Below are 57671 nucleotides of genomic sequence, written 5' to 3'. Positions count from 1 at the left end.
CCGACAAACAGGCCCAAAACGCCCGAGAGGCCAACGAGTTCGGCCGGCTTCAACCGGTCTGACTTGCTGGGCTCAAACTGATTGGGGTTTGGTGCTGGCTTGTTCTTCTTTGTCACTGGATGTCCGAATCTTGAGCTGAGGCAGCAGCGGATGCGTCATCTTTTGCTGCCCATTTGAGGGAGAGTCCGGCGATGATCAAGAAGACGCCGATAATCACGAAGTAAGCACCGAGCAGTCCCACAGAGACGACCGCATGCGGCGGAATGAGCAGGAAAATCAGCGCGAGGATGGCGGTGAGGGCTCCCACGGCGATCCAGTCGCGAGCGAACGGAGAGCGACTACGCGAGCGGATGCCGCTGTAGAGCTCGACGAAGCCGGTAACGGCCGCCCACACCGTCACGATGTACAGGAAGAAGGCGAGTCCGCCGGTGTGCAGGAGAAGTGCAACGGCGCCGGCCACGAGCCCAACGATGCCCTGCACCAGGGTGAGGCGACGGGTGACGCCGCTGAGGCTGCTCCAGCCGAGAATGGCCAGCAAGACGCCGCTCACCAGTGCGTACGCACCGAAGACCAGCAGCCCGAACTGGGCAGAGTGATCGGGGTTGAACGTGATGATCGCGGCCGGGATGAGCGCCACGACGGCACGCACAATCGGTACCGGCCAGTAGGGCATGCCGGACTGTCGCGAACCTGATGGCTGTGAGCCGGGAGCGGATGCTGTGGGGGCGTTCGCCACGCGGCGACCTCTTTCGTTACGAGTTTCTTACCAACCCAGTCTACGTCTCGTGAGGTGTCAGGATGCCGTGTGCGGAATCTGGCCGAATGCCCGTACGGGGAAGGTGCCGAATCCCTCGATTTTTGGCGGCACTGCGGTGAAGAAGGCGCCGCGCTCCGGCAGTGCGCCGAGGTTGGTCAGGTGCTCGACCACGTGAATGCCGGCGGCCAGCAGCAGCGTGTGCGCTGGCCGTTCACCGCCGCTCTCGGTGTCGTCGATGTTGAGGGAATCAATACCGACCAGGGCAACTCCGGCGTCGACGAGGAATTGCGCACCTGCCTCAGAGAGGAACGGCGACCCGACGGCATATTCGGGGGTTCCGAAGCTTGCATCCCAGCCGGTGTGCAGGAGTACAGCACTTCCGGAGAGGGAGCGGCCGACGCTGGCGAGGCTGTCTGGGCCGATTCCGCGGTGGCCGGCCGCGACATCCACTTCGAGGTGCACGACCACTGCTGGCAGGCCAACGAGCGTGTTGAGGGGGAGCCCGGCGAGGTCTGGGCCATCCGGGTAGCGGTGGTACGGACTGTCGAGGTAGGTGCCGGTGTTGCCGATGAGGGTGATGGTGTCCATCGCAAACTCGGTGCCAGGTGCATATTTCTGCCTGGACTCTTCCCTGGTGAGGTGCGGGGTGATCACAGGCGCCGGAAGGCCTGGGTAGGTGATGAGGCCGGCGCGGATGGTGTGGCTCAGGTCGACGATTCGGTCACGGGCAGCGGATGCGGCGGGTAGGGACACGGTAACTCCAGTTCGAGACGGCACAGACAATGGAACAGGGGAGATGGGCCGGGCTAGATGGGCCTGGCTAGATGGGAGCGGGCTGCGGTGTCAGCCGAGGGCGGCGCGCGCGATACGAACCGTGGAGTTCCAGCGCCACTCTGTGGTGGTGCTTTCGGGGTGCCGTCCCGTGGCGCGCAGCAGGTCGCTCCAGGCATCCGTGGTGCGCGCAGCGTCCGGGAAGATGCGGTCGAGCACCCGAGACACGATGGCGCCGTCCGGCTTGTAGTCGACGCCCTGCTCGGTGAGGATGTCGAAGCCATGCAGCACAACCTCTGCAATACCCATCGCGGCAAACCCCGACGCATCAGACAGGCCGGCAGGGTGAAAGCCACGGTGAGAGCTCGGAGCCGTCGCCACAACAGAACTCAGCAGGCCGCCGGCGGCATCAAGGCAACTGACGATGCCGGGAGTTCCCATTGCAGGGTCTGGGTAGAGCACGGTGGAGAGTCCACCCTCACGCCAGGCCGGTGGGTCGACGAACTCGACGTAGGACGTCTGAGGCGGATGACTGCCGGACAACTGCAGCGCGTAGAAAAGCAGATCGTCGCAGACGTGCGCTGCAGTCTCCCGATTGGTCCACGTCAGATTGTGCGCCAGGTCATCCCACGATTCGTCGGACAGCGCCGCAAACCGCTGCATCAGGTCGTCGATGACGGTGCGGACGTCGTGCGAAGTTGGCTCCATGGGGTCAACTCTGCCGGGCGCCCGCAGTTCGGCGCAACGACACAGCGTGCAATCCACAACACTGAGTGCGTTCAACAACAGCGCGTTTGGCTCACATACCCGGCAGGTGACGGATGTTGGACCGCGCGATCTGCACGGCCTCGCCGACGCCCCCGTTGAACACGACCTTCGTCATAGCGAGGGCGAAGCCCGTGATCTGGGAGGCGGAGACCGTGGGCGGAAGTGACAGCGCCAGCGGGTCGGTCACGATATCGACCAGCGCCGGACCGTCGTAGGCGAACGCATCCGTGAGCGCGCCTTTCAGGTCTTTGGGATCCTCAACCCGTCGACCGAACACACTGAGCGCCTGCGCGACAGCGGCATAGTTGACGTCTGGCACGTCAACGCCATACGCCGGGATGCCATCAACGAACATCTCCAACTTCACCAGCCCGAGCGTTGAATTGTTGAAGACGACAAGCTTCACCGGGAGTTTGTACGCAGCGACGGTGACGAGTTCACCCATCAGCATCGACAAGCCGCCATCGCCGGATAATGACACCACCTGGCGCTGTGGGTACGCCACCTGGGCGCCGAGCGCCTGGGGGAGTGCGTTAGCCATCGATCCGTGCAGGTAGGAACCGATCAATCGTCTCTTGCCATTGACCGTGATGTACCTCGCCTGCCAGACATTGCACATGCCGGTATCTGCCGTGACGATGGCGTCGTCGGCCAACAGATCGTCGAGCACCGTCGCGGCGTACTCGGGGTGGATGGGCTTCATAGTGTCGACATCGGTGTACTTTCCAACAACGGAATGCATCAACCGGTCGTGCTTCTTTATATTCTCGTTTAGGAATGAACGGTTCTTCTTCCGTCTAACCTGTGGCGTGAGGGCAGCAAGCGTCGCTGTGACATCGCCGAGGATCGGGTACGTCACACTCGTTCGGCGGCCTAGATGCGCAACATCGGAGTCGATCTGCGCAACGGCCACTGATGCTTCGTCGGGCAGGAACTGCTCGTACGGAAAGTCGGTGCCCAGCAGAATCAGCAGGTCGGCGTTGTGAATCCCGGCATGGGCGGCTCCGTAACCGAGTAAGCCGGTCATCCCCACGTCAAATGGGTTGTCGTACTGAATCCATTCCTTTCCACGCACGGAATGCCCGATCGGAGCACCAATCAGGTCAGCGAACGCGACGACCTCGTCGTGCGCCCCCGCAACGCCGGCGCCCGCGAAAATGGCCACGGACGACGCCGCGTTGATCGCGTCAGCCAGGCGCGCGACATCCGCTGCCGCCGGTACCAGTGCGGGTGCCCCTGGTGTGACGAACGCGGGAAAGCTGCCAACGGCATCGTATTCGGCGACGTCACCCGGTAGCGTCACGACCGCAACGCCGCGCAGTCCGGTGGCGTGACGCAGCGCGGAATTGATCACCCGCGGTGCCTGCTCAGCCGTGGAAATGAACTCGCAATAGTTCGAGCACTCAACGAATAGTCGATCGGGATGGGTTTCCTGAAAGTAGCCGCTCCCGATCTGCTTGCTCGGAATGTGGCTGGCGATCGCCAACACCGGCGCCCCCGACCGATGTGCGTCATACAGCCCGTTGATCAGGTGCAGGTTGCCGGGGCCGCAACTCCCGGCACATACCGCGAGCTTGCCCGTGAGCTGGGCCTCCGCGCCCGCCGCAAATGCCGCGGCCTCCTCGTTGCGAACGTGGATCCAGTCGATGCCGCCCTTCGCAGCACCGCCAGACCGACGCACCGCGTCGACGATGGGATTGAGGCTGTCCCCGACGATCCCGTAGATACGATGGACTCCTACATCGAGCAGCTGGGCAACAAGCTGGTCTGCGACTGATCTCTTAGCCATAGGCCCAGTATGTGCTCGTGACACTCCGCAATCTAGGGTCGCTGCAGCCGGTGCAGGCTAGGTGAGCGTGACCCTGTCGTGGGTCTCGAGGCCACATTCCTGACCCGGGTACCTGAGCCCCGAAAAGTACTGCGCGGTGTGGGCCACGATCTGTTCACCGCTGATCGGCACGCCATTGAAGGTCGAGTCCGTGGTGGTGTGACAGTCGCTGACGAGCACGATGTCATAGCCCTCAGCTGCCGCGCGCTGCGCCGTCGTCCGCACGCAATAGTCGGACTGCGCGCCCGCAATCACCAGCCGAGAGATCCCGGCCTCTGCGAGCACCGCGGCCAGGGACGTGTCGACAAACGAGTCTCTGTATGCCTTATACACCCGGGCTTCGCCGTCCTGCGGTGCCAGTGGAGCGGCGAGCTGCCAGGCATCGCTGCCGCGTTCCATTCCCGGTTCTTCATGCTGCACGAAGATCACCGGAGCAGCGGATGCCCGCGCTCGCGCAATCAGGGCATCCGTACGTGCCAGCACGCCAGGCCCGTCGAAGCAGCCATTCATCACGTCGACCTGGAGGTCGATGACGAGCACTGCGGTTCTGGTCCTGTCGACAAAGCGGCTCATGGTGCCCATTCTTCCAGCCGGTTTGCGCACTTCTAGGCAGAGCCTCGTCTGACGAGCTCGGTGGGAATCGTGATTGCCGCGGCCGGCTGGCCCTCGATCACCTGCATCAGCAGTCGCACCATTTCCTGACTGATCCGCTCGAAGGGCTGTCGCATTGTCGTCAGCTGTGGCGTCGTCGTGACCGCCACCGGGGAATCGTCGAAGCCAATCAGGGAAACATCATCCGGAACCACACGTCCAGCAGCCTGCAGCACGTCCAGTGCGCCGACGGCCATCATGTCGTTCGCCGCAAAGACACCGTCGATCTCGGGGTGGCGCTCAAACAGCTCCCGCATGCCAGCTGCACCACTCGCCTTGCTGTAGTCGCCATGCGCAACGAACGACTCGTCGTAGTCGCTGCCGAGCTGCTCCCGATACCCCGCGAACCGGTTGATTCCCCCAGAGGTGTCGAGCGGGCCGGTGATGATCGCGATGTGCGTGCGGCCCTGGTCTTGCAGGAGCTCAACTGCCGTTCTGGCACCGTCAGCATCGGCGGCGGCCACATAGCCGATGTTGCGCTCGTATCCGAGTGGAATGCCGCAGGCGATCGCCGGTACTTTCGAGCGCACCAGCTCAGGGATGAATGACTGCCGCCCTCGGTGCGAGGAGACTAGCAGAACGCCGTCGACGTGGCCGGCCGTGATGAAGTCAGTGGCTCGTCGTTGTTCAGCGTCCGATCCGGCCATGAGCAGCACCAGCGGGATGTCGCGCTCCTCAAGCGCCTGCGCAGCGCCCCGCATCAGGATCGAGAAGTTGGGGTCTTCGAACAGGCGCTCATGCGACTCGGTGAGCAGGAATGCGATCGAATTCGCGCGATTGGTCGCGAGGCTTCTGGCGTGCGGGTTGATCCGATAGCCGGTCTTCTTGATCGCGTCATTCACCGCGGCCAGGGCGTCGGGGCTCACCCAGTGACCGCCGTTGAGTACCCGGGACACCGTCCCTCTGGATACGCCGGCTTCGAGTGCAACGTCGTCGATCGTGGGGCGTCGCCGCCGCGAAGTAGTGTCGGTCACGCGCCCAGCCTATTGGAGTCCATCATGCTCGTCTCCACTGATTACTTGACGGCGCCGGCTGCCAGGTCAACCTTCCAGTAGCGCTGCAGCACCAGGAAGAGTGCGATCAGCGGAATGATCGACAGCAGCGCGCCGGTGATGACGAGCGTGTAGAGCGCCGGAACCGTTGCGCCCTGGTTGAGCAGACCGTTCAGGCCGACGGTGATCGGGAACAGCGTGTCGCTGCCGAGCATGATGTACGGCAGCATGAAGTTGTTCCACACGGCGACGAACTGGAAGAGGAAGATCGTCACAAGGCCGGGCATCATCATGGGCAGGGCGATGCCGTGGAAGATCCGCAGTTCTTTGGCACCCTCGGTGCGCGCAGCTTCGATGACCTCGGTCGGCACAGAGCCAGCGGTGTAGATCCGTGCCAGGTAGATGCCGTAGGGGCTGATGATCTGGGGGAGCAGCACGGCCCAGTAGGTGTTGGTCAGGCCGATCTGTGCCATCAGGAAGTACTGCGGGATGGCCAGGATCACGCCGGGAACCAGCACGCCCATGAGCAGAACCTTGAAGACAAAGCCCTTGCCTGGGAACGAGAACTTGGCCAGGACGTAGCCAGACATCGCCGAGATGTACGTCGACGCAAGTGCCCCGACACCGGCATACAGCGCGGTGTTCAGCATCCAGCGCCAGTAGAGGCCGTCGCGGTACTGCGTGAGTTCGACGATGTTGTCCCACAGGTGGGTGCTGGGCGCGAGGGTGAATGTCGAGAAGAGCTCTGAGCCGTCCTTGGTGGATGCCATCAGCACCCAGAACACGGGGAAGAGGCAGTAAATCGCACCAATGATCAGGATGCTGGTCGAGAGAACACTCGGGCGCACCGTGATCCCGTTGTCCTTCTTCGCACGTCGTGAAGCGGGAGTGGACTTGGGATGTGACGCCGCAACATCCGGTCGGCTAGTCTCCGTGGTTTCTGCAAGGGAGGTCATGTCAGTCTTCCTGTCCGAAAGCGCGCTTCTGGACGATGCGAAGGAATAGGAACGAGAGCGCGAACGTCGCCAGTGCGATGATGATCGAGGTGGCGGCAGCCGAGTAGATGTCGTCGCGCGTGAACGCATCCCGGTACACGAGCATCAGCGGTGACCAGCTGGTCGACAGGCTGTTGGTCAGCGGACGCAGGGTCGTGGGTTCGGCAAAGACCTGCAGTGTTGCGATCATCGAGAAGAGCGCGGTCATGATGAGAGCCGGGGCAATGATCGGGATCTTGATGCGCCAGGCGATCTGAATCTCGCTCGCGCCATCGATCTTTGCCGCCTCGTAGATCTCGCTGGAGACTGACTTGAGCGAGGTGTAGATAACGATCATGTTGAAGCCCACTCCACCCCAAAGCGCGATGTTCGCAATTCCGAAAGTGACGAGCGACGGCGACATCATCGACGGGGCGTCCCAGCCGAGTTTGTCGAAGACATAGTAGAAGGGGCTGACTGCCGGGAGGTAGAGGAAACCCCAGAGCAGCGAGCTGATCACAGCAGGAACCGCGTACGGCAGGAAGATCGAGATCCGCGAGAAGCTCTGTGCCCGGGTGCGGCGCGAGTCGAGCAGCAGCGCGAAGAGCAGCGCAAGCCCGAGCATGGTGGGGATGAGCACGGCACCGTAGACCAGAACACGGCCGACGCTGGCCCCGAATTCTGGGTTGGTGAGAGTGCCGATGTAATTCTGGAGTCCGGCGAAAACCTGCGTCTGACTTCCCGAGCCGAGGCCGAGGCCGACAACCTGCTTCTTCTGGAAGCTCAGGTAGAGCGTATAGAAGATGGGGGCGGCCATGAAGACCGTGAACAGGATGATTCCGGGTGCCAGCATCGCATAGGCGCTGCGCGTCAGGGAGCGCTGGTTGCGCGAGCCCTTGCGGCGCGGCAGGACTGGGGCTGGTGCCTCGTCCCGCGGGGTGTCGACGAGTGTCGTCACTGCAAATCTCCGTTCTGAGAATGCTGGGGGCCTGCCGAATATCTCCGACAGGCCCCCAAATGGTTGCTACTTGACGTTGAAGCCGCTCTTTTTGAGGTCATCCGTCGTGATTTTCTGCATGGCGCCGACCGCCGCGACAAACGCTGACTGAGTCTTCGCGTCTGCTGCCTTGGCGAACTCGTCGTTGTACGCGCTGTATGCCACGTTGACGTTGGGTCCGTAGGTGAACGGGTTCACTGCCGCCGCCGCAGCTGCTGCAACCTGGTAGAAATCGGCCTGGTTGCTGAAGAACTCAGGAGATTCAGTCAGTGCGGATGCCGCTGCCTTGGTGTCGGCCGGGTAGATTCCGGCGTTGTCGACGAGAGCCTGAATGGCCTCCGCATCGGTGTTCAGCCAGGTGACGAACTCGAGTGCTTCCTTGGGGTGCTTCGACTGAGTCGTCACACCGGTGGTCGAGCCGCCCCAGTTGCCGTTGGCAGCCTCGCCTGCGGTCCACTGCGGAACCTCAGCGGCAATCCACTTTCCCTGCGTGTCAGCCGCGTTTCCAGCCAGAACGCCAGGGCCCCATACCGATGAGACCCAGCCAGCCTGGCTGCCGTCGTTCAGTCCGGAATTCCACTCAGGGGTGTACATCGGCTTGTTGTCGATGACGCCTTCCTCGACGAGTTCGCCCCAGTATGAGGCGACCTTCTGGGTTGCAGCCTTGTCTATGTCGACGCCCCAGGCATCGCCGTCGACTGACCACCAGGAGGCGCCAGCCTGCTGAGACAGCCCGCTGAACCAGCCAGCGTCGTTCGCCGAGAACGTGCCGAGGTACTTGGACGGGTCTGCGGCGTGCAGGGCGCGGGCGGTATCTGCGTACTCATCCCACGTGGTCGGCACGGTCAGGCCGTACTGGCTCAGGATGTCGGCGCGGTAGTAGGCCATCATGGGGCCGGTGTCCTGAGGAATCGCGTACACGGCATCTCCGCCGAGCGTGACTGAGCTCCAGGCGCCACTCGGGAAGTTGCCCTCGAGGTCGCTTGCGCCGAACTCGGACAGGTCGGCAAGTGCATCAGAACCAACGAGCGTCGGGATCTTCTGGTACTCGGCCTGGATCATGTCTGGAGCGCCGCTGCCTGCCTTGATGGCGGTGAGGAGCTTGGTGATGGCCGGGTCGCCACCGTCCTGCTTGTTGACGGTGACCTGGATGTCGGGGTGCGACTCGTTCCAGATATCTACAACTTTGTCGAGGTTCGGTGCCCATGCCCAGTACGTGAGTTCAACGGACCCTGAGTCACCTCCCGAGGTATCAGCCGAACATCCGGTCATCAGCAACGCCGAAACTGCGATTGCTGTGACTGCTGCTGTGCGAATTGAGCTGCGCATTCGTCCTCCTTGTCGAAAGCCACCAGTAGGTGCATTGGGTCGGCGTGCTTTCGTAATCAAGCGACAACGTCGGCGTACCTGTGAGCGGTACTAGTAATTCACAGATACTTTTCCTTGTCAACACAGGTCATTCGGCTGGCTCTCACCGTGTGGGCTGTGATAGAACTGTGACCGCACACAGTCAAAGGAGAACCAATGCAACTCGAACGCCCCGAGGCAATCTCGCGGTCCCAGACCGAACAGGGCGCGACTGTCGTGCCAGCACAGCCCAGCGAAACGCAGCGCGGCACCAATGGTCGATGGATCCCCGGAACCACACAGATCCGGTTCGGCGGCGACTACAACCCCGAGCAGTGGAGCCGCGATACATGGCTCGAAGACATCGAGCTCATGCAGCAGGCCGGCATCAACCTGGTCAGCATCGGGATCTTCTCCTGGGCGCTTCTCGAACCGCGCGAGGGTGAATACGACTTCAGCTTCCTCGATGACATCATCGGTCTGCTCGGCGACGCCGGCATCGACGTCGACCTCGGCACGCCGACAGCTTCACCGCCGGCCTGGTTCTGGAAGAAGTACCCGGAATCGCACCCCGTCACCCGCGATGGCATCCGTCTGGGTTTCGGCTCGCGCGGCATGGTCAGCCCGAGCTCGCCCGAATACCGCGCTGCGGCGAGCGGCATCGCCGGGGAGCTGGCGAAGCGCTACTCGTCGAATCCTGCGGTCGTCATGTGGCACATCCACAACGAGTACGGCGCACCGATCAGCGACAGCTATGACGACTACTCGGTCGCAGCGTTCCGTGAGTGGCTGCAGGCGAAGTACGGCACCCTTGACGGCCTCAATCGCGCCTGGGGCACACTGTTCTGGGGCCAGGTCTACGGGGAGTGGGATGAGATCGACGTGCCGCGTCTCGCGGCCAGCGTGACCAACCAGGCGCAGCGCCTGGACTTCCAGCGTTTCACCTCTGATGCCCTGCTCGCCTGCTACGTCGCCGAGCGCAACGCGATCCGCGCGTACGACCAGACCCGCCCCATCACCACCAACTTCATGGGCACCAACTGCCCGTCTGTCGACTACTGGAAGTGGGCTGCCGAGGTCGACATCGTCGCCAACGACCACTACCTCGTCGCCGAGCGCAGCGACAACCACATCCTGCTCTCCATGGATGCCGACTTCACCCGCTCCCTCGCGGGAGGCTCGCCATGGATGCTCATGGAACACTCCACCTCTGCCGTCAACTGGCAGCCGCGCAACATCGCCAAGCGCGCTGGGGAGATGGCCAGGAACAGCCTCGCCCACGTCGCCAGGGGAGCGGATGCCGTGCTGTTCTTCCAGTTCAGGGCGAGCCGCTTCGGTGTGGAGAAGTTCCACTCGGCGATGCTGCCCCACGGTGGCACCTCGACGCGCATCTGGAAGGAAGTCGTCGCCCTCGGAAGCGACCTGGCTGCACTGTCGCCGATCAGCGGCTCGCGAGTGAGTGCATCCGTCGCCATCGTCTGGAGCATCGAGTCGTTCTGGGCCCAGGACCTCGAGTGGCGCCCCACCGTCGAGCTTGAACACCGCTCTCGCATCGAATCGTTCTACACGGCGCTCTGGGAGCGCGGCGTGACGATCGACTTCGTGCACCCCAGCCACGACCTCAACTCGTACGACGTCGTCTTCGCGCCCAGCCTCTACCTGCTCGACACCGAGGCAGCAGCGAACATCGAAGGCTACGTCGCCGCCGGCGGATCGCTCGTCGTCTCGTACTTCTCCGGCATCGTCGGTGCCAACGACGAGGTGTACCCCGGAGCATCACCCGGAGCGCTCCGCGACGTCCTCGGACTGGAGATCCACGAGTTCCTGCCGCTCCACGAGGCCGAAACAGTCGCACTCAGCGATGGTCGCACCGGTTCGGTGTGGACCGAAGAAGTCGTGCTCACCTCCGGCAGCGCACACGCGGTTTATGCTGACGGACCTGCCGCAGGCAAGCCGGCCATTGTGCGCAACGCGCATGGCGCCGGCCAGGCCTGGTACATCTCGACCGGGCTGCACGGATCCGACCTGTCATCGCTCATCGAGAGCGTGCTGACGGAGACGGGAACTGCGTTCAGCACCCTTCCCGCCGGCCTTGAGTACGTGGTGCGCCGCAGCGACGACACGGAGTACGCGTTCTACATCAACCACGCAGACACGGATGCCATCGTGACGGCACACGGTGTTGATGCGTTGACGGGTGAAGCGGTCGAGGGTGATGTCGTTGTGCCTGGTGCCGGTTTCCGGGTCATCACCACTCCTCGCTAGCCGCTGTTTGACTAGCTGCGCCGTCTGGCTCGAACTACTGCATGACGCGAAATGCGGGCGCTCCCGATGGGGCGCCCGCATTAGTCATCTGCTGACGCTTTCTGGCGACTATCCAAGGAGCCGCTTGAGGCGCACATCGGAATCCGGTGACGTTCGCAGTTCGCTAAGCAGGGTAGCCCCCGCCCTGGATCCTCAGCCACCGCGACGCACCAGTTCTTCACGATCTCACGCAGCAGAGATAATCGCTCGCTGCTTGTTTGTGAAAACCTTGAGTGGGTCGCTCAAGGTTCCTGGCGGAGCCCCTGTTGCCAGACTAAGTGCCACGGATTCCAGACCAGTCGCGTCGATCGTAGATTGCGCCTCGCGTCACGCTCGTTGTACACGCCGCGGCGTCAGAGGGCGTTGTTAGGCTCTCGGGTATGACAGCCCTAGTAATTGAAGGCGAGTGGATTCCATTCGACGGCGCCCTCCCCGAGATTGTAGATCGGGGCAAGGTCTACGTGGTCCCGACCCGAGGTCCGTCGGAAGGCAACGACAGACCACGATACACCGACACAGTGCGCTACCTGCCGAAAGCCGCGCGAGCGCGAGACCTGCCCGTCGAGTTTGCTACTCCGAGCGCGACGCGCGAGTACCTAGCCGAGTACAGCGTCGACCCTGAGACATGGTCACTCGGGCTAGCCTGTTTCCAAATGGCGAGCGACTGGCTCATCCTGACGGTCACACTCTTCATCACGCACCGTGCGGAACGCCAGGGCTGGACGCCCACAGAAGCGGAGCAGCTTCCGCTGAAAGTGTCCGTCGCCGAGACTGAGACCGGTCGCACCTTTGAGGTCGAAGGCAGCGGCGCTGAGGTAATTGAGGCGCTGAAGGTGCTACAGCGCAGCCCGGCGGACCACAAGAGGACCAAGAAGAAGGGCGATTGACGTGGCCGAGGGAAAAGGTCGCAAGTTCAAAATGTTGATCATGCAAGCCGGTCCGATCCCACCGTCGGGAGGGCCGCTACGAGACCGCTATCTCGATCATTGCGGTCGCGCGGCGCTCGATGTCTCAGTCGAAGAGTACGCGGAGGCCCTGGCCCTGCTCGGAGAGTTGGCTGGCCGTATTCCCACTCTCCCGGAGGCTCTCGTCGAGAAGGACGAAGACGTCCGCCGCGCCATCCAGCGAGAGAAGCGCGGCGAATGGATCAAGCTCACCACGGAGGTCGATCAGGCAACATTAGACGCGGTTGAGCCTCACATCACAAAGGCTGTATCTTCCGCCATTGAGGCGCTCAATTACCTTGAGGACCACGAATTAATGGAGGACGCGCACACTGCCATCCACCGCACCGCGTTCCTAAAACGCGGCCTCTTTGGTTGTCCGATCGTTCTGCGCGACGATGACGAGTATTGGTCCGAGTGTCCCGTAAATCTTTCTCACCTTCGCATGGGGGCCTCAGCTGGAATTGTGAGCGACTTTGAGTGCTCGATATGTGGCGAGCTTGTTGAAGACTGCGACCACCAGATGAGTGAGTTCTACCCGAAGGTCGCGGCGCGCGACGGCGAGCAGAAGTGCAACCTTTGCGATAGCGAGGGATGTGAGCATCCTGAGGGGGAGACCTTCCTGGTGCAGGCTCACGCGAGGGCGCGCAATATCAAAACTGGAGAGGTCTCGTTCGTGGCTCGACCTCGGTACCCGCTCGCGCGAATCTATGGAAAGACCAGAGACATGGGGACGTTGCGGGACGACAATCGCATTCGCTACGCAGCGGCGCATGGCGACTTGCATTGTGACGCGGACCTCGGCCCGTGCAAGGGTTTTAACGAAATGAAGGACTGGGACCTCAACAACATCTCACTGTCGGGTACCAGCGACGAGGACGAGGACGAGGACGAGGACGAGGAAGTCGATCAGATCTAGGTATTTCGGAATGCCGTTAAGGCCTCCTATCCCAAGCGACCATACGATCTAGGGTTCACAAGCATTTCACCAGGAGCACCATCGGCAGGCCCAACGACGAAGCGATGTGAAGCGAATCTCAGACCTCCGATCGTCGCAATAACGATGGTACGTCTTCCTTGTTGCAGTCGCAGTGGGTGTCGTGCAGGTCAGCCAGTCACGCGGCCCGAACGCGGAGCCATTGGTCAGCCTGGTCGTCATTGACGCGGTAATACATCAACGCATCGAGAGCCGGCTGCAGGTGGAGTCCCCAGACGCTTTCCAGAGGCAACTGGCTACCGCCGAAGTGTGCCTTCATTGCGCGGGCGAGATGGGTCCAAACGCCTTTCAATGTGCTGCGCTCCCAGTCGGTAAGCTCCGTGAGTTCGTCGAGGTTAAACCAAACGCCCGGCTTCGTCACGAGGACGTCAATCAAGTCCTGAGCGACTCGGAGTGCTTTCGAATCAGAACTAGCAAACCGAGCGAGCTCTTCGTCAGTCCAGTCCGTGGAAGCTAAAGCGGCGGATGACGTCGGGTTAGGTGGCGAGTCGAGATCGACAATGAGTCGCATCACGGCGACTACGTGCCGGGTCGGCACGGGGACGAGCTGGAATTCGGCGTTCGACGGATTGCTCATAAACCTATAACTTTCTATTCATTTAGAGCGCCGCTGTGACGTCTTCCATGCAGCCTAGAGCACTTAGACCAGTGGTGCAAGTGTTCTGGAGCAAAAATATAGCCCATCCACCTAACGCGCTTGAGCCAAGCTCCGAGACCCGTGGCGATGTGCATTCGGCATGTCGGCAGTCCTATATAGCCCCGTTCGCCGGACCTATTTTGGAATGGTCTATCGACCGCCCGTGGCCGCCCATCCGGGTGTGTCGATCGCCCACCAGTTGGAGTGCACGTGCCGCGCCTTCTCGAACGCGCCGCGAGGCATCCGTTGCCCGTTCGCGAAGCAGTGCACGCAGGCTCTAGTCACTCGGCGTCTCCAGCAGCAACCAACCAAGGGCTTCGGTCCCGCAGAAGCGCAGGTACTCGTCGTCGGCCAACGCCGCTCGCAGGATCAGTACGCGGCTGGCCGCACCGGCGAACGCGTCGGCCAATGCGAGATTCGCCCGCGGCCCGGGCAGACCGGAGTTCGCGGTCAGATAGTCGAGCAGCTCCGATTCGGGCATCGCGCGCAGCGTCGCGTCGAGCTCTCCAGCTGTCGACCTGGCCATGGCTCATGGTATTCCTGTGCAGTCAGCCGGCACAGGAAGAGGTGCACTGCGTCATCGACGTGCAGGGCCGCGCCTTCGCAGCGAGGCCCCGGTGATGAGAGCTACGTGTTGTGTGAAGTCCCGCACAGCGCCGTGCCCGGTACGCCGGTGAACGCACACCGTCTGAACGCGAGAGACTGGGGGAGTGACCAGTACGCCGTTCGACCCGTCGAAGATCGGTCGCGGGCTCGCGTTTGCGTCGGCGATCGATGATCTGAGTGCTGCGCTCGATCAGAGCCCGTCTGTCGTCGTCAGCGCGCCGCCGGGCACGGGCAAGACCACGCTTGTCCCGCCACTCGTCGCAGATCGTGTTCAGGGTCGTGTGATCGTCACGCAGCCACGCCGGGTCGCAGCCCGCGCTGCTGCCAGACGACTCGCGCAGTTGGACGGATCACCCATCGGCTCCCGCGTCGGATTTACCGTCAGGGGCGAACGCCACGTGAGCTCGTCCACCCGGATCGAGTTCGTCACCGCCGGCGTGCTGCTGCGCCGCCTGCTCGACGACCCAGGTCTCGAGGGGGTCGGCGCGGTCATCATCGACGAAGTGCACGAGCGTGCTTTGGAGACGGATCTGCTGATCGGGCTGCTCGGTGAGGTCCGCGAGCTGCGCGACGACCTCGTCGTCATCGCGATGTCCGCGACACTCGACGCCGGCCGGTTCGCGACAGTACTGGGAACAGATGCTTCGCCAGCCCCGATCGTGACCCAGACGGTGCCTGCACATCCGCTTGAGGTGCGCTGGGCACCGTCTGCCACACCTCGGCTGGATGAACGCGGGGTGACCTGGGCCTTCCTGGACCACGTCGCGAGCATCGCGGTTGCCGCCCACCGCAACCTCGTGCGTATCAATCCGGACGCCGATGCTCTCGTTTTCGCGCCGGGCGCGCGTGAGGTCTCCGAGATCGCCGGACGCATCCGTGGTCTCGCCGCGGAGTTCGACGTGCGCGAACTGCACGGCCAGATCCCGGCCGCAGAGCAGGATGCGGTAATCAGCGGGCGCAACGCAGACGCTCCTGCACGGATCATCGTGACGACGTCACTCGCCGAATCCTCTCTGACCGTCCCCGGTGTGCGCCTGGTCGTCGATACCTGCCTGTCTCGCGCTCCGCAGCGGGATGCAGTGCGCGGCATGAGCGGTCTCGTCACCGGTCCAACGCCCAAGGCATCTGCCATCCAGCGCTCGGGGCGCGCCACCCGGCAGGGGCCCGGCGTCGTGGTCCGATGCGTTGACGAGCGAACCTTCGCCACCGCACCGTCGCACGCTGCCCCTGAGATCCAGGCGGCAGATCTCACCGACGCAGCCCTGCTCCTCGCCTGCTGGGGAGCACCTAATGGTGTGGGCCTGCGGCTGGTGGATCCGCTTCCCGCAGGCAGCCTGAACAATGCCATCGCCGTATTGCACGGGCTCGGCGCGATCGATGCCGATGGCCGCGCCACCGACGAAGGTCGACAGCTCGCCCGCATCCCGGCTGACCCTCGCCTCGCCCGCGCACTGCGCGCTGGGAGCGCCCTGGTCGGCGGGCGAACAGCGGCAGAGGTCGTCGCGCTGCTCAGCGGTGATCTCCGCGTTGCGGACGGCGATGCCCAGGCCGCGCTCACCGCACTGCGCAATGGACGCAGCCCTGATGCCCGCCGATGGGAGCAGGAGGTCCGGCGTCTCGAGCGGTTCACCGGGGCGACGGGCACAGCGCGAGGCAGCGCTGATCAGACCGGCGTTGTCATCGCGCTCGCATTCCCAGAGTGGATCGCCCGCCGCGTCGATCAGTCACCGCACGGCGCAACCTTTCTTCTCGCTTCCGGCACCCGTGCCGGGATCACCGGTCCGCTTGCGAGCGCCGAATGGTTGGCGGTCGCGGACGTCACCAGGGCCCAGGGGAGAGCGGCCGCAGGAACAGGAGCCATCATCCGCTCTGCCGCCATCATCTCTGAGGACCAGGCAGAGCAGGTGGCGTCCCATCTCTGCACCGACAGGGTCGAGGCGGAGTTCGTGAACGGGCGTGTCGTTGCGCGCCGTGAACGTCGAATCGGCGCGATCATTCGCGCGTCAGTCCCGCTACGCGTACAAGCGGATGATGGTGGACGCGATGCCGTCCGGCGCGCGGTCACAGAACAAGGACTCGGGGTTTTTGTCTGGTCAGAGTCCGCGGACGCACTGCGGCGTCGCCTCGCCTTGCTGCATCGCGAGCTCGGTTCCCCCTGGCCGGATGTCTCAGACGCCGCCCTGCTCAGTACCCTCGATTCCTGGCTCGGCCCCGAGCTGTCAGAACTCGCCGCAGGCACGCCGGCCGCGCGCATCGACCTGGCCCCTGCACTCCGGCGCATCCTGCCGTGGCCCGCCGCGGTCGACTTCGATGCGCTGGTTCCGGAGCGCCTTGAGGTGCCCAGCGGCTCGCAGGTGCGTCTCAGCTACCCACCGGTCGATGATTCCGCCGCCCGCCCCGTTGTAGCCGTGAAACTGCAGGAATGCTTCGGGTGGGCAGAGACCCCGCGTCTCGTCGCAGGACGAGTACCGGTGTTGTTCCACTTGCTTTCCCCCGCCGGGCATCCACTTGCCGTGACCGATGACCTTGCGTCATTCTGGGCAGGACCGTACTCACAGGTGCGCGCCCAGATGCGTGGCCGCTATCCGAAGCATCCATGGCCTGAAGACCCCTGGTCCGCGGTGCCGACCAGGCACACCACGCGCCGCGCTGCCCTGGGCTAGCTGCCGTTTGCGCTGTGCCGGAACGAATTCAACGCCCAACCCGTCCAGAGGTGACGACGTGGCACGGGTACGTTGGGCAACATGAACAGCAAAGTCGGACGCACCGCCCTCATCACCACCGGTGTGATCGCGGTGATCATTGGTGGAGCATTCGCCGGGCAGGGAATGAACCTGATTCCGGGAAGTTTCATGACCGGTAACCGAACGTGGCTCTTCATCGGGCTGATCGTCGCAGTCGTCGGCATCATCCTGGTGGTGCTCGGCCTACGTCGACCCAAGTCCGGACACCACTGATGCGCAGACGGGCGAAACCGTCGACGGGGAGTCAACCGTCGACGGTCTCGGTTTCCGGGTGATCGTCCCTGAGCGCTAGACGGCGACCGAAGTTGCTGCATCGAGCACCGAACGCTCGATGCAGCGATCGCGAATCTCTGCCTGCATCCGCTCCACAAAGTCCGTAAGGGGCAGCTTTCCGGTCATCGCCAAGCCCGGAGCGTTGATACTCACACTTCGCTCCGCGCTCTCCACATCGCCGATAATCGCCTGATACGGGTCACGCGATGCCCGAGAATCCCTGATCCTCGACCCCAAGCTGCCGCGGTCAGAGATCTCGGCGCGGATTCCTGCGGCACGCAACTCCTCCCAGGCGGCATGCGCGGCCTCGCCATGGCGCGCAGCACTGACCGGCAGCACCCGCACCTGCACAGGTGCGAGCCAGGTCGGCAGCCGACCGTCATATCTCTCGATCAGCAGCGCAGTCATCCGCTCCATGGAGCTGAGCAAGCCCCGGTGGATCATCACCGGGCGCACCTTCTTGCCCTGCTCGTCGGTGTACTGCAGGTCGAAGCGTTCTGGCTGGTTGTAGTCGACCTGCACGGTGGAGAGGGTTTCCTCTTTGCCGTTCGCATCGATGACCTGCACATCGATCTTCGGCCCATAGAAGGCCGCTTCGCCCGGTGCGTCCACATAGGGTGCGCCAAACTCCGCCAACGCCGCTCGGAGGTGGAGTTCGGCTCGCTCCCACTGGTCGTCGCTCCCCACGAAACCGCCGTCGTCAGCGGGGTCGCCGGCCGCCCCTCGCAGGGAGAGTCGGTAGTAGGCAATCTCGATGCCCAGGATGTCGTAGCTGCGCCGGATGGCCCGCAGTGCAAGCAGTACCTCAGCTCCCACCTGGTCTTCGCGGCAGAAGCTGTGGGCGTCATCGAGGTTGATCTGGCGCACCCGGCTGAGCCCGCCGAGGTTGCCAGAGAGTTCGCTCCGGAACATCGAGCCCAGCTCCGCAAGGCGGATCGGAAGGTCGCGGTAGCTGCGACCCTCCGCTGCGTAGACCTGGGTGTGGTGTGGGCAGTTCGCTGGGCGCAGCACAAAGCTCTCCTCGCCGACCAGCATCTCGGGGAACATGTCCGCGGAGAACTTGTCCCAGTGACCGGACCGCTCAAACAGTTCCCGCTTCGCCAGCACAGGGGTGTAGACGCGTGAACAGCCAGAGGTCAGCGCCTGTTCAAGAGCGAGTTGCTCGAGCTCTGAGCGGATGACGGCGCCGGCCGGATACCACAGCGGCAGGCCGGCACCGATGATCGGCTTGGTGTCGAAAAGGCGCAGTTCGCGGCCGAGACTGCGGTGATTGTGTTCCATGTGCGGGCCTTCCATCGTGCCCGAGCAGTCCCCACGAAACAACGAAGCCCCGGGGGAGTCCCCGGGGCTTCGTGAGTGTGCAGCTGTGCTCAGTCACCACGCCGGAGAGAATCCGGCGTGGTCGTGACCATAATCTGCGAAATGAACATAGCTCGATAGTAGCGGTGGTGCGCAAATGCGCAAGAGGAACGCAGATCGCCGGGTGAACTACACCTCATCAGTCAGGCGCCTTCAGTTAGGCGCTTGAGACGTGCCTTCTTCAGGTTGGAGTCGACAATCCACCGCACATCGGCATCCGTCGATGTCTGCAATTGTTCAAATAGCGGCAAGCCCCTATCGGGAGTCCCGGCCACGGCGACGCTCCAGCAATAGCCGAGCGCTTGGCGCAGGTTGCGCACTCCTGGGTCGCGGCGTTCCTGCAGCGGAACCTGGGTGACGAACTCGGTCGCACGCTCGCAGGCCCAGAGCGCCAGCTCCGCCGTCTCCGGCTGCTTCAGGAGACGAGGTTCACACACGCCCGCCAGCGCTGCTCGACGCACCCAAGGACTGTCGTCTGCGGCCCACCCTGTCACGATGTCACGCAGTAGCACCGGATCGTGATCACCGACCATTTGCAGGGCCCGCGCCGCGCCTTCTCGAACGCGCCAGGCGGCATCCGCTGCCCGTTCGCGCAGCAGCGCACGCAGGTTGGAGTCTGTCGGGGTCTCCACCAACAATCGACCGATGGCTTCGGTCCCGCAGAAGCGCAGGTACTCATCGTCGGCATCGACAACTCGCAAAATGAGTGCGCGACTGGCCACAGTGGCGAACGCATCAGCCAGTGTGAGGTTTGCGCGCGGCCCAGGCAGCCCGGAATTCTGGCTCAGGTAGTCGAGCAGTTCCGAGTCGGGCATCGTGCCCAGTTTTGCTCCGAGTTGCCCGACCGACGACCTAGCCATGGCTCATGGTAATCCGATGGCGGCACCACGAAACTGGACCGGGCGAGAACTACGCGCCAGGCACCATATCCGCAAAGCGCGAGTAGTGCCCGTGGAACGCCACGGTCACGGTACGCGTCGGACCGTTACGGTGCTTGGCCACGATGAGGTCGGCCTCCCCAGCACGCGGGTTGTCTTTTTCGTAGGCGCTCTCACGGTGCAAGAGGATGACCATGTCGGCGTCCTGCTCGAGCGATCCGGACTCTCGAAGGTCGGAGATGGCTGGCATCTTGTCTGCACGCTGCTCAGGGCCACGGTTCAGCTGTGACAGCGCGATGACAGGAACCTGGAGTTCTTTCGCGAGCAGCTTCAGCGCACGCGAGAACTCGCTGACCTCCTGCTGACGCGATTCAACGCGCTTGCCGGATGTCATCAGCTGCAGGTAGTCAATGATGACCATCTTGAGGCCCACGCGCTGCTTGAGGCGGCGGCACTTGGCCCGAATCTCGACCAGGGTCATGTTCGGGCTGTCGTCAATGTAGAGCGGCGCATCGTTGATGCGGCCACGGGTGGACGCGATGGTCGTCCAGTCGCGGGTGTCGACCGTACCCTTACGCATGCTCTGCAGCGGAACGGATGCCTCAGCAGAGAGCAGACGCATCGCAATTTCACTGCGGCCCATTTCGAGCGAGAAGAAGATGCTGGGCATGTCGTTCTTGATGGATGCCGCGCGAGCGAAGTCGAGCGCGAGCGTTGACTTACCGAGTGCCGGACGAGCCGCGACGATGATCAGCTGGCCACCGTGGAATCCGTTGGTGAGTTCGTCGAGCTCGGCGAATCCGGTGGGGACACCGGTCATCGATCCGTCGTTGCCCTTGGCAGCTTCAATCTCGTCGATGGCCGTCGTGACGGCCTCGGTGAGCGGAACGTAGTCTTCGGTCTCGGTGTTGCCGGTGACCGAGTAGATCTCGGCCTGGGCGTTGTTGACGATGTCGAGGACTTCACCCTCACCGGCGTAGCCCATTTGCACAATGCGGGTGCCGGCCTCGACGAGGCGACGCAGCAGCGCGCGCTCAGCGACGATGGACGAGTAGAAGCCGGCGTTGGCGGCCGTGGGAACGAGGCTGGTGAGCGTGTGGAGGTACTCCGCGCCGCCGGCACGGGACAGCTCGCCAATCTTGGTGAGCTCGTCGGTGACGGCGATGACGTCGGTGGGTTCTCCGCGCGAGTACAGCGACAGCAGGGCGTCGTAGATGATCTCGTGCTTGGGGATGTAGAAGTCGTTGCCACGAACTGTTTCGACGACATCCGCTACAGCATCCTTGCTGAGCATCATTCCGCCGAGAGCACTCTGCTCTGCGAGGAGGTCGTGTGGGGGAGTGCGCTCTGTGTGTCGCGTTTCCGATCCGCTGCGCTGATCGTTCAGGCCGAGGTGGGCTATCGACACTCCGCGCCTCCTTCTATGTGTTGCTTGTGTGTTGCTTGAGTTCTACCAGCGACCACTGACAGGGATCGCTCCGCGCACACCGTCATCCGATGTGGCTCAAGTCACCCTACGGAGCGGTATGCCCCACAGCCAAACCACCCTGTGGATAACGTTGTGGAAAATCTGCGCGAAACGCCGCACGCGTTGTGCACAACCTGTGCACTCACCTGTGGATAGAAAAGAATATTGGCACCACATTTACCACTTGATCAGGCAATTAAACGATCCACACCTGTGTGGAAAAAGAAACTTCAATACTGTGTTGAAAGTTGATGCTGGGGAAACTACTCTGTGGAAAAATGTGTGCGCTAGTTTCCTCTTTCCGCCCTTGAACGGGCGGCAGCGATTGACCCCATCGGGGTCACCCGCTACATCGATCGCAGGTGCCTTACTTGGCAGCTACAACCTGAAGGGTGATCGTCGCACTGAGCTCGTCACGGAGGCGAACAGTCGCCTCGTGCTCGCCAACCAGCTTGATCGGGCTGAGCTCGATCTTGCGCTTGTCGATCGTTCCGAGGCCGGCTGCAGCAACAGCGTCAGCGACATCGGTGGTCTTGACGGAGCCGAACAGGCGTCCGCCAGCACCGGTCTTGACGACCAGCTTGACCTTGGTGTTCTCGAGTGCAGCCTTGAGAGCCTGCGCCTCTTCGAGGGTTGCGTGCTCACGTGCTGCACGTGCGGCCTTGATCTGTTCGATCTGCTTTTCGCCACCGCGAGTCCATGCCACGGCGAAGCCCTGGGGAACGAGGTAGTTACGAGCAAAGCCGTTCTTGACGTCAACGACGTCGCCCGGTGCGCCGAGGCCAGAGACCTCGTGCGTCAGAATCAGTTTCGACATATGAGGGCTCCTTACCGGCCTGAGCCAGCGTAAGGCAGCAAGGCCATTTCGCGAGCGTTCTTTACAGCACGGGCAATGAGGCGCTGCTCCTGGACGGAGACGCCAGTGATGCGGCGGGCGCGAATCTTTCCACGCTCGGAGATGAACTTGCGGAGGGTGGGGACATCCTTGTAGTCGATGACACCGACCCGGATCGACTTCGCGGGGGCGGCGTTCTTGCCACCCTTGGCTCCGCGGAGTGGCTTGCGGCGGTCGCCGCTGCTCTTTCCAGCCATGATTTCCTTTGCTTTCTTAAGTGTTTTTTCAGCCAGCGGCTAAGCGCGGCTTAGAAGGGTGTCTCGTCGCTGAAGTTGCCAGGGGTGTTCCAGACATCTCCGCCGGTTGCGGCGGGTGCACTGGCTGCCCATGGCTCGTCGCCGCCGCTGACGGCAGGAGCGCCGCCTCGGGGACCAGACGACTGCGCGCGTGTGACGGAAGCGGTTGCGTAGCGCAGGCTTGGGCCGATCTCATCGATCTCGAGCTCCATGCTGGTGCGCTTCTCACCTTCCTTCGTCTCATACGAACGCTGCTTGAGACGCCCGGTAGCGATAACGCGGGAACCCTTGGTCAGTGATCCGGCAACGTGCTCGGCGAATTCACGCCAGACGCTCGCGCGCAGGAACAACGCCTCGCCATCTTTCCACTCGTTTGCTGCGCGGTCGAAACTGCGCGGAGTGGATGCAATGGTGAAGTTGGCAACCGCCAGCCCGCCCTGCGTGTAACGCAGTTCCGGATCGCTGGTGAGGTTGCCCACCACGGTAATTACGGTCTCGCCGGCCATGGGCTACTTGTCGCTTGCCTTGTCGGCGGCAACGGCAACGGCAGGCTCAGCTTCAGCGGCAGCAGGCTTCGCAGCGGCAGCCTTAGGGTTGGCAGCCTTGCGGGCGGCCTTCTCTTCGGCGAGCTTTGCGGCGACAGCAACCTGGGCGATGCCTTCTTCTGCACGGAGCACCTTGGTGCGCATTACAGCTTCAGACAGCGACAGCTGGCGGTCGAGCTCGACCGTTGCTTCGGAGCTTGCGGTGAAATCGACGACGGCGTAGATGCCCTCTGACTTCTTGTTGATCTCGTATGCGAGACGGCGGCGACCCCAAACATCAACCTTGTCAATGGTGCCACCAGCGTTGCGAACAACGTTGAGGAACTTGTCAAGGCTGGGAGCTACGGTGCGCTCATCGATCTCGGGATCGAGGATAACCATCAATTCGTACTGGTGCATGACTAACCCACCTCCTTCGGACTAAAACGGCTGCAGACTTTCTGCAACAGGAGGGTTGTGCATGTGTCGTAAGCGGAGGCCGGGAATCCGGCACGCAGACAACCTGCCAAGACTAGCCGATGAAGCTGGGAACCGCCAGCCGCGGGGGCCGGTTGACTCGGAGGGCCTGATGCCGGTGGGGGAGTGGCAGGCAGGCGCCAAGAATCGCCGTTGCGACCGAGAGTCGCTGTTACAACGGCGACTCTCGGCACAAACGGCGACACTCGAGCAGCGGGCTCCCGGTCACACCGACCTGGCTCCCGGCCGCGGTCGGAGTCCGGCGCGCAGAAGGATGTTCCGAAGCTCATCCCTGCGCATCGCAGTTCCCCACTACCACCTGACCACGCCGTGGCCGGTGTTCGCCCGCAATCGGTCCTCCCGGATTTTCTCCGCTACGACCACGTCTGCTGGGCTCCGGCCCTTGAGGAATTCGCCGCGGGTGTACTTCACCTCACCGTCGAACTCGCCAATGAGCTGCAAGGTGCGATCCCCCTGCTTCTGCAGCCAGCGGAAGTCCACAAAGTCTTCGATTCCCTCCGGGCTTACAAACCGAACCTGGAGCTCTGGCGCCGGGAAGCCGCACAGATGAATCTGTCCACGACTGAGGGACTCTCCCGGTGACGCGGAGCGATTGTCGCTGAATGCAATCGCCACGCGAGCGGATCTCGTTCCACGAATCGGCCTCTCACCCGCAATGCGCGCAATCAGTAGCTCGCGCTCGACCCCCGGGTGCCGGGTATCGTCCAGCAGTTCGATTGACGATTTCGTTCCCACGTCGAGCGAGGCGACCGCGGATAGAAACGACGTCGTGCGTGCGAGGTCGATAAGGGTGCGGGCGAGCGAGGTGACGTGCAGACCGCCGATCTCCACGATGTCACCGTCGGCGATGGCGTCGTGGTGCACCGTTACGCCGTTCTTCGAGTGCAGCCCAAGGCGACCGGCAGCCATCACATGCGCGACCTGCGGCCACCGTCCGATGATGGGCAGCCCCCACATGACCGCGGCTGATTGGTGGGAGAAGATCGGAACGGTACCGCGCGTTGCTGCGACTGCGCGCATACGCAGAAGGTACCTGTCGCGCTCATCCACGTCATCCCATCAGCTTGCACCGACAAAGACGCCACGGCGGAGCTTGACGAGCTGATCGGACGCTACACCTCGATAGAGCTGGCGACCGCTGCCGCCAGCCTCGGCGACGTCGCGCGTGAAATGGAGCGGACGCCAACCAGGGCTCTCTGTAGTCATCACGCAATGCTCCGCGGAGTTCGCATGCGCGGGCGATGCTTGTGCACATCCTGTGCAGAATCGAACGCAAGCCGGCCCGGTAGGGGAGTGGCCTTCTGCCTTCGCCGACAATCGCCGTTACGACCGAGAGTCGCCGTTGCAACGGCGACTCTCGGCACTAACGGCGACACTCGGCGTAACTGAGTAACTGGGTAGCAAGGTTACGTTCGAGGGTGTCCATCAACGCAGCGGATGCGGCGCACACACGGTGCACCTAAGTGGGAGCGGAGGCGATGGCCAGGCTCGGACACGACAGACCAGGCGCGATGGATCAGGCGTGACGGATCAGGCGTCTCTGGTCTCGGTCGCCCCCGCGTTGCGGTCGGCCCACCAGGCCAGCAGGCGCTTCGTCGCTTCCTCGTCACCGAGCGGGCCATCGTCGAGCCGCTGCTCCAGCAGATAGCGGTAGGCCTCGCCAACCTCCGGCCCTGGCTTCACGCCCAGGATCTTCATGATCTGCTCGCCGTCGAGGTCGGGGCGAACGGCCGCCATCTCCTCTTGTTCCGCGAGTTCGGCGATCCGCTGCTCAAGATCGTCGTAGGCGAAGCCCAGTCGGTCGGCCTTGCGCTTGTTGCGCGTGGTGACATCCGCTCGCGTCAGAATATGTAACCGCTCAAGCTGGTCACCGGCATCCCGCACGTAGCGGCGCACGGCCGAATCGGTCCAGGCACCCTCGGTATAGCCGAAGAAGCGCAGGTGCAGGTCGATCAGGCGCGACACAGAGTTAATGGTCTCGTTGTCGAAGCGCAACGCCTTGAGGCGACGCTTCGCAAGCTTGGCGCCGACAACGTCGTGGTGGTAGAAACTGACGACTCCGCCCGGCTCGAGCTTCCGCGTAGCCGGCTTTCCGATGTCGTGGAACAGCGCGGCCAGGCGCAGGATGAGGTCGGGGCTGTCGAGGTTGCCGCGGGACTTCTCGTACCCGATCGCCTGCTCGAGCACGGTCAGGCTGTGCTGGTAGACGTCCTTGTGGTGGTGGTGCTCGTCCACTTCGAGACGCAGCGCGGGAATCTCAGGCAGCACGATGTCGGCCAACCCAGAGTCGACGAGCAGCTCAATGCCCGCACGAGGGGAGTCGGACTTCAGCAGCTTCGAGATCTCTTCTGCAACGCGCTCGACAGAGATATTGCGGATGCGATCGGCCATGGCCTCCATCGCAATTGCGGTGTCGATTTCCAGCGTGAAGCCAAGCTGCGAGGTGAACCGTGCGGCCCGCATCATGCGCAGGGGATCGTCGCCGAAGGAGACCTCTGGCGTCGTCGGGGTGCGCAGGATCTGGGAGATGAGGTCGTCGATGCCGCCAGACGGATCAACGAGCGTCATTTCGGGCAGGCGCAGCGCGAGGGCGTTCACCGTGAAGTCGCGGCGTACCAGGTCGTCTTCGAGGCTCTTGCCGAAGACAACGTCGGGCTTCCGCGTCTCACCGTCGTAGCTGTCTGCGCGATACGTGGTGATCTCTACGGTTTCGCCGGCGACCTTCGCACCGATGGTGCCGAATGCGCGACCGATGTCCCAGTGCCCTTCGGCGATGGGCTTGACGATGGCCAGAATTTCGTCTGGCGTGGCATCCGTTGTGAAATCGAGGTCATTGATCGGCCTGTCGAGGAACGCGTCCCTGACCGGTCCGCCGACGAGCGCGAGCTCGTGACCTGCATCCGAAAATGCGTTCGCTAAACGGGAAACGGTGGGGGTGGCAGCCAGTTCGCCCAGTCGCGCGAGGGCTGCCGCGACGCTCTGCATGACCCCCATGTTAGTTGCTGCACGGAACGACTGACGGCCGCGCGCAGGCTTCTCACTGGCTACACACCATAGAATCGCCTGCATGGTGGACGAGTCAATTCCTGCGCGTCAGCCTGCACTCTCCCTGTTTGCACTGCCCGGCACCCGGCGTTTGTCGCCCCGCTTTGCCGTGAAGCTGATCGCCGTGCTTTCACTCGCGCTTGCCGCCCCAGGACTCGGATTCGTTCCGGCGTCTGCCGTTGCGGCCAGCCCTGGCGTTGCGACAGAGGCCCAGGCCCCCCTGGCGACGGCCGCCGGCGATGACCTCGTGACCGTCGAACTTGCCCCTGCCGGTTCGCCCGTCGTTCAGCCCGGCCAGGATTTGGCTGTGACGGCCACCATCACCAACGGCGGCACGGATGCGGTCAACTCCGGAGATCTCGGTATTTATTTGGCCGGCCGCGCGCTGACCACCCAGACAGCGCTCGACGCTTGGCTCGACCCGGAGACGGAGGCGAATGGCGACCTGCTGGTCACCTCGTCTACGGCCGTCGAGATCCTCCCCGGTAACTCGTCGGTCGTCACGGTCACAGTTCCCTCCGCCGCGCTCGGCCTGACAGATGAGAACGGATGGGGGGCCCGCGGCATTGCAGCCAGGCTCACCGTCGACGGTGAAACGACCGCCGAGGGCCGCAGCACCTTCGTCTGGTACCCGGCTCAGTCGGTTACACCGGTGAACTTCAGCGTCGTCATGCCCATCACGACACCGGCCGGGAGCGTTGGGATCATTCCAGCTACTGCCCTGGAGACCTATACGAGCCCGACAGGGCTGCTCACACGGCAGCTCGATGGCGTGATCAATACGCCCGTCGCGCTCGGCATCGATCCCATGATCATTGCGTCGATCCGTATTCTCGGCAGCGAAGCGCCGGTGTCGGCTCTCGGCTGGCTCGACCGCCTGGCTCACGCCACGAATGAGACATTCCCCTTGCAGTATGCGGATGCAGACATCGCGCTCGAGGCACAGACCAGCGGCCTCCTCCGGGGCCCCCTCTCGTTTGATTTCGCGATGGATCCTGCCGCCTTCGAGACACCGGTTCCTGCCGCCCCTGCCGCCGAAACCGAATCCGAAGAGCAGAGTTCGCTGCCGCAGGGCCTTGGCATCCGCGGACTGTCCCCTCAGGGCCACAGCGCGACAGAGACAGTCACCACTCCCACTGCCACCCCCACGCCAACCCCGGTGCCATCGGATGACCCGAACGCCGGACCGGCGCTGCCAACGGCCCAGGATCTCCTGGCCTGGAACTACACGAGCACCACTGTCGGCTGGCCGGCATCCGCAAGCGTTTCCGCGGCTGACCTCGATGTTTTCGCGGCAAGCGGCCTCACGACGACGCTCCTGTCCTCGTCGCAGGTGGCACGTTCCGACACATCGGTCACGCCATCCGCGACGGTAACCGTCGATGGCGGTGTCGGCCTGGTCGCCTCTGACACCCTGTCATCCGCGATCAGCGGAGCCGTGATGGCCTCGACCGACGAGGAGTGGCACGCACACATCGCAGAGGCATTCTCAGAGCTCGCTGTCGCAGCCGCAAACCAGTACGGAACCACACAAACAGTTCTGGCGGCCCTCGACCGGGGATGGCCACAGACCGCCACGCGGCTCACCCAGACCATCGCAACACTGTCGTCTATTCCGTGGCAGGCATCCGCCACTCTTGAACAGGCGATCGCGTCGCCCGCTGACACCAGTGCCACCTTCCAGGGCGAGTCGGAAGACGCGACCAGGGTCGAGCTCGGCAAGCGCCTGGTCGACAGCGAAAGCGCGCTCACCCAGTTCTCCACGGCCATCGCAGACCCGCTTGCCCTGACCGCACCAGAACGCCTCGCGCACCTCGCCCTGTTCGCCACGTCATGGACCAGCGACCAGGACGCATGGACAGCCGCCGTCGGCACCAACCTGACCGATGCGCGCAGCGTGCTCGATTCCGTCGTGGTGACCACCAAGGGCCCCATCAATGTGCTCGCGTCACAGGTCGACATTCCCATCACCCTGACCAACGACTTCGACCAGGCGGTCTCGGTGCGGCTGGCACTGGTTCCCTCGAATGCCCGGCTCGTGGTCGGCGACGAGGTCGAAGAGACCATTGACGCCAACTCAGGCCGCACGATCAAGATCCCCGTGAGTGCCAAGGTCGGAAACGGCGATGTCACCCTGCGCGCCATCGTCTACTCGCCGACCGGCGTGCAGCTCGGCGAACCAGTGCTGATCGACGTCAACGTGCAGGCCGAATGGGAAGGCGTTGGCGCCCTGATCTTCGGCATCGCTGTCGTGCTGTTCTTCGGCTACGGCGTGTGGCGCAACATCACCGGCCGCCGCAAGCACAAAGCGGATGCCGACACCGTCGACTCCAATCCGACACCTGATAACCCGGTTACAGACGTTCCTGCATCGCTGTTCGCAGCCCCCACGAAGGATGAGGACCCCCGTGTCACGAACGGTAAGGCAGACGACACCCGTGAGTAAGACAGGCAGCATCGGTCGCGCCAGCGTCTTCCTGGCCTCAGGAACGATCGTGTCGCGCATCCTGGGCTTCGTGAAGCTCTGGGTTCTCGCCCAGGTGATCGGTCTCTTTGGCCAGAGCACCAACGCCTTCGCGGTCGCCAACCAGCTTCCGAATACCGTCTATGTGATCGTGGCCGGCGGTGTGCTGACCGCCGTCTTGGTTCCGCAAATCGTGAGGGCAGCCCTGCACGCCGACGGTGGCACGGCATACATCAACAAGCTGCTCACCGTCGCTCTCGTCATTCTCGGCGCAACGACAATCGTGGCAACCCTGCTCGCCCCGGTGCTCACGCCGATTTGGGGCTCGAATCTTCCGCCAGAGACCCTGTCGCTGGCGATTGCCTTTGCCTACTGGTGCCTTCCGCAGATCTTCTTCTACGGGCTATACACGGTGCTGGGGGAGGTCCTGAATGCGCGCAAGTCGTTCGGCCCGTACACCTGGGTTCCCGTGCTCAACAATGTGGTGGCCATCGCCGGCCTCGGCGTCTTCGCCCTCATGTTCGGTGCAGACCCGACCGGTGCGCGGCTCGCAACCGACTTCTCGCCATTGATGATCGCCGTGCTCGCAGGCAGCGCAACGCTCGGCGTGCTGGTGCAGGCCGTCGTGCTCTACTACTTCTGGCGTCGCATCGGGCTGCGCTATCGCCCGGACTTCCACTGGCGTGGCGTCGGTCTCGGAACTGCCGGAAAGATGGCCGGCTGGACCTTCGGCATGCTCATCCTGACCACCATCGCCGGAATCGTCGAGACTCAGGTCGCGACGATCGCCTCGACCGACAGCACAGCATCCGTGCAGGTGCTCAACACCGCCTGGCTCATCTTCATGCTCCCGCACTCGGTCATCACCGTGTCGGTGGCCACCGCCTACTTCACCCGGATGAGTGAGCACGCGGCGATCCACAAGCTTGATTTGGTTCGCGCCGACGCATCGTCTGCCATCCGGGGCACCTCGCTGATCATCATGATCGCGTCGGCCGTGATCATTGTCTGCGCCTATCCGTTCGCCGCAGTCTTCGTGCACGGGGAGTTCGTGCAGGTCCAGGCCACGGGAAACGTGATCATCGCCTACGTGCTCGGACTCGTCGCCTTCTGCGTATTGTTCGTGCTTCAGCGCACCTTCTACGCCCTCAGCGACACCCGCACCCCGTTCTTCTTCACGCTCTTCCAGAGCGTGCTCATCGTCATCGGCGTGCTCGCCTGCCAGCTGCTGCCGGTGGAGTGGATCGCAGCCGGTATTGCGCTGGTGGTCACGGTCTCCGGTATTGCCCAGGCAATTCTTGCGGCCTTCCTGCTGCGCAAGAAGATCGGCGGCATCGACGGCAGACGCATCCTGCAGAGCCTGACCAAATACTTCGTTGCCGCAATCATCCCGGTTGCCCTCGGCGTATGGGTGCTGGTGCTGCTGGGTGGCACTCGCGAGGGCGGTTTTGCCGTTTCGGGTGTCTTTACCGCCATCGTCTCGATGGTTGCGATTGGCCTGGTCATGGCGTTGTCGTACTTCGGGATTCTCATGTTGATGCGTACGAGCGAGCTCAAAGCCTTCACCGACCCGCTGCTGGCCCGTTTCCGCCACTAAGCCAATCCCCACTGGTCGCGCCTCCCCACAGCCTGTGCGGGCCATCAGATGCCCAGCAAGTGCGGAATACCATCCGATTAGGATGTGTTGTACCGGGCAGTGGGATGAGCATGAGGTCATCCCGCCCACGATTTCAAGGAGAGTGCGCGTGCGCCAAATCATCATCATCGGCTCCGGTCCTGCGGGATACACGGCGGCCATCTACGCTGCGCGTGCCAACCTCAACCCGCTCCTCATCGCCAGTTCGGTGGAAGCCGGCGGCGAGTTGATGAATACGACGGAAGTGGAAAACTTCCCCGGATTCCCCGAGGGCATTCAGGGCCCCGAACTCATGACCAAGATGCAGGAGCAGGCTGAGCGGTTCGGCACTGAGGTTGTGTACGACGACGTCACGCACGTCGACCTCGACGGCGACATCAAGACGATCACGCTGGGCTCCGGCGAGAAGCACGAAGCCCTTGCCGTGATCTTCGCCACAGGGTCTGCGTACCGCAAGCTCGGACTGGACGACGAAGAGCGCCTGTCCGGCCGCGGCGTCTCGTGGTGTGCGACCTGCGACGGGTTCTTCTTCAAGGACAAGGTCATCGCCGTCGTCGGCGGGGGAGACTCCGCGATGGAGGAGGCTACCTTCCTGACGCGCTTCGCCAGCAAGGTGAACGTCATTCACCGCAAGGACACCCTGCGCGCCTCCAAGATCATGCAGGACCGTGCGTTTGCGAACGAGAAGATCGAGTTCGTCTGGAACGCGGAAGTGGCCGGCATCACCGGCGAAGAGGCCGTCGATGGCCTCGTGCTCCGCGACACGGTGTCCGGTGAGGAGAAGCCCCTCGAAATTGGCGGGCTCTTCGTCGCAATCGGCAACGACCCGCGCACCCACCTGGTGCATGGCAAGCTCGACCTCACCGACGATGGCACCATCGCCGTTGAGGGGCGATCCTCACGCACCAGCCAGGCCGGTGTCTTCGCTGCCGGAGACGTCATCGACCCGCACTACCGCCAGGCTGTCACGGCCGCGGCCTCTGGGACCGTCGCAGCTCTCGACGCCGAGCAGTACCTGGCATCCCTCCCCAAAGACCTGCTGGCCTCGGCTGGCGAAACTGAACTCGCAACACTTACCAACTAAGGAGAATTACATGACTGCTCGCGCTGTCACCGACGCAACCTTCGACCAGGAAGTCATCAACAACGAGAAGACCGTTCTGGTCGACTTCTGGGCAGAGTGGTGTGGCCCCTGCCGCGCCGTCAGCCCGATCCTTGACCAGATCGCTTCTGAGCACGCCGACAAGATCGACATCGTCAAGCTCAATGTTGACGACAACCCTGCCCTGGCAGCGAAGTACCAGATCACCTCCATCCCCGCGATGAAGGTGTTCCAGAAGGGCGAGGTCGTCAAGACCGTCATCGGCGCCAAGCCGAAGCCTGCCCTCGAAGCCGACCTGGCCGCCTACCTCGCGTAGCCGACCGGTTTCAGAAACCCCGTCCGGCGCAAGCCGGGCGGGGTTTTTTGTACCCAGGCAGACCACACCGGCCACGCGGCCAAGCGCGTCGCCGACTAGGAATAGCATTGAACCCTCACCAGGACGGAAGTGAAGTGACAGATCAGGGCGCCCCCCAGGCCGGAACCAACCTCGACCCGTGGTATCACCACTACGCCGAACGAGCCGCCGGCCTCCGTGCCTCAGAGGTGCGCGCGCTCTTCGCCGTCGCCTCCCGCCCTGAGGTGGTCTCGCTCGCCGGCGGCATGCCATACGTTGCCGCGCTGCCGCAGGACCTGGTGATCAACGCCATGGATCGCGTCATGGTCGAGCAGGGCGCCGTTGCGCTGCAATATGGCTCTGGTCAGGGAGTTCCCGAGCTTCGTGAGCAGATTCTCGAGGTCATGGCACTGGAAGGCATTCGAGCGCACGCTGACGATGTCGTGGTCACCACCGGGTCCCAGCACGCACTGGAACTCGTCAGCAAGCTCTTCCTCGACCCGGGAGACGTCGTGCTCTCCGAGGGTCCGAGTTACGTCACCGCAATGGTGATCTTCAAGTCGTACCAGGCCGAGGTCGAGCACGTTCCCATGGACGAGCACGGCCTCATTCCAGAGGCTCTTCGTGAGCGCATCGCCAGCCTCAAGGCCGCAGGCAAGAACATGAAGTTCCTCTACACGATCCCCAGCTTCCACAACCCGGCGGGTGTGACCCTCAGCTGGGAACGACGCGTCGAGATTCTCGAGATCGCCAAGTCGAACAACATCCTGGTGCTCGAGGACAACCCGTATGGCCTGCTCTATTTCGACCAGCCGGCACCGGATGCCATGCGCTCGCTCGAACAGGACGGCGTCGTCTATCTCGGCACCTTCTCCAAGACACTCGCTCCCGGGTTCCGGGTGGGATGGGCGCTGGCCCCGCATGCGATCAGGGAGAAGCTCGTCCTCGCCAACGAGGCCGCCGTGCTCTCGCCCAGTTCATTCAGCCAGCTGGTGATCTCGGAGTACCTGTCGACCGCCGACTGGAAGGGACAGATCAACACCTTCCGCGGCGTCTACCACGAGCGCAAGAACGCCATGCTCTCCGCACTCGACGAGTACCTGCCGGAGCTTAGCTGGACCAACCCGAACGGTGGCTTCTACGTCTGGGTGACCATGCCGGAGCAGCTGGATTCGAAGGCTATGCTCCCGCGTGCTGTCAAGGAGCTCGTTGCATATACCCCCGGCACGGCGTTCTTCGCCGATGGCGACGGGAGACAGAACATGCGGTTGTCGTTCTGTTACCCGACCCCCGAAAGCATTCGCCTCGGCATCCGTCGCCTTGCCACGGTCATTCGCAGTGAGCTCGACCTCCTCGACACGTTTGCCGGTACCGGAACGCTCAGCGCCGTCGACGACCGACGTCGATTCAGTGCCCCGCCGCCCAACATTTCCTAATCAATTCCGACCCCTTTCAGAGCAAGGAATAACCCTGAATATGAGCGAATTCACGGCTCTCAACATCGTCGTACTGGCCGGTGGCATTTCCCACGAGCGTGATGTGTCATTGCGCTCGGGTCGCCGCGTTTCCGATTCCCTCACCGGGCTCGGCCATCGCGTCACGATCGTCGACCCAGACGCGTCCCTGCTGGGCTTCCTCAACACGGCGAGGCCGGATGTCATTTGGCCGGCCCTGCACGGGGCCAGCGGCGAAGATGGCGCGTTGCGTTCCCTCCTCGCCACCACCGGAATTCCGTTCGTGGGTTCCGAGGGCCACGCTGCACGTCTTGCCTGGTCGAAGCCAACGGCGAAGGAACTCGTTCGCCGCGCTGGTTTTGCCACGCCACTGTCGATCGCCCTGTCGAAGGAGACCTTCCGCGACCTCGGTGCGGCGAACGTGCTCGAGAACGTCATCGCTGCACTCGGCACAGAACTCGTGGTCAAGCCGGCTGAGGGTGGATCAGCCCAGGGTGTGACAATCGTCGAAGGAGTTGCCGGCCTGCCCCGCGCGATGGTGGATGCCTTCACCTACTCCGACAATGCGCTCATTGAGCGCCGCGTAGTGGGCACTGAGCTGGCCGTAGCCGTCATAGACACGGGGGAGGGGCCCGTCGCCCTGCCTGCTGTCGAGATCGTCCCTCTCAGTGGCGTCTACAGCTTCGAAGCGCGCTACAACGCCGGGGAGACGCAATTCTATGCACCAGCACGCATCTCACCCGAGCTCGCAGAGCTCGTCGGAGAATCCGCCGTCGCGATTCATTCCCTGCTTGGGCTGCGACACATCTCACGCATCGACATGATTGTCGACGAAGACGGCACTCCCTGGTTCCTGGAGGCGAACGTGCTCCCCGGCCTCACGGAAACGTCGCTGGTTCCGCTGTGCATCGAGGCTTCCAGCCAGACGCTCGGCGATGTTTACTCCGCACTGGCTTTCGCCGCAATCAATGAAAGCAGCAACTAGACCAGCTCCCGCCTCGTCTGTAACGCATCCACTGAACGCTCCCCGCTCGCCCAGGTTCTAGCCTGGCGAACGGGGAGCGATTTCGTTAGGGGCGCACGGTCTCGTTTCACGTGAAACATCGCACTGTTGTACTCGACGCTGGGAGGCGGGGGAGTGGGGGAGTGGGGCCGGGTGGCGTAGCGGTGACAGGTGGCGATTCCGGGGCCCGGCATGGTTTCACGTGAAACATCAAGGCTGGATCATGGCACCCGGTCCGGCGGGACCGTTTCACGTGAAACACGGTGGACCTTCAGTCCGTGCTGTTTCACGTGAAACATTCGACTGTTATCGATGCCAAAATCTCCGCGTGGCCGGCTTGGTGGATACCGGCGCATCCGGATAGATGCTGCGGGTCGCTCGGCGACGATTGCTCCCCGATATCCAGTCGGCGAAGTACACCTTGGGCAGGATCTTAGCGAGCGACAGTGCGACGTAGATCACCGTGTTGGCTGCAACGAAGGTAGCAAAGTGGGCGAACAGCGGGGAGGTCAGAGTTGATGTCGGAAGGAGAATTCCAGCGGGGAACACGAGTGGCATCACGCTCTTCCTCCCTCTGACAACGGTGTACTCAGGGCGTCAATCCGCGGGGGTTCGTCTGGCGACGATGTGTGCGGCACGTGATCCCACGCAGCCTTCCTGCCCAGGGTGATGTCGATGATTCCCTTGACGTAGACCAGGTTGAGGAACATATCGAAGAGCAGCTCTGGCAGCAGCAGCAACGCGAGCAGTCGCGCCAGCCAGCCACCCTTCCACACGGTCGCGAGGCGTTCCACAAGGAAGATGGTGCCGACGCCCAACCAGAACGGGAACCACACCCAGGCGTCCACCGCGAGAACGGTGACTAACAGGAGTAGCAGAAATGACGTCAACGCGATCACGCTATAACCGATACCGAGCTGCTGCGCCCAGTAGCGCATGGTCGCCAGTGTCATGCCGTAGGACCCGATGTTCTCAAGAGCCCCACGCTGCCAACGCAAGCGCTGCTTCCACAGTGCCGCCGGCGTTGGCATCAGCTCGGTGACGACCGAGCACTTCTTTGGTGAGGTCATCAGAGCGCCCAGTGACTTGAGGGCGATCGTGAGCTCGTTGTCTTCGGTGAGCACGGCGGTGTCGTACACGTCTCCCGGCCGTCCCGGAATGATATCGCCACGACTCTCGGCCACTGCGCGCAATGCGGCGGGCCGGAACATGGACGCGGTGCCCGTCAGTACAAAGACACGACCGCGGCGCCGTGCAATCTCGCGAGAGTAGCGCACGTACTCATTGCGCTGCAGCTGGCCAAGCAGGCCGAAACCGTCTTCGCCGTAGAAAAGCCCGCCGACAGCCATCAGGGCGCGGTCATACGTGAACCGATTCACCCCTTCTTCCAGGAACCCATCGTCAAGAGTCGTGTCTGCGTCCATCACCATGACGATGTCATTGTCTCCCTGCCCAGGGAGAAGCCGAGCAAGGGCCTGGTTCAGGGCGCCCGCCTTCTTGTCGGTGTTCCCGACTGATTCGACAACCTCAACCCCATGCTGGAGCGCGAGGGCAACGGTGGTGTCTGTGCAGTTGTCGGCGACGACGATCACGCGCTCCGGCCGATGGGATTGGGCGTGTAGCGACGACAAGGTCATGGGCAGCGACGCCGCCTCGTTATAGGCCGGAATCAGCACAGTGACGGTGACCTTGCCCGCGAAGACACCTCGAGTGGACGCCATGATGACCTTGGGTGCCAACGGGGTGGCGTGCCTGTTTGAGGAGCGGCGAGACTTGCTCGCTGCTCTCCGCTCCAATAGCGCGATGCCGATGGCGAACAGTGCGGCCAAGGCAATCGCGGCGAGAATCAGCAACGGAGCGGGAGCCGCCGGGTCGTAGAACACCTGCCACACCCCGAACAGCGTGCCAACGCTCGGTACCTCCCCGACCTGCGGCGCGCTGAATCCAACCACGATCCAGAGTGCGACGGCGGCACCAGCAGCCGATGACGCTATGACTACACCGACAAATCTCCGCAACCGGTTCGCTCGCATAGCCGAACCGTAGCAGCTCACTGTCTCTCGACTCGGGCACGATAGTGATCGGCGCAACACGCACGGCGGATTTGAGCCAGTAGTTTCACGTGAAACACTTCAGAAGTGAGCAATTTCGCTTCGCTGAGAGCCATCCTAAGCTCACCATCGTCGTTAAAAAATTTCGGATTTCGCGGCATATCGACCGGAAAATTCCGCCATTCGAGGGGCGTCGCCTCGAACACACTCGACTATCTGTACCGCCGGCACTGAAACCACGAACGATCAGTCGTCAAGGACGAGCGATGCGGGGGAGTGGCGGGGAGGGAGCGGCGCGGGGAGCGGCGCGGGGAGCGGCGCGGGGAGCGGCGCCCACCGCTGGAGTCCAGCGGTGGGCGTCAGTGATCAAAATGAGAGCCAAGCAACCAACGAGGCCGAAACTAGCTAGCGCTGTAGCCAGACTGTCCGAGCTCCGCGAGGATTCTGTTGAGGTCGCCAATAGTCGCGAAATCTACTGTGATCTGGCCTTTTCGTGCGCCGAGCTTGATCTTGACCCGGGTGTCCAGCCGATCGCCGAGGCTATCCGCGAGCTCGTTGAGGTGCCCCTGGCGTTTTCCAGGGGCCGGCTTGGCCACCGGCGCCTTGGGAGTAGCGCTGGCGGCTGCTTCCGCGGCGCGAACCGACAGGTCTTCGTTCACAATCTTGTCAGCGAGGCGCAACATGCCCTCTGTGTCACCGACGGAGAGAATGGCCCGCGCGTGACCGGCGCTCAAAACGCCGGCGGCGACCCGCAGCTGAACGGCTGACGGCAGCTTGAGCAGGCGGATGGTGTTGGTGATCTGCGGACGCGAGCGTCCAATCTTCTGAGCGAGTTCGTCCTGGGTGATGCCAAAGTCCGACAGCAACTGCTGGTAGGCCGACGCCTCTTCAAGCGGGTTGAGCTGGGCGCGGTGCAGGTTCTCGAGGAGAGCATCCCGCAGCATATCGACATCCGCTGTGTCCCGGACGACAGCGGGGATCGTCGCGAGCCCCACCTCACGCGTGGCGCGCAATCGACGCTCACCCATGACGAGCTCGAACTTGCCATGCAATTCGGGGTGCGGACGCACCACGATGGGCTGGAGAACGCCAATTTCGCGGATGCTGTGCACCAGTTCGGCGAGGTCGGACTCGTCGAACACCATGCGAGGCTGTTGCGCATTCGGGATGATGTCGTGGGGGTCGAGGTACGCGAGCCAGGCCCCTGGTACGTCAAGCAGGTCTTCCGTCGAGCCCAGGGGCTCGACCGGCGCCAACACCGGTGCCTGAGCTGGGGCCGCCTGCGGCACGCTCAGAGCAGGTGAAGCTGTCGGGGGAGTGGGGCGGGAAGCAGCCACCGCGGCGCTCGTGTCTGAATGCGGAAAGAACACGTCGACGGGACGCGCCGGCTTGGCCTCGTCCTGCATCGGAATGAGCGCGCCAATTCCGCGCCCGAGGCCAGTCCGCTTTGCCATTAGAGCTGTACTCCAGTCTGTGGTGCGCCACGCCGGGCAATCTCTGCTGCGGCTTCGAGGTAGGAGAGCGATCCTGCGGAGTTGAGGTCGTAGCTGATGACGCTCTGGCCATAGCTGGGTGCCTCAGAAACGCGCACAGAGCGCGGAATCAGGGTCTTGAGCACCTGGTTGGGGAAGTGATCGCGCACGTCCTGGGCAACCTGGTTCGCGAGGTTCGTTCTGCCGTCGTACATGGTCAGCAGGATAGTCGAGACGCGCAACTCCGGGTTGAGATGCTTCTCAATGAGCTCAATGTTCTTGAGCAGCTGGCTGAGGCCTTCAAGCGCGTAGTACTCGCACTGGATAGGAATAAGAACCTCACGGGCCGCCACGAACGCATTGATCGTCAGCAAGCCGAGTGACGGCGGGCAGTCAATGAAAACGTAGTGGTAGGGGTCGGTCATCTCGCGAAGGTGCAGGTCGAGCGCACGGCGGAGACGCTGTTCGCGGGCAACGAGGGAGACAAGCTCGATCTCGGCACCGGCGAGGTGGATGGTGGCCGGAACGCAGTACAGCGCGCCGAATTCCGGGCTCTTCTGTACGACATCCGCCAACGCAACATCGTTGACGATCACGTCGTACACGCTCGCCGTGTCAGCGCGGTGCTCGACACCGAGCGCTGTCGAGGCGTTGCCCTGCGGGTCAAGGTCGATCACGAGCACCTTGGCGCCCTGGCGGGCGAGTGCTGCGGCCAGGTTGACGGCTGTGGTGGTCTTGCCAACGCCGCCCTTCTGGTTCGAGACGGTCATGACGCGTGTGGTGGCAGGCTTCGGAAGCTGCTCTGACGCAATGGCCTGGCGCCGGCGCGTTAATTCAGCGATCTCCCGTGCGAGGGGAGTGGATCCGTCGAATCCAGAATCTGACTGGAGGTGCTGGTCTTCACCAGGATGCTTCACGTGAAACCTTTGCGTCTGGATGCGGATGTGGTGACAAATTCCCGGGCATACTCATGCTTCGGGGGAGATCGCCGTACTACTGGGTCGCTCTGATCGAGGTGCCGCCCACACCGGATCCACAGCGGATGCCGTCAACGGACAGTACGAAAATCGAGAGACTAATCCACTGTAGCCCTAATGACCCGCGTGACATCCTGCAGCACGCCCTCACCGAGGGTGAGAACTTCAACATTGGTCAGACGGTACTTACGGATGGCCTTGGCTGCGGCCTCAATCTCGGCCGGTGCGCCTGCACCCTTCATGAGGATCAGCTCACCTCCTGGACGAAGCAGCGGCGCCGTCAGGGGAATCAGCGTGCGGAAAGCGCTCACAGCTCGAGCAGTCACCTGGTCGAGACGCTGATCCAGCTTGACCTCTTCGGCGCGGGCACGGTTCACGACGACGTTGTCCAGTCCGAGCGCTTTCACCTGGTCAGTGAGCCAGGCAACGCGACGCTCCATGGGCTCGATCAGAACGAACGACACGTCGGGGCGGGCAATGGCCAACACGAGACCGGGAAGTCCTGCCCCAGAGCCGACGTCTCCGACGAGGCCTGGACGCAACAAGGGTGCAACGATCGCGCAGTTCAGGATGTGACGCGACCACAGGCGGGGGAGTTCCAGTGGGCCAATGAGCCCGAGTTCTTCACCCTGCGCGGCCAGGTTGGCCGTGAATGCGCGCGCAACATCAATCTGCGCACCAAAGATTTCAGCCGCTTCGGCCGGCTCTGCCTCTAACAATTCGTTCAACGTTTCACGTGAAACTATGACGCGGTGATGACGGTGTGACGATCGCGGCCCTCGCCACGAGACTCTGACACGAAGCCGCGCTCCGACACCAGATCGTGGACGAGTTTGCGCTCGTACGACGACATCGGGGGGAGGGAAGCTTCTGTAGCACCGGCCTGGATGCGCTCGGCCGCGTGACTCACGAGAGACGCCAGTTCTGCCTGGCGCGCATCGCGCGAACCACCGATGTCGAGGATCAGGCGGGAAAATCCGCCGGTCTTGTTCTGCACTGCGAGGCGCGTGAGCTCCTGCAGGGCATTCACGGTGTCCGGCTTCGACAGAACACGGAGGTTTGCACCATCGGACGCATTCACTGACAGGTACGCGCGGCCGTTGCGGGCGTCGATGTCAATGTCACCGTCGAGGTCGCAGATGTCGAGGAACTCTTCGATGTAGTCCGCGGCGATGTCCCCCTCCTGCTCGAGCTGATCGAGCGTGGGGGAGTCGTTGCCTGACGCCACGGCAGTGTCGGCCTCTCCCGATGCGGGGAGCGACGCGGTGAACGCCGGGGCAACGACGATGTCGGCCGGGGTCGCGGTGTCAGTACCGGTGGTGTCAGTCACGATGGTCTTCCGTCTCTACTTTTTCGGGCCGGATTGCTTCTTTGCGCGGTTCTTGCTGACCGGCTGCTGGCGCTGAGTGGTCTTCGGAGCTTCGTCAACGACGATGATGTCGCCGTCAGTGGCGATGAGCTTGCCCTTACGAGCAAGACGCTCTTCGCGAGCCTTTGCCGCTTCACTGCCAGGCGTCGGCATGTTGCGGATGACGAGGAACTGCTGGCCCATGGTCCAGATGTTCGAGGTGAGCCAGTAGAACATGACGCCGAGCGGGAAGGCAACACCGGAGAAGGCGAAGACGAGGGGGAGCAGGTACAGCATGATCTTCTGCTGCTTGAACATGGGGCTCGCCTTGGTCTCAGGCGACATGTTCTTGGAGACGATCTGCAGCTGCGTGATGAACTGTGACGCCGTCATCAGCACAACCATTGTGGCGGCGATGATCATGACCGAGAGGCTGTAAGGATCGCCCGCCGTCATCAGCGTCCACTGCGAAGCGAACGAACTGTGCAGCGGAGCGCCGAGGAATTCTGATGAGCCGAAGCTCTTGGCGAGGACATCGTTGAGAGGACCGACGCCGGACTTCCCGTGCTGGGCATCGTTCAGCACCGAGAACAGTGAGAAGAAGATCGGCATCTGGATGAGCAGCGGGAGGCAAGAGCTCAGCGGGTTGGTGCCCGTGCGCTTGTACAGCTCCATAGTCTCGCGGGACATTGCCTCACGAGAGAACTGATCTTTCTTGCCCTTGTACTTGTCCTGGATCTTCTTCAGCTGAGGTGCAACCTCGAGCATCTTGCGCTGGCTCTTGATCTGCTTGACGAAGATCGGGATAAGAGCGGCCCGGACGACGATCGTGAGTCCGACGATGGACAGCACCCAGGTGAGACCAGCGGCAGGGTCAAGGCCGATCGCTGAGAAGAGCGAGTGGAATGCTACGAGCAGTAGCTCTACAACCCACTTCAGCGGCCAGAGGATTGTACCGATGATGTCCATGCGTGGGTTCAGCCCTTTCCGTGGCCTGGTGCAACAACAAAACCAAATCGCGTCACGACGTAGCGACGCTTGCGCTTCTGGGGAACATCATCGATCCCGCCCTCGGCCCACGGATGGCACCGGGCCAGACGTCGAGCGGCCAAAGCCGACCCGACAACCAGGCCATGTTCTTGAACGGCCCCCAGAGCATAGGCCGAACAGGAGGGGTAATACCGACAGACATCTCCATAAAGAGGAGATATCACCGCGCGATATGCGCGAAGTAGCAGGATCCCGATATTGCGCGGCAACAGAATTAACGTCGCCACAGCCCTGTTCATGATCTTTTCCTGCTCAATCCGATGCTCCCTGCATTCAAAGCATCTGATATCTCTGAATGCAGGGTAGCCCACGGCACCCGCTCGGAACCTGGCAGCGCCCTGATGACGATGTCAGTTCCCGGCGGAACAGATGGCAGAAGTTCAAAGCTCGCTGCTTTCATCCGGCGTCGAACGAGGTTGCGCACAACGGCGCCACCCACGTTCTTCGCCACGATGAAGCCAAATCGCGCAGAAGACCCTTCCGGGTTCTTCTTGAGGTAGGTAACGGTATGGGGACCGACAACTCGGTATCCCCGCCGGACGACTGATTTATAGTCATCGCCGCTCGTTACGCGATTTGATTTAGCGAGCACCAGCGCGCTTAAGCGGAGAGTTCGGTGCGTCCCTTACGACGACGTGCACCGAGGATTGCGCGGCCGGCGCGGGTGCGCATGCGCAGACGGAAACCGTGCACCTTGGCGCGACGGCGGTTGTTCGGCTGGAAGGTTCTCTTGCTCATAGTTCTATCTCCACGTGTTTGATCTCTGCAGGCCAAAACGGGCGGCCGGAAGAATTAAGGGGAGCCCGTGGGCTCAGGTCAACTGATTAAAACTACGGCTTTGAGATCAGTTGGTCAAACTCACAGAAGCCAAACGACCGATTCTCCACAATAATGGCGCTATCACTCGGATGACACGCGGAAAAAAATTCCGCTGAATTTGGAGTGACTGGGACTCATTAGCTACCGTGATGACCTAGTTATCCACAGGTAGGTGTAAAAAACCCTGAGAATAGGGCTTCTTTTCCCCACAGGCGGTGGATAACTCTGTGAATAAGAAGGTGCAGGTCAGCATGTCAGACGGCGAAATTCCGATCAGCGAGACGTGGCAGGCAGTACTGACCACCCTCGAATCGGACGACAGCATCACCCCGATGCTGTATGGATTCTTGAATTTGGTCGAACCCAAGGGGATTGCTGCCGGCACTTTCTACCTGGAAGTGCCCAACGAATTCACTGCCAGCATGCTGAATCAGCGGATGCGGGTGCCACTACTCACAGCAATGACACAGCTGGACGAGGCCAGAGAGGTCTCCAGCTTCTACGTGGTGGTCAATCCGGAACTTGAACCGGACGCGCAGCGACCCGTTCAGGACGAGACCGTCATTCCCGACGTTGAAACTCCTGCTGCGCACCAGTCAGTCTTCGAAACGACGCAGACGGATCGGCCGCACGACACCCGGCTGAATCCCAAGTACAACTTTGACAATTTCGTCATCGGGCAGTCGAACCGCTTCGCCCACGCGGCCGCTGTCGCCGTCGCGGAAGCGCCGGCAAAGGCATACAACCCACTCTTCGTCTACGGTTCGTCCGGACTGGGCAAGACCCACCTCCTCCACGCGACCGGTCACTACGCGATGAGCCTGTATCCCGGAATCCGGGTGCGTTATGTGAGTTCTGAGGAGTTCACGAACGACTTCATCAACTCGATCGCCAACAACCGCGGTTCGCTGTTCCAGCAGCGGTACCGCAATGTCGACATCCTGATGATCGACGACATCCAGTTCCTGCAGGGGAAGGCGGAGACGCAGGAAGCGTTCTTCCACACCTTCAACACCCTGCACGACCACAACAAGCAGGTGGTCATCACCAGCGACCTGCCCCCCAAGGCGCTCACCGGGTTCGAAGACCGGATGCGTTCACGGTTCGAGTGGGGCCTCATCACGGATGTTCAGGCGCCAGACCTCGAAACACGGATTGCCATCCTGCGCAAGAAGGCGCAGAGCGAAAAACTCCAGGTCCCTGACGACATCCTCGAGTTCATGGCGACCAAGGTCTCCTCGAACATTCGGGAGCTGGAAGGTACGTTGATCCGCGTCACGGCATTCGCGAGCCTGAACCGGACGCCCGTCGACATGAACCTGGTGCAGACGGTACTCAAGGACCTCATCACGCTCGACGAGGACAATGTCATCGCGCCGGTCGACATCATCACCAACACCGCTGACTACTTCAAGCTGACGGTCGACGACCTCTACGGATCCTCCAGGTCGCAAGCCGTGGCAACGGCCAGGCAGATCGCCATGTACCTCTGCCGGGAACTGACCAACCTGTCGCTCCCCAAGATCGGGCAGTTGTTCGGCAACCGTGACCACACCACAGTCATGTACGCGAACAAGAAAATCAGTGAACTGATGAAGGAACGTCGCTCGATCTACAACCAGGTGACGGAACTTACCAACAGGATCAAGCAGAACCACCGGTATAAGTAGTTAAAAAATTTTGGATATTCACACTGTGGATAACTCTGTGGAAACTCGTTGAATAACTTGCCATTGCCTGTTGAAACAGCGATCTACCTGTGTACAACGTGAATTACAAAAATCTGAGCGTCAGACACGGATCGATTAACGCCCACAGGCTGTCAACATCCCGAACCCCGCTGAATGACAATGATTTAGTGCGGGCGAGGAAGTTATCCACAGTTTCCACACCGGTTAAGACCATTAACTATTAATTCTTGTTAGCCATCACCCGACAACCTTCACGGCCGGGCTGTTGCCCGACCTGGGCCGGTTGACAAAGACGACTAGCATTGAGGCCACATCCCTTGCCTCAATCGACAGGAGCGAATCCGTGAGATTTCAGGCCAACAGAGACGTCTTCAGTGAAGCCGTCTCGTTTGCTGTCAAGCTGCTTCCCCAGCGCACTACCCTGCCTATTTTGAGCGGAGTGCTGCTGGAGGCAACAGAAACTGGCTTGATCCTGTCGTCATTCGACTACGAAGTCTCAGCGCAGACAACCATCGCTGCCGATGTTGAAGAGACCGGAAAGGTCCTGGTCTCAGGCCGTCTGCTCGCAGACATCGCCAGCCGGATGCCCAACGCACCTGTGCGATTCGTCACCGATGAGTCACGCATCACCGTCAGCTGCGGTTCGGCCACCTTCACGCTGCTGTCCATGCCTGTCGAGGAATACCCGAGCATCCCGCAGGTCAGCACGCAGTCGGGCCTCGTCCCAGCGGAAGATTTCGCCAATGCTGTCGCCCAGGTGGCCGTTGCGGCATCGCGTGACGACGTCACGCCCGTCATCACAGGCGTGCAGCTCGAAGTCTCTGAGAACAGCCTTGGCCTGGTTGCTACCGACCGCTATCGGGTTGCCGTTCGAGAGATCAATTGGGATTCAGGCAGCAACGAGAGCACTGAAACCATGACAGCGCTTGTGCCGGCCCGCACCTTGCAGGAAGTCGGCAAGACCTTCGGCCACAGCGGAACCATCTCGGTTGCGATCACGAACTCTGATGACCGCGAACTCATTGCCTTCACCGCCGACAAGAAGACGGTTACCTCGCTGCTCATCAAGGGAAACTTCCCGCCAGTGCGCCGCTTGTTCCCCGAAACAGTCGACAACTACGCGGTGATGAACACCGCGGAACTCATCGAGGCAACACGCCGAGTGCAGCTCGTACTCGAGCGTGAGGCAGCTCTGAGGTTCTCGTTCACCGCCGAAGGGCTCACGCTCGAAGCGATCGGATCTGAACAGGCCCAGGCCTCAGAGACGATCGACGCCATTCTTACCGGAACAGACACTGTCGTCTCTCTGAAGCCACAGTTCCTGCTCGACGGATTGGGCGCGGTTCACTCCGAATTCGTGCGCATCTCGTTCACCAAGACCGAGAATCCGAACAAGCCAGGACCAGTGCTCATCACGAGCCAGACCTCTCGCGAGAGTGCGGGCGCCGACAGCTACAAGTATTTGCTGCAACCCAATCTCCTGCTGCGCTAACGCGTCATTTCATCGGCACTAAGGAGCTTCATGCACATCGGTATTATCGGCCTCGGAAAAATGGGCGCGAACATGCGCACACGCCTGCGCAATGCAGGACTGACGGTCACCGGCTTTGACCACAACCAGGACGTCGCAGATGTCGCATCCGTCGACGAGATGATTGCAGCGCTGCCGACTCCCCGCATCGTCTGGGTCATGGTTCCCTCTGGCGCCATCACCGATTCGGTTGTCAACGAACTCGCTGAGAAGCTCGACGAAGGCGACCTCGTCATCGAGGGTGGCAACTCACGTTTCACCGAGGACTTCAAGCACGCAGAGCTCCTTGCACTCAAGGGAATCGACTACATCGACGCCGGCGTTTCCGGTGGTGTGTGGGGAGTCACCAACGGTTACGGCCTGATGGTGGGCGGCAGCCAGGAGCAGGTCGAGCGCGCTATGCCCGTATTCGACGCGCTGCGCCCTGAGGGCCCCCGCGAAGAAGGTTTCGTGCACGCTGGCGAAGTCGGTGCAGGCCACTACGCCAAGATGGTGCACAACGGCATCGAATACGCCATGATGCAGGCATACGCCGAGGGCTATGAACTGCTCGCGAAGCGTACTGACCTCGTCAAGGACGTCCCCGGAATCTTCTCTGCCTGGCAGCGTGGAACCGTCGTGCGTTCGTGGCTGCTCGAGCTCATGGTTATTGCCCTCAAGGAAGACCCGACGCTGGCCAACATCGAAGGCTACGTCGAAGACTCAGGTGAAGGCCGCTGGACGATCGAAGAAGCCATCGACAACGCTGTTCCCGTTCCCACGATCGCTGCGTCGATCTTCGCGCGATTCGTTTCGCGCCAGGACGACTCTCCTGCCATGAAGGCTGTTGCTGCTCTTCGCAACCAGTTCGGCGGGCACGCGGTCAAGAAGGCAGACTGACACACCGTGTCTCTGATGAACCGTGCAAGTTAGTCACCTCTCCCTTGCGGATTTTCGTAATTACACGACCGCCGAGGTACCGTTTGCGGCCGGCCCCAATTTGGTCGTCGGCCGCAACGGGCAGGGAAAAACCAATCTGGTCGAAGCCCTTGGCTTCTTGAGCACCCTGGGTTCCCACCGGGTCTCCAGCGACAAGGCAATGATCAGGGCCGGCCAGGAATCAGCAGTGATCCGGGCACGACTGGCATACAACAGCCGCGAGATCCTGGCTGAAGTCCAGATCAACCGCACGGGGTTGAACCGGGCCCAGATCAATCGGTCCGCCATCAAGACCCGCGAATTGCCGCGCTACTTCTCCAGCGTGCTATTCGCTCCGGAGGATCTCTCCCTGATCAGGGGAGATCCCTCGGGGCGCCGCCGGTTCCTCGACCAACTTTTGGTGCTGAGGTCTCCGCGCATTGCCGGCATCCTGGCCGACTACGACCGCGTTCTGAAGCAACGCAATACCCTGCTGAAATCGGCCAGAGCATCAGGGGTCCGAGGGAATTCCCTGACCACACTGGATATTTGGGATGAGCGCCTGGTTGATCTTGGATCCCAGATCATTGATGAACGCGCCGAGCTCGTGCGCTTGCTGAGTGACCCGCTGCGGGACGCTTACGAGTCAGTCGCCGGCGAAGACCACGGGCCGCGGCTCGTATCGTCGCTCAGTATCCTCGGTGCAGACGAAGACGATGAGTCGGCGTCGACAGGCTCGGTCGAACCAACCGCATCCTCCACCGCCGATTCGTTCAGGGCCGCATTGGCCGGCGTGCGGAGCAAGGAGCTTGACAGGGGCATGACCCTGGCCGGCCCGCACCGCGACGACCTCGTCTTCATGCTGAACTCGCTCCCCGCGAAGGGATATGCCAGCCACGGGGAGTCCTGGTCTTTCGCACTTGCGCTGAAACTGGCATCCGCTGAACTGCTGCGCCGCGATTCCACGAGCGGCGACCCCGTGCTCATCCTCGACGATGTTTTCGCTGAACTCGACCAGAGCCGGCGGGCCAGGCTCGCGGCTGCCGTCGGTGGATTCGAACAGGTACTCATCACCGCCGCTGTCTACGACGACGTGCCAGAAGCCCTCGCTGCGCACACCATTCACATTCACGCCGGACAGGTAGTGGACGACCATCGTGGCTGATCAGGGCGAGAATTCTCCAATCGGAGACAACGAAGCGGATGCCGCGGCACCCCAGCCAGACGGAACGCCTGCGACACCGCAGACGCCTCAGGCCGCCCCGGCGACCGATGCGGCGGCCGACGCTGCCGACGCTGCCGGCCCTTCAACGGGTGTCCCCGATGATTCAGATGACATCGAGACCATAGAAATCGCAGGGACAGAGGCTGCCCGCGTGTATATGCGATTCAAGGACATCTTCGGTGACCCGAATGCCCGGCGTTCGCGCGCCAGGAAGCGCCCGAAAATCGACCCGGCATCCAGCGTTCCCTTTGGCAAGGGTCGGGATCCACGGGGCCTGGGCGACACCATCAATTCGCTCACGCTGCAGCTGGGTTGGAACTCTCCGCTCGCGCAATCATCGCTGCTCGACTCCTGGACGGAGATCGCTGGAGCGGAGACGGCCAAGCACTCAACACCGGTCGGAATTGAAGACGGTGTGCTCACTGTGCAGTGTGAATCGACGGCATGGGCGACCCAGCTGAGAATGATGCGCGTTGACATCATGACGAGCATCTCGACGCGCTATCCGGATGCCGGCATCCAGTCAATCCGTTTTCAGGGGCCCAACGCCCCTTCATGGAAAAAGGGCCCCAGATCAATCCCAGGGCGGGGCCCGCGCGATACCTACGGGTAACCGGGCAAAATCGGTCACCGTCGTCACGAAAACGCGTTAGATCGGCGTTTATGGACGGGCCGACCCTCTAGGTTTGGTAGACTTATGAGGTCGCTTCAGCGACAGAGGGAGCCCAATTTCATATGACAGCAGAGCCGAAGAATCCCGAGTCCGAGCACGAATATGGTGCGGACGAAATCCAAGTTCTCGAGGGTCTCGAAGCCGTTCGCAAGCGACCGGGAATGTACATCGGTTCCACCGGACCGCGAGGTCTGCATCACCTGGTGTATGAAATTGTCGACAACTCCGTCGATGAGGCGCTTGCCGGGTATTGCGACACCATCGACATCCGCATCCTGGCCGATGGCGCAGTACGCGTAGAAGACAATGGGCGCGGTATCCCCGTTGACATCCACAAGGCAGAGGGCCGCTCGACGGTCGAGGTCGTTCTGACCGTGCTGCACGCCGGTGGAAAGTTCGGCGGCGGCGGTTACGCGGTTTCCGGTGGCCTGCACGGTGTTGGTAGCTCCGTCGTCAACGCGCTCTCGTCGCGCCTCGAGGTCGAGGTTCGCCGCCAGGGACACGTATGGCGCCAGAGCTTCACCCACGGTGTTCCGAATGCTCCCCTTGAAAAGGGCGAGGAATCCGACGCCACCGGCACCACGATCACGTTCTGGCCGAGCCCCGACACGTTTGAAACGGTCGATTTCGACTACGAGACCCTGCGCGCCCGTTTCCAGCAGATGGCGTTCCTGAACAAGGGACTGCGTCTGACGCTCACCGACGAGCGTCCTGAACAGGCCGATGAAGAAGGCAATCCCGTCTCCAACTCGTTCATGTACGAGCAGGGACTAGTCGACTACGTCGAATACCTGAACCGCGCCCGCAAGGCGGAGCTGGTGAACGACGAGATCATTTCGTTCGAGACTGAAGACACCGAACGCAAGATCGCACTCGAAGTCGCTATGCAGTGGACCACCGCATACACCGAGAGCGTGCACACCTACGCGAACACCATCAACACCCACGAGGGTGGTACGCACGAAGAGGGCTTCCGCGCTGCCCTCACCACGTTGGTGAACAAGTACGCCAGGGAAAAGGGCATCCTGAAAGAAAAGGATGACAACCTCTCCGGCGATGACGTGCGTGAGGGCCTGACGGCCGTCATCTCGATCAAGCTCGCTGAGCCGCAGTTCGAAGGCCAGACCAAGACCAAGCTCGGCAACACGGAGGCCAAGGCATTCGTGCAGCGCGTCGCCGGCGAGCAGCTGGCCGACTGGTTCGATCGCAACCCGATCCAGGCCAGGGAAATCATCCGCAAGGCGCTGCAGGCAGCGACCGCGCGGATGGCAGCCCGCAAGGCCCGTGAAACCGCCAGGCGCAAGGGCCTCCTCGAGGGCGGCGGAATGCCTGGGAAGCTCAAGGACTGCCAGAGCAAGGATCCAGCGCTCTCCGAAATCTTCATCGTTGAGGGTGACTCGGCCGGCGGCTCTGCCGTGCAGGGCCGAAACCCGGAAACCCAGGCCATCTTGCCTCTCCGCGGCAAGATCCTGAACGTGGAGAAGGCGCGCCTCGACCGCGCACTCGCGAACGCCGAAGTGCAGGCCATGATCACGGCATTCGGTGCCGGTCTTGGCGAGGACTTCAACCCTGAGAAGGTGAGATATCACAAGATCGTGCTGATGGCCGATGCTGATGTCGACGGCCAGCACATCACGACCCTGCTGCTCACCCTGCTCTTCCGCTACATGCGTCCGCTGATCGACATGGGCTACGTTTACCTCGCGCAGCCGCCGCTGTTCCGACTCAAGTGGTCGAACGCGCCTCACCAGTACGTGTACTCAGACCGGGAGCGCGACGCGCTGCTGGCCGACGGTGCAGCTGCAGGCAAGCGCATCCCCAAGGACAACGGCATCCAGCGCTACAAGGGTCTCGGCGAGATGGACTACAAGGAGCTGTGGGAAACCACGATGGCTCCCGAAAGCCGCACTCTGCTGCAGGTCACCCTTGACGACGCTGCAGCCGCAGACGAAATCTTCTCTACCCTGATGGGCGAGGACGTTGAGTCCCGCCGTAACTTCATCCAAAAGAACGCGAAGGACGTGCGTTTCCTTGACATCTAACGACACCCCCACCGACAACTCTGGCGCCGAGAACACCGGCGCCTCAGCTTCGGCAGCAGATGCGACAACCACCGCTGAAGCGGCTGACGCTGCAGCGGCGGCACACCTCGTCACCCACGGCAAGATCGACCAGGTCGACCTTCAGCTGGAGATGCAGCGCTCGTACCTCGACTACGCGATGAGCGTCATCGTCGGGCGTGCGCTGCCCGACGTGCGCGACGGCCTCAAGCCGGTGCACCGCCGCGTGATTTACGCCATGTTCGACGGCGGCTACCGCCCAGACAAGGCCTTCTCCAAGTGTGCCCGTGTCGTCGGTGACGTGATGGGACAGTTCCACCCACACGGTGACTCGTCGATCTACGATGCACTCGTGCGCCTCGTCCAGCCCTGGAGCCTGCGTTACCCGCTCGCCCTCGGCCAGGGAAACTTCGGTTCCCCGGGAAACGACGGCGCAGCAGCACCGCGATACACCGAGACCAAGATGGCGCCACTCGCCCTTGAAATGGTGCGCGACATCGACGAAGACACCGTCGACTTCCAGGACAACTACGACGGCCGCACGCTCGAGCCGACGGTGCTTCCCGCACGATTCCCCAACCTGCTGGTCAACGGCTCGGTCGGTATCGCTGTCGGTATGGCCACCAACATCCCGCCGCACAACCTCCGTGAGGTGGCTGCTGGAGCGCTCTGGTACCTCGAAAACCCCGACGCGAACCGGGAAGAGCTGCTCGAAGCGCTCATCCAGCGCATCAAGGGACCCGACTTCCCGACCGGCGCGCAGATCCTGGGCACCAAGGGCATCCAGGACGCCTACCGCACCGGCCGCGGGTCGATCACGATGCGCGCTGTCGTCAGCATCGAAGAGCTGATGGGGCGTACGTGCCTCGTCATCACCGAGCTGCCGTACCAGGTCAACCCTGACAACCTGGCGATCAAGATCGCCGACCTGGTTAAGGATGGCAAGGTCGCCGGCATCGCCGACATCCGCGATGAGACGTCGGGCCGTACCGGCCAGCGCCTCGTCATCGTGCTGAAGCGTGACGCCGTCGCCAAGGTCGTGCTGAATAACCTGTACAAGCACACGCCTCTGCAGGAGAACTTCGGCGCCAACATGCTGGCGATCGTCGACGGCATTCCGCGCACACTGCCCCTCGACGGATTCATCTCCGCCTGGGTCACGCACCAGATCGACGTCATCGTGCGCCGCACCCAGTTCCGCCTGAACAAGGCTGAAGCCGACGCGCACATCCTGCGTGGATACCTCAAGGCGCTCGACGCGCTCGACGAGGTCATCGCACTCATCCGCCGTTCGCCCACCGTTGATGACGCTCGCGAGGGCCTCATGGCGCTGCTCGACGTCGACAAGCTCCAGGCCGATGCCATCCTCACGATGCAGCTGCGTCGCCTGGCCGCTCTCGAGCGCCAGAAGATCATCGACCAAGCTGCCGCCCTCGAACTGGAGATCGCCGAGTACAAGGCGATCCTGGCCAGCCCCGAGCGTCAGCGCACGATCGTCAGCGAAGAGCTCACCGAGATCACCGACAAGTACGGCGATGACCGTCGCACGGAGATCATGTTCGGCTACGACGGCGACATGTCGATCGAAGACCTGATTCCTGAAGAGGAAATGGTTGTCACCGTCACGCGCGGCGGCTACATCAAGCGCACCCGCAGCGACAACTACCGCAACCAGCACCGCGGTGGCAAGGGCGTCAAGGGCGCCCAGCTGCGCGCTGACGACGTGGTGGAGCACTTCTTCGTCACCACCACCCACCACTGGCTGTTGTTCTTCACAAACACCGGTCGGGTCTACCGTGCCAAGGCGTACGAGGTGCAGGAAGCCGGCCGCGACGCGAAGGGCCAGCACGTTGCCAACCTGCTCGCACTGCAGCCGGGCGAAGAGATCGCACAGATCCTCGACATCCGTGACTACGAAGTTGCCCAGTACCTCACCCTGGCGACCCGCGACGGCCTGATCAAGAAGACAGCGCTCAGCGAGTACGACACGAACCGCACCGGTGGAATCATCGCGATCAAGCTGCGCGAGGGCGACGAACTCGTCTCCGCGCTGCTCGTCGATGAGGACTCCGACCTGCTGCTCGTCTCCCGCAAGGGCATGTCCATCCGCTTCACTGCAACGGATGAGGCGCTCCGTCCCATGGGACGCAGCACCTCAGGCGTCATCGGCATGCACTTCCGTGGCGAGGACAAGCTCCTGGACGCGTCAGTGGTCTCCGATGACGGATTCGTGTTCGTGGTGACGGAGGGCGGCTATGCCAAGCGCACAGCGGCCGACCAGTACCGCCTGCAGAACCGCGGTGGCCTGGGCATCAAGGTGGCCAAGCTGAGCGATGATCGCGGCGACCTGGTGGGGTCACTCATCGTCGACGAGCAGGATGAAGTACTTGTGGTCCTTGCCAGCGGCAAGGTGGTACGCTCTGACGTCGCCGAAGTTCCAGCCAAGGGCAGGGACACCATGGGCGTAGTTTTCGCAAAGTTTGCCGACGAAGACCGGATCATCGCCATCGCGAAGAACACCGAACGCAATCTCGAGGTCGAAGAGCCTGAAGACCACGCAGAGGGCGAATCGGGGAAAGAAGAGTCATTAGATGAGTAGCGTTGCAGAAAAGCTCGCCAAGAAATCTACCCGCAAGACCACCACGAAGCAGGTGCGCCTCAAACTGGTGTACATCGACTTCTGGTCGGCTGTGAAGTTGTCCTTCCTGGTAGCCATCTGCCTGGCGGTCGTCACGATCGTCGCTACGTTCCTCATTTTCACCGTTCTCAACCAGACCGGTGTCTTCAACAGCGTCAACGAGCTGTACACGTCGATTGCGGGCGAGACCTCGAACCTCAATACGATCCTGTCGATGGGCAATGTGATGGGCTTCGCTGTCGTTGTCGCTATCCTGAACACTGTGGTTGTCACAGCACTCGGCGCAGTCTTTGCGCTGCTGTACAACCTCAGCGTGAAGGTCACCGGCGGGCTTCTCGTCGGCTTCACCAATAACTGAATAAACTTTCTCCCGGCTCGATTGGGAGATTTCGGCAGATTCAGATACGCTGTAATCTGCTGAATCGGGGATATAGCTCAGGCGGTTAGAGCGCTTCGCTGATAACGAAGAGGTCCCAGGTTCAAGTCCTGGTATCCCCACGTATGGTTGTTTACAACACAGTTGTGTTCGATCATTCGGGGCCTTAGCTCAATTGGTAGAGCGCCTGCTTTGCAAGCAGGAGGTCAGGAGTTCGATTCTCCTAGGCTCCACAGCACAACAAGAAGATCCTCACCCAGAGATGGGTGAGGATCTTTTTCGTTAACCGGGTCTTGTGCGGGGAGCATGAGCCCCGAGGGTGCCCGACGCGGGGCTGTGCCCTCGCTCAGCGTTCCAGGAGCGACGATCGAGGCGTGTGCCCGCCGGAGTGCCGCAACGGCCTGTCTTGGCCACACAGCGCCGCTCGCGCATCCGCTCTCGTCCTGTCTGGGAGCAGCCGCGCCTGGGAACGCAAAAGAGCCCGTGTCGAGGACACGGGCTCTTCAGACGTTCTTGTTCTCGCTCTCGCGACAGTCCCTAAGCCTCAGGGTTGCCCGTCAGTGCGTCGTTCTCGTCGTCGGCGACCCACAACTCGTCGTCGGCCTTAAACGTCTGCCAGACGGCGTACGCGACGCCAACGGCTGCAACAACACCAAGACCGACGGCAATGTAGGTGCCGGCTCCCGCGCTCTTCTTGGCCGGAACGACGGGCTGCTGCAGGTGCAGGCGGTGGAGTGCGGCACGCACCCTGGTGTCCTTGGCGATGTCGCCGACGGACAAGACGGTTCCGAGAGCAGTGCCAAGACCCGTGCCGATGCCCGGAATGACATCGTGGACAATGCGGCGCTTGGTGTCTCCCGCAAAGCTCTGCGTGGCCTGAACGCCGGGAAGGACATACTGCTCGTATCCTTCACGCACGCGGGGGACCACTTCCTCGCGAGTCAGGACTCCAGCCTGACGGCCGGCCTCCCTGGCTACCTCATTGGCGTGATCCAGGACCGCTTGCTGGTTACTCCACAATTCGTCGGCGCTCTTGCGCAGGCGAGTGAGTTCCTTACGGCGCTTTCGTGACAGGCTCATCTGGACCCTCCATCGATGTCGTGTAGCGAATAACGTCCATCTTGCCACTGAATCGCCTGATCAATCCAAGCGAGTCGAGCATGAACACGGCGAATACACCGGTAATCATGACTATTCAGGATGCTCCTGAGTGGCTGTGCAAGAATTATTGCTATGTCAAAGCACACCGCTGTCGCAACGCTCAACACGAGCCTCGGACCGATCAAGGTCAACCTCTACGGCAACCACGCCCCGAAGACTGTGAAGAACTTCGTCGGTCTGGCTACCGGTGAAATTGAATGGAAGCACCCCGGCACCGGCGAGGTTTCACACGCGCCGCTGTACGACGGAACGATCTTCCACCGCATCATCAAGGACTTCATGATCCAGGCCGGCGACCCGCTGGGCCAGGGAATTGGCGGCCCCGGCTACCAGTTCGACGACGAGATCAACCCTGAGCTCGACTTCACGCAGCCGTATGTCCTCGCCATGGCTAACGCCGGCATCCAGGGCGGCCGCGGAACCAACGGTTCACAGTTCTTCATCACCGTTGTTCCGACCACTTGGCTCCAGGGCAAGCACTCGATCTTCGGTGCTGTCGAAGACGAGGCATCACGTGCGATCGTCGACCAGCTTGCAGTTGTGCCGACCGATGGCCGTGACCGTCCCCGCGAAGACGTTGTCATCGAAAGCATCACCGTCGAGCAGGTCTAGGTAACACTTCTATGACCCGGGTGCCGGACCAAGCGGCGAACTATTGCTACCGGCATCCGGGTAGGCAGAGCTATATTCTCTGCCAGCGCTGCGGACGCACCATCTGCCCAGAGTGCCAAACTCAGGCCGCCGTCGGCGTGATCTGCCCTGAGTGCATGAAAGAACAACGTCAGTCAGCGCCCCGCACCAAGCCGGCCGCACTGACCAGAATCACCCGAATGGGAAAAGACGGCTCTCCTGTCGTCACCTATTCGATCATCGCCATCACGCTCGTCGTCTTCGTCCTGCAGCTGATCCCTGGCCTCGGCGTCACGCAGGCGCTCTGGTACGCAGGCGTGTACTCATACCCCGGCCAGTTCGAGCCATGGCGGATGCTGACCGCCATGCTGGTGCATTCAACGGGCTTCATCTTCCACGTGGGACTCAACATGTACACGCTGTGGATCTTCGGGCGAATACTCGAGAGCATGCTCGGCCGCGGCCGGTTCCTGACGCTCTACGTGCTCAGCGGACTCGCCGGCTCCCTCGGTGTCATGTTCCTGTCGAGCCCGCTCACGCCCGTGGTTGGCGCGTCAGGCGCCATCTTCGGGTTGATGGGTGCGTTCCTGGTGATCCAGCGTCACCTCGGCGCCAGCGCCACCCAACTCATCGTCCTGGTCGCCATCAACCTCGTGATCGGCTTCCTCCCCGGGCTCAACGTGGCCTGGCAGGCGCACGTCGGCGGCCTCATCGGCGGCGCGATCATCGGCCTCATCTTCGTCAGCACCCGCAAACGCGAGCAGAAGAACCTGCAGATAGGCCTGCTCAGCCTGTTCGCCCTCGTGCTGGTTGCCCTCAGCTGCGCGCGCCTCTTCATCTGAGCGCACTCGACAGCATCGTTCCATTAAGGGCGAGCGTCGAAAGTTATCCACAGGTGTTTCCACACTGGGGATAATTACACGTGTGTAATTGTCACCCGATAGGGATTTAACCCCTGATCAGAGGCGACGATTAGCGCCAGCGCGTTGTCATGAGGAATCCCACGAATGCGATTCCGAAACCGACGAGGATGTTCCACGAACCCAGTGCCGGAATCGGCAGGGTGCCCTGGCTCACGTAGAAGACGATGATCCAGATGAGGCCAAGCAGCATGAAGCCAAACATCACTGGCTTGAACCACACAGGGTTCGGGGCGTCCTCGTTCGAGCGGGCAGCCTCGTCGCGTGCGGGCTTGGTGCGGGGTTTCGTACGTGCCATGCGTGAGATTCTACCGTCATCACCCTGTGGACCAGGGTTGCCGGCATCCGTTCGTCGTGTTGAGGCCAATCGCAGCACCAATTGCCAGATTTCGGCAGACAATCCCTGATTAGACTCGGAGGATGACCGCGACCCTCCCGGATTCCCCGGCTCACGAGCCAACGACCCGGTATGGTCACCGAGCGGTAAATCGACGACCGGTCACTGTCATCGGTGTTTTGGGTGAGCTGCTGATCACGGCAGGTGTGCTGGTAATGCTGTTCCTCGTGTGGCAGCTGTGGTGGAACGACCTGGTCACTGCCCAGGCGCAGTCCAGTGCGGCCACAGACATCAGCCAGCAGTGGATAGCCGATGCCCCGCCGGCTCCCGTGCCCACAGACCCGGCGGAACCGGTCGACTATGGTGCTCCCATCGTTGCGGCCCCGCCAGAAGATGGCGAAGCGTTCGCCGTGCTCTACGTGCCGCGGTTCGGCGCTGACTACCACCGGACCATCGCCGGTGGAACGGGGACCAATGTGCTGAACAGCACTCGGCTGGGCATCGGTCACTATCCGGTGTCACAGATGCCGGGCGAGGTGGGCAACTTCGCGGTAGCCGCGCACCGCAGTGCGTACGGCGGCGGACTCCACCTGATCAACGAATTGCAGATCGGTGACGCCATCTATGTGCAGACGGCCGACGGTTATTACACGTACACCTTCAGGGACCTCGAGTACGTGCAGCCGAGCCAGATCGAGGTCATTGCCGCGGTACCCAATCAGCCGTCAGCGTCTGCGATTGACCGCATCATCACGCTGACGAGCTGCAATCCGCTGTTGTCCACTGCTGAGCGGATCATCGCCTACGGGGTATTCGACTCCTGGCAGCCGCTCTCAGCTGGGCCGCCAGCCGGACTGGCCCCGATCATCACCGCCCAGGCCAAGGAATAGGAACGCACTCATGTATGCAGCACTCTGGCGTGCGCTTCCGGGGCCGATATGGGTTCGAATCCTTATCGTGCTTATTCTGGTGGCAGCAGTTCTCTTTGTACTCGACGTCTGGGTGTTCCCATGGGTCGATGCATTCATCAACAATCAGGAAGCGACGGTGGGCGGTCAATGACTCGCATCCTTGTCATCGACAACTACGACAGCTTTGTCTACACCTTGAACGGATACCTGCTCGAGCTGGGCGCGGAGACCGAGGTGCTCCGCAACGACGCATTCGACCCTGCGGAGGCAGCAGAACGGCTCTCAGGGTTCGACGGCGTTCTGGTGTCGCCTGGACCTGGCAAGCCGTCAGAGGCCGGTGTGTCGATCGCCGTGGTTGAAGCGGCACATGCCAACGGTGTGCCATTGTTCGGCGTCTGCCTTGGCCACCAGGCCATTG

At 62.3% G+C, this 57671-nt stretch carries 57 protein-coding genes and 2 tRNA genes (2 of these 59 only partly in view); 26 read left to right on the top strand and 33 right to left on the bottom strand.

Annotation, left to right across the window (positions count from 1 at the left end; translation table 11 throughout):
• From AC25Z0_RS15635 to AC25Z0_RS15590, 10 genes are all read right to left on the bottom strand, one after another.
• On the bottom strand, positions 1–116 hold the 5' end (the start) of the coding sequence (locus AC25Z0_RS15635) for a hypothetical protein (RefSeq protein ID WP_488121021.1). The gene continues 160 nt to the left of window position 1, outside the view; only the first 116 of its 276 coding nucleotides appear in the window; it begins with the start codon at positions 114–116; its stop codon lies off the left edge, out of view.
• Entirely contained in the window at positions 113–736 is a 624-nt protein-coding gene (locus AC25Z0_RS15630; protein WP_488121020.1) for an HdeD family acid-resistance protein, read from the bottom strand. The genes AC25Z0_RS15635 and AC25Z0_RS15630 overlap by 4 nt, the downstream gene beginning before the upstream one ends.
• Positions 737–793: 57 nt before the next feature.
• Positions 794–1510 (bottom strand): cyclase family protein, encoded by a 717-nt coding sequence (locus AC25Z0_RS15625; protein WP_488133790.1) that lies wholly within the window; start codon positions 1508–1510, stop codon positions 794–796.
• 90 nt (positions 1511–1600) lie between these two features.
• Positions 1601–2236, bottom strand: coding sequence for a hypothetical protein (locus AC25Z0_RS15620; protein ID WP_488133789.1), 636 nt, complete (start codon positions 2234–2236; stop codon positions 1601–1603).
• Positions 2237–2327: 91 nt separating this feature from the next.
• Positions 2328–4085, bottom strand: a complete 1758-nt coding sequence (locus tag AC25Z0_RS15615) for a pyruvate dehydrogenase (protein WP_488133788.1) — start codon at positions 4083–4085, stop codon at positions 2328–2330.
• A 57-nt stretch (positions 4086–4142) separates the two neighbouring features.
• Positions 4143–4697 (bottom strand): cysteine hydrolase family protein, encoded by a 555-nt coding sequence (locus tag AC25Z0_RS15610; protein WP_488133787.1) that lies wholly within the window; start codon positions 4695–4697, stop codon positions 4143–4145.
• Positions 4698–4729: 32 nt separating this feature from the next.
• Positions 4730–5749 (bottom strand): LacI family DNA-binding transcriptional regulator, encoded by a 1020-nt coding sequence (locus tag AC25Z0_RS15605; protein WP_488133786.1) that lies wholly within the window; start codon positions 5747–5749, stop codon positions 4730–4732.
• 41 nt (positions 5750–5790) lie between these two features.
• Complete coding sequence (locus AC25Z0_RS15600; protein WP_488133785.1) at positions 5791–6723, bottom strand: carbohydrate ABC transporter permease; 933 nt, start codon at positions 6721–6723, stop codon at positions 5791–5793.
• 1 nt (position 6724) lies between these two features.
• Complete coding sequence (locus AC25Z0_RS15595) at positions 6725–7699, bottom strand: carbohydrate ABC transporter permease (RefSeq protein WP_488133784.1); 975 nt, start codon at positions 7697–7699, stop codon at positions 6725–6727.
• A 66-nt stretch (positions 7700–7765) separates the two neighbouring features.
• Entirely contained in the window at positions 7766–9067 is a 1302-nt protein-coding gene (locus AC25Z0_RS15590) for an ABC transporter substrate-binding protein (RefSeq protein WP_488133783.1), read from the bottom strand.
• Between the two features lie 195 nt (positions 9068–9262).
• On the opposite strand from AC25Z0_RS15590, the gene AC25Z0_RS15585 reads away from it, so the two are divergent.
• The 3 genes from AC25Z0_RS15585 (at position 9263) to AC25Z0_RS15575 (ending at position 13252) form a co-directional block, all read left to right on the top strand.
• Positions 9263–11350 (top strand): beta-galactosidase, encoded by a 2088-nt coding sequence (locus tag AC25Z0_RS15585; RefSeq protein WP_488133782.1) that lies wholly within the window; start codon positions 9263–9265, stop codon positions 11348–11350.
• A gap of 419 nt (positions 11351–11769) precedes the next feature.
• Positions 11770–12276: a hypothetical protein gene (locus tag AC25Z0_RS15580; protein ID WP_488133781.1), complete on the top strand. Its 507-nt coding sequence runs from the start codon at positions 11770–11772 to the stop codon at positions 12274–12276.
• Position 12277: 1 nt separating this feature from the next.
• Positions 12278–13252, top strand: a complete 975-nt coding sequence (locus AC25Z0_RS15575) for a hypothetical protein (protein ID WP_488133780.1) — start codon at positions 12278–12280, stop codon at positions 13250–13252.
• 196 nt (positions 13253–13448) lie between these two features.
• Here AC25Z0_RS15575 and AC25Z0_RS15570 read toward each other — a convergent pair whose 3' ends face one another.
• Together AC25Z0_RS15570 and AC25Z0_RS15565 are read right to left on the bottom strand one after the other, a co-directional pair.
• Positions 13449–13907 (bottom strand): hypothetical protein, encoded by a 459-nt coding sequence (locus AC25Z0_RS15570; RefSeq protein WP_488133779.1) that lies wholly within the window; start codon positions 13905–13907, stop codon positions 13449–13451.
• A 337-nt stretch (positions 13908–14244) separates the two neighbouring features.
• Positions 14245–14493, bottom strand: a complete 249-nt coding sequence (locus AC25Z0_RS15565) for a hypothetical protein (protein ID WP_488133778.1) — start codon at positions 14491–14493, stop codon at positions 14245–14247.
• Positions 14494–14677: 184 nt separating this feature from the next.
• Between AC25Z0_RS15565 and hrpB the strand changes: the two genes are divergently transcribed.
• Together hrpB and AC25Z0_RS15555 are read left to right on the top strand one after the other, a co-directional pair.
• The gene (gene hrpB, locus AC25Z0_RS15560; protein ID WP_488133777.1) at positions 14678–17236 is read left to right on the top strand and encodes an ATP-dependent helicase HrpB; all 2559 of its coding nucleotides are present in this window, start codon (positions 14678–14680) and stop codon (positions 17234–17236) included.
• 81 nt (positions 17237–17317) lie between these two features.
• Entirely contained in the window at positions 17318–17530 is a 213-nt protein-coding gene (locus AC25Z0_RS15555; protein WP_488133776.1) for a hypothetical protein, read from the top strand.
• A 75-nt stretch (positions 17531–17605) separates the two neighbouring features.
• On the opposite strand, the gene thrS is transcribed toward AC25Z0_RS15555, so the two are convergent.
• The 9 genes from thrS to AC25Z0_RS15510 form a co-directional block, all read right to left on the bottom strand.
• Complete coding sequence (gene thrS, locus AC25Z0_RS15550) at positions 17606–18871, bottom strand: threonine--tRNA ligase (protein WP_488133775.1); 1266 nt, start codon at positions 18869–18871, stop codon at positions 17606–17608.
• A gap of 221 nt (positions 18872–19092) precedes the next feature.
• A complete protein-coding gene (locus tag AC25Z0_RS15545) occupies positions 19093–19764 on the bottom strand; it encodes a HEAT repeat domain-containing protein (RefSeq protein ID WP_488133774.1) in 672 nt (223 codons plus the stop codon).
• Between the two features lie 94 nt (positions 19765–19858).
• A complete protein-coding gene (dnaB, locus tag AC25Z0_RS15540; protein WP_488121008.1) occupies positions 19859–21235 on the bottom strand; it encodes a replicative DNA helicase in 1377 nt (458 codons plus the stop codon).
• A 427-nt stretch (positions 21236–21662) separates the two neighbouring features.
• A complete protein-coding gene (gene rplI / locus AC25Z0_RS15535) occupies positions 21663–22112 on the bottom strand; it encodes a 50S ribosomal protein L9 (protein WP_488121007.1) in 450 nt (149 codons plus the stop codon).
• Positions 22113–22123: 11 nt separating this feature from the next.
• Complete coding sequence (rpsR, locus tag AC25Z0_RS15530) at positions 22124–22387, bottom strand: 30S ribosomal protein S18 (RefSeq protein WP_035835236.1); 264 nt, start codon at positions 22385–22387, stop codon at positions 22124–22126.
• A 50-nt stretch (positions 22388–22437) separates the two neighbouring features.
• On the bottom strand, positions 22438–22932 hold the full coding sequence (locus tag AC25Z0_RS15525; protein ID WP_488121006.1) for a single-stranded DNA-binding protein: 495 nt from the start codon (positions 22930–22932) through the stop codon (positions 22438–22440).
• Between the two features lie 3 nt (positions 22933–22935).
• Positions 22936–23370 carry a 30S ribosomal protein S6 gene (gene rpsF / locus AC25Z0_RS15520; protein WP_488121005.1) on the bottom strand — a complete coding sequence of 145 codons (435 nt, stop codon included), beginning with the start codon at positions 23368–23370 and terminating at the stop codon, positions 22936–22938.
• A gap of 369 nt (positions 23371–23739) precedes the next feature.
• Positions 23740–24468, bottom strand: coding sequence for a hypothetical protein (locus AC25Z0_RS15515; protein WP_488133773.1), 729 nt, complete (start codon positions 24466–24468; stop codon positions 23740–23742).
• A gap of 510 nt (positions 24469–24978) precedes the next feature.
• Positions 24979–26433: a CCA tRNA nucleotidyltransferase gene (locus tag AC25Z0_RS15510; RefSeq protein ID WP_488133772.1), complete on the bottom strand. Its 1455-nt coding sequence runs from the start codon at positions 26431–26433 to the stop codon at positions 24979–24981.
• Positions 26434–26515: 82 nt separating this feature from the next.
• Here AC25Z0_RS15510 and AC25Z0_RS15505 point away from each other — a divergent pair, with 82 nt between their 5' ends.
• From AC25Z0_RS15505 to AC25Z0_RS15480, 6 genes are all read left to right on the top strand, one after another.
• Complete coding sequence (locus AC25Z0_RS15505) at positions 26516–28939, top strand: DUF6049 family protein (RefSeq protein ID WP_488133771.1); 2424 nt, start codon at positions 26516–26518, stop codon at positions 28937–28939.
• Positions 28932–30554: a murein biosynthesis integral membrane protein MurJ gene (murJ, locus tag AC25Z0_RS15500; RefSeq protein WP_488121001.1), complete on the top strand. Its 1623-nt coding sequence runs from the start codon at positions 28932–28934 to the stop codon at positions 30552–30554. Before AC25Z0_RS15505 ends, murJ begins: the two co-directional genes overlap by 8 nt.
• A gap of 148 nt (positions 30555–30702) precedes the next feature.
• Positions 30703–31677 carry a thioredoxin-disulfide reductase gene (trxB, locus tag AC25Z0_RS15495; protein ID WP_488121000.1) on the top strand — a complete coding sequence of 325 codons (975 nt, stop codon included), beginning with the start codon at positions 30703–30705 and terminating at the stop codon, positions 31675–31677.
• A 10-nt stretch (positions 31678–31687) separates the two neighbouring features.
• On the top strand, positions 31688–32011 hold the full coding sequence (trxA, locus tag AC25Z0_RS15490; RefSeq protein WP_488120999.1) for a thioredoxin: 324 nt from the start codon (positions 31688–31690) through the stop codon (positions 32009–32011).
• Between the two features lie 134 nt (positions 32012–32145).
• Positions 32146–33465 (top strand): aminotransferase-like domain-containing protein, encoded by a 1320-nt coding sequence (locus AC25Z0_RS15485; RefSeq protein WP_488133770.1) that lies wholly within the window; start codon positions 32146–32148, stop codon positions 33463–33465.
• Between the two features lie 40 nt (positions 33466–33505).
• Complete coding sequence (locus AC25Z0_RS15480; protein ID WP_488133769.1) at positions 33506–34468, top strand: D-alanine--D-alanine ligase family protein; 963 nt, start codon at positions 33506–33508, stop codon at positions 34466–34468.
• A 324-nt stretch (positions 34469–34792) separates the two neighbouring features.
• Here AC25Z0_RS15480 and AC25Z0_RS15475 read toward each other — a convergent pair whose 3' ends face one another.
• From AC25Z0_RS15475 to rpmH, 10 genes are all read right to left on the bottom strand, one after another.
• Positions 34793–35044: a hypothetical protein gene (locus tag AC25Z0_RS15475; protein WP_488133768.1), complete on the bottom strand. Its 252-nt coding sequence runs from the start codon at positions 35042–35044 to the stop codon at positions 34793–34795.
• Entirely contained in the window at positions 35044–36519 is a 1476-nt protein-coding gene (locus tag AC25Z0_RS15470) for a glycosyltransferase family 2 protein (protein ID WP_488133767.1), read from the bottom strand. Before AC25Z0_RS15470 ends, AC25Z0_RS15475 begins: the two co-directional genes overlap by 1 nt.
• 419 nt (positions 36520–36938) lie before the next feature.
• Positions 36939–37991 carry a ParB/RepB/Spo0J family partition protein gene (locus AC25Z0_RS15465; protein ID WP_488133766.1) on the bottom strand — a complete coding sequence of 351 codons (1053 nt, stop codon included), beginning with the start codon at positions 37989–37991 and terminating at the stop codon, positions 36939–36941.
• Positions 37991–38926, bottom strand: a complete 936-nt coding sequence (locus AC25Z0_RS15460) for a ParA family protein (protein WP_488120993.1) — start codon at positions 38924–38926, stop codon at positions 37991–37993. The genes AC25Z0_RS15465 and AC25Z0_RS15460 overlap by 1 nt, the downstream gene beginning before the upstream one ends.
• A 158-nt stretch (positions 38927–39084) precedes the next feature.
• Positions 39085–39714, bottom strand: a complete 630-nt coding sequence (gene rsmG / locus AC25Z0_RS15455; RefSeq protein WP_488120992.1) for a 16S rRNA (guanine(527)-N(7))-methyltransferase RsmG — start codon at positions 39712–39714, stop codon at positions 39085–39087.
• A gap of 14 nt (positions 39715–39728) precedes the next feature.
• Complete coding sequence (locus AC25Z0_RS15450; protein ID WP_488121256.1) at positions 39729–40214, bottom strand: Jag family protein; 486 nt, start codon at positions 40212–40214, stop codon at positions 39729–39731.
• A gap of 117 nt (positions 40215–40331) precedes the next feature.
• The gene (yidC, locus tag AC25Z0_RS15445) at positions 40332–41303 is read right to left on the bottom strand and encodes a membrane protein insertase YidC (protein ID WP_488133765.1); all 972 of its coding nucleotides are present in this window, start codon (positions 41301–41303) and stop codon (positions 40332–40334) included.
• A gap of 8 nt (positions 41304–41311) precedes the next feature.
• Positions 41312–41623, bottom strand: coding sequence for a membrane protein insertion efficiency factor YidD (gene yidD, locus AC25Z0_RS15440; RefSeq protein WP_488133764.1), 312 nt, complete (start codon positions 41621–41623; stop codon positions 41312–41314).
• Positions 41620–41976, bottom strand: a complete 357-nt coding sequence (gene rnpA, locus AC25Z0_RS15435; protein ID WP_488120989.1) for a ribonuclease P protein component — start codon at positions 41974–41976, stop codon at positions 41620–41622. Before rnpA ends, yidD begins: the two co-directional genes overlap by 4 nt.
• Before the next feature lie 8 nt (positions 41977–41984).
• Entirely contained in the window at positions 41985–42122 is a 138-nt protein-coding gene (gene rpmH / locus AC25Z0_RS15430; protein ID WP_010204566.1) for a 50S ribosomal protein L34, read from the bottom strand.
• Between the two features lie 332 nt (positions 42123–42454).
• Between rpmH and dnaA the strand changes: the two genes are divergently transcribed.
• The 10 genes from dnaA (at position 42455) to AC25Z0_RS15380 (ending at position 53527) form a co-directional block, all read left to right on the top strand.
• On the top strand, positions 42455–43873 hold the full coding sequence (gene dnaA, locus AC25Z0_RS15425; RefSeq protein WP_488120988.1) for a chromosomal replication initiator protein DnaA: 1419 nt from the start codon (positions 42455–42457) through the stop codon (positions 43871–43873).
• 364 nt (positions 43874–44237) lie between these two features.
• Complete coding sequence (gene dnaN / locus AC25Z0_RS15420) at positions 44238–45386, top strand: DNA polymerase III subunit beta (RefSeq protein ID WP_488120987.1); 1149 nt, start codon at positions 44238–44240, stop codon at positions 45384–45386.
• A gap of 30 nt (positions 45387–45416) precedes the next feature.
• Positions 45417–46304: a phosphogluconate dehydrogenase (NAD(+)-dependent, decarboxylating) gene (gene gnd, locus AC25Z0_RS15415; RefSeq protein WP_488133763.1), complete on the top strand. Its 888-nt coding sequence runs from the start codon at positions 45417–45419 to the stop codon at positions 46302–46304.
• Positions 46305–46326: 22 nt separating this feature from the next.
• Positions 46327–47487 (top strand): DNA replication/repair protein RecF, encoded by a 1161-nt coding sequence (gene recF / locus AC25Z0_RS15410; protein ID WP_488133762.1) that lies wholly within the window; start codon positions 46327–46329, stop codon positions 47485–47487.
• A 217-nt stretch (positions 47488–47704) separates the two neighbouring features.
• The gene (locus AC25Z0_RS15405; RefSeq protein ID WP_488121255.1) at positions 47705–48160 is read left to right on the top strand and encodes a DciA family protein; all 456 of its coding nucleotides are present in this window, start codon (positions 47705–47707) and stop codon (positions 48158–48160) included.
• A 122-nt stretch (positions 48161–48282) separates the two neighbouring features.
• The gene (gene gyrB / locus AC25Z0_RS15400) at positions 48283–50262 is read left to right on the top strand and encodes a DNA topoisomerase (ATP-hydrolyzing) subunit B (RefSeq protein ID WP_488133761.1); all 1980 of its coding nucleotides are present in this window, start codon (positions 48283–48285) and stop codon (positions 50260–50262) included.
• Between the two features lie 124 nt (positions 50263–50386).
• Positions 50387–52879, top strand: coding sequence for a DNA gyrase subunit A (gene gyrA, locus AC25Z0_RS15395; RefSeq protein WP_488121254.1), 2493 nt, complete (start codon positions 50387–50389; stop codon positions 52877–52879).
• Complete coding sequence (locus tag AC25Z0_RS15390) at positions 52872–53276, top strand: DUF3566 domain-containing protein (RefSeq protein ID WP_488120983.1); 405 nt, start codon at positions 52872–52874, stop codon at positions 53274–53276. The genes gyrA and AC25Z0_RS15390 overlap by 8 nt, the downstream gene beginning before the upstream one ends.
• Before the next feature lie 66 nt (positions 53277–53342).
• Positions 53343–53416, top strand: a tRNA-Ile gene (locus AC25Z0_RS15385).
• A gap of 38 nt (positions 53417–53454) precedes the next feature.
• A tRNA-Ala gene (locus AC25Z0_RS15380) sits at positions 53455–53527 on the top strand.
• A 304-nt stretch (positions 53528–53831) separates the two neighbouring features.
• On the opposite strand, the gene AC25Z0_RS15375 is transcribed toward AC25Z0_RS15380, so the two are convergent.
• Positions 53832–54374 carry a hypothetical protein gene (locus tag AC25Z0_RS15375; protein ID WP_488120982.1) on the bottom strand — a complete coding sequence of 181 codons (543 nt, stop codon included), beginning with the start codon at positions 54372–54374 and terminating at the stop codon, positions 53832–53834.
• A gap of 153 nt (positions 54375–54527) precedes the next feature.
• On the opposite strand from AC25Z0_RS15375, the gene AC25Z0_RS15370 reads away from it, so the two are divergent.
• On the top strand, positions 54528–55067 hold the full coding sequence (locus AC25Z0_RS15370; RefSeq protein ID WP_488120981.1) for a peptidylprolyl isomerase: 540 nt from the start codon (positions 54528–54530) through the stop codon (positions 55065–55067).
• A gap of 155 nt (positions 55068–55222) precedes the next feature.
• Positions 55223–55927 (top strand): rhomboid family intramembrane serine protease, encoded by a 705-nt coding sequence (locus AC25Z0_RS15365; RefSeq protein WP_488133760.1) that lies wholly within the window; start codon positions 55223–55225, stop codon positions 55925–55927.
• Positions 55928–56057: 130 nt separating this feature from the next.
• On the opposite strand, the gene AC25Z0_RS15360 is transcribed toward AC25Z0_RS15365, so the two are convergent.
• Positions 56058–56303, bottom strand: a complete 246-nt coding sequence (locus tag AC25Z0_RS15360) for a cell division protein CrgA (RefSeq protein ID WP_488120979.1) — start codon at positions 56301–56303, stop codon at positions 56058–56060.
• A gap of 122 nt (positions 56304–56425) precedes the next feature.
• On the opposite strand from AC25Z0_RS15360, the gene AC25Z0_RS15355 reads away from it, so the two are divergent.
• The 3 genes in view from AC25Z0_RS15355 to AC25Z0_RS15345 are tightly spaced (at most 10 nt apart) and all read left to right on the top strand, a layout consistent with a single transcriptional unit that may run on beyond the window.
• Positions 56426–57232, top strand: a complete 807-nt coding sequence (locus AC25Z0_RS15355; protein ID WP_488133759.1) for a class E sortase — start codon at positions 56426–56428, stop codon at positions 57230–57232.
• A 10-nt stretch (positions 57233–57242) separates the two neighbouring features.
• Positions 57243–57404 carry a hypothetical protein gene (locus AC25Z0_RS15350; protein ID WP_488133758.1) on the top strand — a complete coding sequence of 54 codons (162 nt, stop codon included), beginning with the start codon at positions 57243–57245 and terminating at the stop codon, positions 57402–57404.
• Positions 57401–57671, top strand: partial view of an anthranilate synthase component II gene (locus AC25Z0_RS15345; protein ID WP_488133757.1) — the 5' portion only. Its footprint extends 368 nt past the window's final position; 271 of the gene's 639 nt are visible here — the first part of the coding sequence; the start codon lies at positions 57401–57403; the stop codon falls past the right edge of the window. Before AC25Z0_RS15350 ends, AC25Z0_RS15345 begins: the two co-directional genes overlap by 4 nt.

The organism is Leifsonia sp. Y862, assembly GCF_057669585.1.
Note: the sequence above shows the minus strand (reverse complement) of the source record. Positions and strands in the feature narration are given on the sequence as shown.

What these genes read in the sequence shown, in the direction of transcription:
- AC25Z0_RS15580 (WP_488133781.1), top strand. Translation starts at nt 11,770, where the DNA reads ATGACAGCCCTAGTAATTGAAGGCGAGTGGATTCCATTCGACGGCGCC.
- gyrB (WP_488133761.1), top strand. Translation starts at nt 48,283, where the DNA reads ATGACAGCAGAGCCGAAGAATCCCGAGTCCGAGCACGAATATGGTGCG.
- AC25Z0_RS15515 (WP_488133773.1), bottom strand. Translation starts at nt 24,468, where the DNA reads ATGCGCGCAGTCGCAGCAACGCGCGGTACCGTTCCGATCTTCTCCCAC.
- rpsR (WP_035835236.1), bottom strand. Translation starts at nt 22,387, where the DNA reads ATGGCTGGAAAGAGCAGCGGCGACCGCCGCAAGCCACTCCGCGGAGCC.
- yidD (WP_488133764.1), bottom strand. Translation starts at nt 41,623, where the DNA reads ATGAACAGGGCTGTGGCGACGTTAATTCTGTTGCCGCGCAATATCGGG.
- yidC (WP_488133765.1), bottom strand. Translation starts at nt 41,303, where the DNA reads ATGGACATCATCGGTACAATCCTCTGGCCGCTGAAGTGGGTTGTAGAG.
- AC25Z0_RS15360 (WP_488120979.1), bottom strand. Translation starts at nt 56,303, where the DNA reads ATGGCACGTACGAAACCCCGCACCAAGCCCGCACGCGACGAGGCTGCC.
- AC25Z0_RS15565 (WP_488133778.1), bottom strand. Translation starts at nt 14,493, where the DNA reads ATGGCCAGGTCGACAGCTGGAGAGCTCGACGCGACGCTGCGCGCGATG.
- AC25Z0_RS15390 (WP_488120983.1), top strand. Translation starts at nt 52,872, where the DNA reads ATGAGTAGCGTTGCAGAAAAGCTCGCCAAGAAATCTACCCGCAAGACC.
- rpsF (WP_488121005.1), bottom strand. Translation starts at nt 23,370, where the DNA reads ATGCACCAGTACGAATTGATGGTTATCCTCGATCCCGAGATCGATGAG.
- AC25Z0_RS15545 (WP_488133774.1), bottom strand. Translation starts at nt 19,764, where the DNA reads ATGCCCGACTCGGAACTGCTCGACTACCTGAGCCAGAATTCCGGGCTG.
- AC25Z0_RS15525 (WP_488121006.1), bottom strand. Translation starts at nt 22,932, where the DNA reads ATGGCCGGCGAGACCGTAATTACCGTGGTGGGCAACCTCACCAGCGAT.
- AC25Z0_RS15355 (WP_488133759.1), top strand. Translation starts at nt 56,426, where the DNA reads ATGACCGCGACCCTCCCGGATTCCCCGGCTCACGAGCCAACGACCCGG.
- AC25Z0_RS15585 (WP_488133782.1), top strand. Translation starts at nt 9,263, where the DNA reads ATGCAACTCGAACGCCCCGAGGCAATCTCGCGGTCCCAGACCGAACAG.
- AC25Z0_RS15375 (WP_488120982.1), bottom strand. Translation starts at nt 54,374, where the DNA reads ATGAGCCTGTCACGAAAGCGCCGTAAGGAACTCACTCGCCTGCGCAAG.
- AC25Z0_RS15480 (WP_488133769.1), top strand. Translation starts at nt 33,506, where the DNA reads ATGAGCGAATTCACGGCTCTCAACATCGTCGTACTGGCCGGTGGCATT.
- AC25Z0_RS15465 (WP_488133766.1), bottom strand. Translation starts at nt 37,991, where the DNA reads ATGGCAAAGCGGACTGGCCTCGGGCGCGGAATTGGCGCGCTCATTCCG.
- AC25Z0_RS15590 (WP_488133783.1), bottom strand. Translation starts at nt 9,067, where the DNA reads ATGCGCAGCTCAATTCGCACAGCAGCAGTCACAGCAATCGCAGTTTCG.
- thrS (WP_488133775.1), bottom strand. Translation starts at nt 18,871, where the DNA reads ATGGAACACAATCACCGCAGTCTCGGCCGCGAACTGCGCCTTTTCGAC.
- AC25Z0_RS15470 (WP_488133767.1), bottom strand. Translation starts at nt 36,519, where the DNA reads ATGCGAGCGAACCGGTTGCGGAGATTTGTCGGTGTAGTCATAGCGTCA.
- AC25Z0_RS15350 (WP_488133758.1), top strand. Translation starts at nt 57,243, where the DNA reads ATGTATGCAGCACTCTGGCGTGCGCTTCCGGGGCCGATATGGGTTCGA.
- AC25Z0_RS15405 (WP_488121255.1), top strand. Translation starts at nt 47,705, where the DNA reads ATGCGATTCAAGGACATCTTCGGTGACCCGAATGCCCGGCGTTCGCGC.
- AC25Z0_RS15600 (WP_488133785.1), bottom strand. Translation starts at nt 6,723, where the DNA reads ATGACCTCCCTTGCAGAAACCACGGAGACTAGCCGACCGGATGTTGCG.
- AC25Z0_RS15505 (WP_488133771.1), top strand. Translation starts at nt 26,516, where the DNA reads ATGGTGGACGAGTCAATTCCTGCGCGTCAGCCTGCACTCTCCCTGTTT.
- AC25Z0_RS15510 (WP_488133772.1), bottom strand. Translation starts at nt 26,433, where the DNA reads ATGCAGAGCGTCGCGGCAGCCCTCGCGCGACTGGGCGAACTGGCTGCC.
- dnaA (WP_488120988.1), top strand. Translation starts at nt 42,455, where the DNA reads ATGTCAGACGGCGAAATTCCGATCAGCGAGACGTGGCAGGCAGTACTG.
- AC25Z0_RS15620 (WP_488133789.1), bottom strand. Translation starts at nt 2,236, where the DNA reads ATGGAGCCAACTTCGCACGACGTCCGCACCGTCATCGACGACCTGATG.
- trxA (WP_488120999.1), top strand. Translation starts at nt 31,688, where the DNA reads ATGACTGCTCGCGCTGTCACCGACGCAACCTTCGACCAGGAAGTCATC.
- AC25Z0_RS15475 (WP_488133768.1), bottom strand. Translation starts at nt 35,044, where the DNA reads ATGCCACTCGTGTTCCCCGCTGGAATTCTCCTTCCGACATCAACTCTG.
- AC25Z0_RS15365 (WP_488133760.1), top strand. Translation starts at nt 55,223, where the DNA reads ATGAAAGAACAACGTCAGTCAGCGCCCCGCACCAAGCCGGCCGCACTG.
- gnd (WP_488133763.1), top strand. Translation starts at nt 45,417, where the DNA reads ATGCACATCGGTATTATCGGCCTCGGAAAAATGGGCGCGAACATGCGC.
- rplI (WP_488121007.1), bottom strand. Translation starts at nt 22,112, where the DNA reads ATGTCGAAACTGATTCTGACGCACGAGGTCTCTGGCCTCGGCGCACCG.
- AC25Z0_RS15610 (WP_488133787.1), bottom strand. Translation starts at nt 4,697, where the DNA reads ATGAGCCGCTTTGTCGACAGGACCAGAACCGCAGTGCTCGTCATCGAC.
- AC25Z0_RS15570 (WP_488133779.1), bottom strand. Translation starts at nt 13,907, where the DNA reads ATGAGCAATCCGTCGAACGCCGAATTCCAGCTCGTCCCCGTGCCGACC.
- AC25Z0_RS15615 (WP_488133788.1), bottom strand. Translation starts at nt 4,085, where the DNA reads ATGGCTAAGAGATCAGTCGCAGACCAGCTTGTTGCCCAGCTGCTCGAT.
- AC25Z0_RS15370 (WP_488120981.1), top strand. Translation starts at nt 54,528, where the DNA reads ATGTCAAAGCACACCGCTGTCGCAACGCTCAACACGAGCCTCGGACCG.
- AC25Z0_RS15555 (WP_488133776.1), top strand. Translation starts at nt 17,318, where the DNA reads ATGAACAGCAAAGTCGGACGCACCGCCCTCATCACCACCGGTGTGATC.
- rpmH (WP_010204566.1), bottom strand. Translation starts at nt 42,122, where the DNA reads ATGAGCAAGAGAACCTTCCAGCCGAACAACCGCCGTCGCGCCAAGGTG.